The 57671-nt window shown below is 39.1% G+C and carries 59 protein-coding genes and 2 riboswitches; of the genes, 7 read left to right on the forward strand and 52 right to left on the reverse strand.

What is annotated here, in order from left to right; genetic code table 11:
• Nucleotides 1–68: 68 nt before the first annotated feature.
• The 21 genes from lysA to AC0VYO_RS13500 form a co-directional block, all read right to left on the reverse strand.
• Entirely contained in the window at nucleotides 69–1394 is a 1326-nt protein-coding gene (gene lysA / locus AC0VYO_RS13400; protein WP_475367688.1) for a diaminopimelate decarboxylase, read from the reverse strand.
• A 94-nt stretch (nucleotides 1395–1488) separates the two neighbouring features.
• A riboswitch (Lysine riboswitch) is annotated at nucleotides 1489–1676 on the reverse strand.
• Between the two features lie 46 nt (nucleotides 1677–1722).
• Nucleotides 1723–3216, reverse strand: coding sequence for a spore germination protein (locus AC0VYO_RS13405; protein ID WP_475367689.1), 1494 nt, complete (start codon nucleotides 3214–3216; stop codon nucleotides 1723–1725).
• Nucleotides 3197–3775, reverse strand: a complete 579-nt coding sequence (gene spoVAEA / locus AC0VYO_RS13410; RefSeq protein ID WP_430246129.1) for a stage V sporulation protein SpoVABEA — start codon at nucleotides 3773–3775, stop codon at nucleotides 3197–3199. Before spoVAEA ends, AC0VYO_RS13405 begins: the two co-directional genes overlap by 20 nt.
• A 5-nt stretch (nucleotides 3776–3780) precedes the next feature.
• The gene (gene spoVAE, locus AC0VYO_RS13415; protein WP_226613903.1) at nucleotides 3781–4131 is read right to left on the reverse strand and encodes a stage V sporulation protein AE; all 351 of its coding nucleotides are present in this window, start codon (nucleotides 4129–4131) and stop codon (nucleotides 3781–3783) included.
• Nucleotides 4131–5144, reverse strand: coding sequence for a stage V sporulation protein AD (gene spoVAD / locus AC0VYO_RS13420; protein WP_430246127.1), 1014 nt, complete (start codon nucleotides 5142–5144; stop codon nucleotides 4131–4133). Before spoVAD ends, spoVAE begins: the two co-directional genes overlap by 1 nt.
• Nucleotides 5145–5157: 13 nt before the next feature.
• On the reverse strand, nucleotides 5158–5616 hold the full coding sequence (gene spoVAC / locus AC0VYO_RS13425; RefSeq protein WP_430246125.1) for a stage V sporulation protein AC: 459 nt from the start codon (nucleotides 5614–5616) through the stop codon (nucleotides 5158–5160).
• Nucleotides 5616–6047, reverse strand: a complete 432-nt coding sequence (locus AC0VYO_RS13430) for a stage V sporulation protein AB (RefSeq protein WP_430246123.1) — start codon at nucleotides 6045–6047, stop codon at nucleotides 5616–5618. Before AC0VYO_RS13430 ends, spoVAC begins: the two co-directional genes overlap by 1 nt.
• Complete coding sequence (locus AC0VYO_RS13435; protein WP_430246121.1) at nucleotides 6044–6661, reverse strand: stage V sporulation protein AA; 618 nt, start codon at nucleotides 6659–6661, stop codon at nucleotides 6044–6046. The genes AC0VYO_RS13430 and AC0VYO_RS13435 overlap by 4 nt, the downstream gene beginning before the upstream one ends.
• Nucleotides 6662–6861: 200 nt before the next feature.
• Entirely contained in the window at nucleotides 6862–7617 is a 756-nt protein-coding gene (sigF, locus tag AC0VYO_RS13440; protein ID WP_283154038.1) for an RNA polymerase sporulation sigma factor SigF, read from the reverse strand.
• 12 nt (nucleotides 7618–7629) lie between these two features.
• A complete protein-coding gene (gene spoIIAB, locus AC0VYO_RS13445; RefSeq protein ID WP_430246119.1) occupies nucleotides 7630–8070 on the reverse strand; it encodes an anti-sigma F factor in 441 nt (146 codons plus the stop codon).
• Nucleotides 8070–8420, reverse strand: coding sequence for an anti-sigma F factor antagonist (spoIIAA, locus tag AC0VYO_RS13450; RefSeq protein ID WP_430246117.1), 351 nt, complete (start codon nucleotides 8418–8420; stop codon nucleotides 8070–8072). The genes spoIIAB and spoIIAA overlap by 1 nt, the downstream gene beginning before the upstream one ends.
• 100 nt (nucleotides 8421–8520) lie before the next feature.
• The gene (locus tag AC0VYO_RS13455) at nucleotides 8521–9699 is read right to left on the reverse strand and encodes a D-alanyl-D-alanine carboxypeptidase family protein (RefSeq protein WP_430246115.1); all 1179 of its coding nucleotides are present in this window, start codon (nucleotides 9697–9699) and stop codon (nucleotides 8521–8523) included.
• Nucleotides 9700–9975: 276 nt separating this feature from the next.
• Entirely contained in the window at nucleotides 9976–11277 is a 1302-nt protein-coding gene (locus AC0VYO_RS13460) for a pyrimidine-nucleoside phosphorylase (RefSeq protein ID WP_430246113.1), read from the reverse strand.
• Between the two features lie 22 nt (nucleotides 11278–11299).
• Nucleotides 11300–12124, reverse strand: a complete 825-nt coding sequence (locus AC0VYO_RS13465; protein WP_430246111.1) for a purine-nucleoside phosphorylase — start codon at nucleotides 12122–12124, stop codon at nucleotides 11300–11302.
• Nucleotides 12125–12145: 21 nt separating this feature from the next.
• Nucleotides 12146–13324: a phosphopentomutase gene (gene deoB / locus AC0VYO_RS13470; protein ID WP_475365403.1), complete on the reverse strand. Its 1179-nt coding sequence runs from the start codon at nucleotides 13322–13324 to the stop codon at nucleotides 12146–12148.
• Nucleotides 13325–13466: 142 nt separating this feature from the next.
• Nucleotides 13467–14357, reverse strand: a complete 891-nt coding sequence (gene xerD / locus AC0VYO_RS13475) for a site-specific tyrosine recombinase XerD (protein ID WP_475365404.1) — start codon at nucleotides 14355–14357, stop codon at nucleotides 13467–13469.
• A 12-nt stretch (nucleotides 14358–14369) separates the two neighbouring features.
• Entirely contained in the window at nucleotides 14370–14597 is a 228-nt protein-coding gene (locus AC0VYO_RS13480) for a YqzK family protein (RefSeq protein WP_371018615.1), read from the reverse strand.
• Between the two features lie 96 nt (nucleotides 14598–14693).
• Nucleotides 14694–15173 carry a ferric iron uptake transcriptional regulator gene (gene fur, locus AC0VYO_RS13485; RefSeq protein WP_194222003.1) on the reverse strand — a complete coding sequence of 160 codons (480 nt, stop codon included), beginning with the start codon at nucleotides 15171–15173 and terminating at the stop codon, nucleotides 14694–14696.
• A gap of 120 nt (nucleotides 15174–15293) precedes the next feature.
• Nucleotides 15294–15935 (reverse strand): stage II sporulation protein M, encoded by a 642-nt coding sequence (gene spoIIM, locus AC0VYO_RS13490; protein WP_194222004.1) that lies wholly within the window; start codon nucleotides 15933–15935, stop codon nucleotides 15294–15296.
• Between the two features lie 72 nt (nucleotides 15936–16007).
• Nucleotides 16008–17171 carry an endonuclease Q family protein gene (locus tag AC0VYO_RS13495; RefSeq protein WP_475367690.1) on the reverse strand — a complete coding sequence of 388 codons (1164 nt, stop codon included), beginning with the start codon at nucleotides 17169–17171 and terminating at the stop codon, nucleotides 16008–16010.
• 4 nt (nucleotides 17172–17175) lie between these two features.
• Nucleotides 17176–17715 (reverse strand): NUDIX hydrolase, encoded by a 540-nt coding sequence (locus tag AC0VYO_RS13500; protein ID WP_475367493.1) that lies wholly within the window; start codon nucleotides 17713–17715, stop codon nucleotides 17176–17178.
• 120 nt (nucleotides 17716–17835) lie between these two features.
• Between AC0VYO_RS13500 and mciZ the strand changes: the two genes are divergently transcribed.
• Nucleotides 17836–17994 carry a Z-ring formation inhibitor MciZ gene (gene mciZ / locus AC0VYO_RS13505; RefSeq protein ID WP_194222006.1) on the forward strand — a complete coding sequence of 53 codons (159 nt, stop codon included), beginning with the start codon at nucleotides 17836–17838 and terminating at the stop codon, nucleotides 17992–17994.
• 43 nt (nucleotides 17995–18037) lie between these two features.
• On the opposite strand, the gene AC0VYO_RS13510 is transcribed toward mciZ, so the two are convergent.
• Complete coding sequence (locus tag AC0VYO_RS13510) at nucleotides 18038–18577, reverse strand: cysteine hydrolase family protein (protein WP_475365406.1); 540 nt, start codon at nucleotides 18575–18577, stop codon at nucleotides 18038–18040.
• Between the two features lie 136 nt (nucleotides 18578–18713).
• Between AC0VYO_RS13510 and AC0VYO_RS13515 the strand changes: the two genes are divergently transcribed.
• A complete protein-coding gene (locus AC0VYO_RS13515) occupies nucleotides 18714–19625 on the forward strand; it encodes an aldo/keto reductase (protein WP_475365407.1) in 912 nt (303 codons plus the stop codon).
• A 53-nt stretch (nucleotides 19626–19678) separates the two neighbouring features.
• Here AC0VYO_RS13515 and AC0VYO_RS13520 read toward each other — a convergent pair whose 3' ends face one another.
• The 3 genes from AC0VYO_RS13520 to AC0VYO_RS13530 are packed head-to-tail and all read right to left on the reverse strand — an operon-like array spanning nucleotide 19679 to nucleotide 22252.
• On the reverse strand, nucleotides 19679–20347 hold the full coding sequence (locus AC0VYO_RS13520; RefSeq protein ID WP_475365408.1) for a CoA transferase subunit B: 669 nt from the start codon (nucleotides 20345–20347) through the stop codon (nucleotides 19679–19681).
• Between the two features lie 10 nt (nucleotides 20348–20357).
• Nucleotides 20358–21044: a CoA transferase subunit A gene (locus tag AC0VYO_RS13525; protein ID WP_194222010.1), complete on the reverse strand. Its 687-nt coding sequence runs from the start codon at nucleotides 21042–21044 to the stop codon at nucleotides 20358–20360.
• 23 nt (nucleotides 21045–21067) lie between these two features.
• On the reverse strand, nucleotides 21068–22252 hold the full coding sequence (locus tag AC0VYO_RS13530) for an acetyl-CoA C-acetyltransferase (protein ID WP_475365409.1): 1185 nt from the start codon (nucleotides 22250–22252) through the stop codon (nucleotides 21068–21070).
• 161 nt (nucleotides 22253–22413) lie between these two features.
• Between AC0VYO_RS13530 and AC0VYO_RS13535 the strand changes: the two genes are divergently transcribed.
• On the forward strand, nucleotides 22414–23331 hold the full coding sequence (locus AC0VYO_RS13535; protein WP_475369065.1) for a hydroxymethylglutaryl-CoA lyase: 918 nt from the start codon (nucleotides 22414–22416) through the stop codon (nucleotides 23329–23331).
• Between the two features lie 55 nt (nucleotides 23332–23386).
• Here the strand turns inward: AC0VYO_RS13535 and AC0VYO_RS13540 are convergent, their stop codons facing one another.
• From AC0VYO_RS13540 to AC0VYO_RS13620, 17 genes are all read right to left on the reverse strand, one after another.
• Entirely contained in the window at nucleotides 23387–23548 is a 162-nt protein-coding gene (locus AC0VYO_RS13540; protein WP_430246093.1) for a hypothetical protein, read from the reverse strand.
• A 21-nt stretch (nucleotides 23549–23569) separates the two neighbouring features.
• Nucleotides 23570–23884, reverse strand: coding sequence for an iron-sulfur cluster biosynthesis family protein (locus AC0VYO_RS13545; protein ID WP_160918920.1), 315 nt, complete (start codon nucleotides 23882–23884; stop codon nucleotides 23570–23572).
• A gap of 1 nt (nucleotide 23885) precedes the next feature.
• The gene (locus tag AC0VYO_RS13550) at nucleotides 23886–24446 is read right to left on the reverse strand and encodes a PadR family transcriptional regulator (RefSeq protein ID WP_430246090.1); all 561 of its coding nucleotides are present in this window, start codon (nucleotides 24444–24446) and stop codon (nucleotides 23886–23888) included.
• 246 nt (nucleotides 24447–24692) lie between these two features.
• Nucleotides 24693–28979: a S8 family serine peptidase gene (locus tag AC0VYO_RS13555; RefSeq protein ID WP_475367691.1), complete on the reverse strand. Its 4287-nt coding sequence runs from the start codon at nucleotides 28977–28979 to the stop codon at nucleotides 24693–24695.
• 725 nt (nucleotides 28980–29704) lie between these two features.
• Entirely contained in the window at nucleotides 29705–30793 is a 1089-nt protein-coding gene (locus tag AC0VYO_RS13560; RefSeq protein ID WP_475367692.1) for an FAD-dependent oxidoreductase, read from the reverse strand.
• Nucleotides 30794–30813: 20 nt separating this feature from the next.
• A complete protein-coding gene (locus AC0VYO_RS13565) occupies nucleotides 30814–32241 on the reverse strand; it encodes a dihydrolipoyl dehydrogenase family protein (protein WP_475367693.1) in 1428 nt (475 codons plus the stop codon).
• A 14-nt stretch (nucleotides 32242–32255) separates the two neighbouring features.
• Nucleotides 32256–32837 carry a CDP-alcohol phosphatidyltransferase family protein gene (locus AC0VYO_RS13570; RefSeq protein WP_430246085.1) on the reverse strand — a complete coding sequence of 194 codons (582 nt, stop codon included), beginning with the start codon at nucleotides 32835–32837 and terminating at the stop codon, nucleotides 32256–32258.
• A gap of 13 nt (nucleotides 32838–32850) precedes the next feature.
• Complete coding sequence (locus AC0VYO_RS13575) at nucleotides 32851–33507, reverse strand: TVP38/TMEM64 family protein (RefSeq protein ID WP_194222017.1); 657 nt, start codon at nucleotides 33505–33507, stop codon at nucleotides 32851–32853.
• A complete protein-coding gene (locus AC0VYO_RS13580) occupies nucleotides 33504–34490 on the reverse strand; it encodes an ABC transporter ATP-binding protein (RefSeq protein ID WP_430246083.1) in 987 nt (328 codons plus the stop codon). Before AC0VYO_RS13580 ends, AC0VYO_RS13575 begins: the two co-directional genes overlap by 4 nt.
• A gap of 13 nt (nucleotides 34491–34503) precedes the next feature.
• Nucleotides 34504–35322: an ABC transporter permease gene (locus AC0VYO_RS13585; protein WP_303530844.1), complete on the reverse strand. Its 819-nt coding sequence runs from the start codon at nucleotides 35320–35322 to the stop codon at nucleotides 34504–34506.
• Entirely contained in the window at nucleotides 35319–36203 is an 885-nt protein-coding gene (locus AC0VYO_RS13590; RefSeq protein WP_430246081.1) for an ABC transporter permease, read from the reverse strand. The genes AC0VYO_RS13585 and AC0VYO_RS13590 overlap by 4 nt, the downstream gene beginning before the upstream one ends.
• A complete protein-coding gene (locus tag AC0VYO_RS13595; protein WP_475367694.1) occupies nucleotides 36172–37410 on the reverse strand; it encodes an ABC transporter substrate-binding protein in 1239 nt (412 codons plus the stop codon). The genes AC0VYO_RS13590 and AC0VYO_RS13595 overlap by 32 nt, the downstream gene beginning before the upstream one ends.
• A 277-nt stretch (nucleotides 37411–37687) precedes the next feature.
• Nucleotides 37688–39037: a copper amine oxidase gene (locus AC0VYO_RS13600; RefSeq protein WP_475369066.1), complete on the reverse strand. Its 1350-nt coding sequence runs from the start codon at nucleotides 39035–39037 to the stop codon at nucleotides 37688–37690.
• 296 nt (nucleotides 39038–39333) lie between these two features.
• A complete protein-coding gene (locus tag AC0VYO_RS13605; RefSeq protein ID WP_430246213.1) occupies nucleotides 39334–39996 on the reverse strand; it encodes a sulfite oxidase-like oxidoreductase in 663 nt (220 codons plus the stop codon).
• A gap of 84 nt (nucleotides 39997–40080) precedes the next feature.
• A riboswitch (SAM riboswitch) is annotated at nucleotides 40081–40179 on the reverse strand.
• A gap of 60 nt (nucleotides 40180–40239) precedes the next feature.
• Complete coding sequence (locus AC0VYO_RS13610; protein WP_475367695.1) at nucleotides 40240–40704, reverse strand: GNAT family N-acetyltransferase; 465 nt, start codon at nucleotides 40702–40704, stop codon at nucleotides 40240–40242.
• 196 nt (nucleotides 40705–40900) lie between these two features.
• Complete coding sequence (locus tag AC0VYO_RS13615) at nucleotides 40901–41332, reverse strand: GNAT family N-acetyltransferase (RefSeq protein ID WP_194222332.1); 432 nt, start codon at nucleotides 41330–41332, stop codon at nucleotides 40901–40903.
• Nucleotides 41333–41429: 97 nt separating this feature from the next.
• Nucleotides 41430–41993, reverse strand: a complete 564-nt coding sequence (locus AC0VYO_RS13620; RefSeq protein WP_475367696.1) for a GNAT family N-acetyltransferase — start codon at nucleotides 41991–41993, stop codon at nucleotides 41430–41432.
• A 122-nt stretch (nucleotides 41994–42115) separates the two neighbouring features.
• Here AC0VYO_RS13620 and AC0VYO_RS13625 point away from each other — a divergent pair, with 122 nt between their 5' ends.
• Nucleotides 42116–42634: a LysE family translocator gene (locus AC0VYO_RS13625; RefSeq protein ID WP_475367697.1), complete on the forward strand. Its 519-nt coding sequence runs from the start codon at nucleotides 42116–42118 to the stop codon at nucleotides 42632–42634.
• Between the two features lie 59 nt (nucleotides 42635–42693).
• Here the strand turns inward: AC0VYO_RS13625 and AC0VYO_RS13630 are convergent, their stop codons facing one another.
• The 6 genes from AC0VYO_RS13630 to AC0VYO_RS13655 all read right to left on the reverse strand — a co-directional run bounded on the left by AC0VYO_RS13630 (nucleotide 42694) and on the right by AC0VYO_RS13655 (nucleotide 50692).
• Nucleotides 42694–43470 (reverse strand): 3-hydroxybutyrate dehydrogenase, encoded by a 777-nt coding sequence (locus tag AC0VYO_RS13630; RefSeq protein WP_430246066.1) that lies wholly within the window; start codon nucleotides 43468–43470, stop codon nucleotides 42694–42696.
• Between the two features lie 240 nt (nucleotides 43471–43710).
• Nucleotides 43711–45948, reverse strand: a complete 2238-nt coding sequence (locus tag AC0VYO_RS13635) for an FUSC family protein (protein WP_475367698.1) — start codon at nucleotides 45946–45948, stop codon at nucleotides 43711–43713.
• 168 nt (nucleotides 45949–46116) lie between these two features.
• Nucleotides 46117–47646, reverse strand: a complete 1530-nt coding sequence (locus AC0VYO_RS13640; RefSeq protein WP_475365421.1) for a glycine betaine uptake BCCT transporter — start codon at nucleotides 47644–47646, stop codon at nucleotides 46117–46119.
• Nucleotides 47647–47914: 268 nt separating this feature from the next.
• Nucleotides 47915–49251 (reverse strand): IS3 family transposase gene (locus AC0VYO_RS13645; RefSeq protein WP_430241928.1). Its coding sequence is split into 2 segments (ribosomal slippage): nucleotides 47915–48867 and nucleotides 48867–49251, totalling 1338 coding nucleotides; the frame shifts between segments, so codons are not numbered across the junction.
• A gap of 123 nt (nucleotides 49252–49374) precedes the next feature.
• Nucleotides 49375–50136: an anti-sigma factor gene (locus tag AC0VYO_RS13650; protein WP_475365422.1), complete on the reverse strand. Its 762-nt coding sequence runs from the start codon at nucleotides 50134–50136 to the stop codon at nucleotides 49375–49377.
• Entirely contained in the window at nucleotides 50120–50692 is a 573-nt protein-coding gene (locus AC0VYO_RS13655; protein ID WP_194222029.1) for an RNA polymerase sigma factor, read from the reverse strand. The genes AC0VYO_RS13650 and AC0VYO_RS13655 overlap by 17 nt, the downstream gene beginning before the upstream one ends.
• Before the next feature lie 532 nt (nucleotides 50693–51224).
• Here AC0VYO_RS13655 and fabL point away from each other — a divergent pair.
• On the forward strand, nucleotides 51225–51983 hold the full coding sequence (gene fabL, locus AC0VYO_RS13660; protein ID WP_430246058.1) for an enoyl-[acyl-carrier-protein] reductase FabL: 759 nt from the start codon (nucleotides 51225–51227) through the stop codon (nucleotides 51981–51983).
• A 109-nt stretch (nucleotides 51984–52092) separates the two neighbouring features.
• On the opposite strand, the gene AC0VYO_RS13665 is transcribed toward fabL, so the two are convergent.
• Nucleotides 52093–52977, reverse strand: a complete 885-nt coding sequence (locus AC0VYO_RS13665; protein WP_475367495.1) for a phosphatidate cytidylyltransferase — start codon at nucleotides 52975–52977, stop codon at nucleotides 52093–52095.
• Between the two features lie 99 nt (nucleotides 52978–53076).
• On the opposite strand from AC0VYO_RS13665, the gene AC0VYO_RS13670 reads away from it, so the two are divergent.
• A complete protein-coding gene (locus AC0VYO_RS13670) occupies nucleotides 53077–53631 on the forward strand; it encodes a hypothetical protein (RefSeq protein WP_430246056.1) in 555 nt (184 codons plus the stop codon).
• A 95-nt stretch (nucleotides 53632–53726) separates the two neighbouring features.
• Here AC0VYO_RS13670 and AC0VYO_RS13675 read toward each other — a convergent pair whose 3' ends face one another.
• From AC0VYO_RS13675 to AC0VYO_RS13685, 3 genes are all read right to left on the reverse strand, one after another.
• Complete coding sequence (locus tag AC0VYO_RS13675; protein WP_430246054.1) at nucleotides 53727–54656, reverse strand: manganese-dependent inorganic pyrophosphatase; 930 nt, start codon at nucleotides 54654–54656, stop codon at nucleotides 53727–53729.
• A 148-nt stretch (nucleotides 54657–54804) separates the two neighbouring features.
• Entirely contained in the window at nucleotides 54805–55449 is a 645-nt protein-coding gene (locus AC0VYO_RS13680; RefSeq protein ID WP_475365423.1) for an SDR family oxidoreductase, read from the reverse strand.
• Between the two features lie 61 nt (nucleotides 55450–55510).
• Entirely contained in the window at nucleotides 55511–56686 is a 1176-nt protein-coding gene (locus AC0VYO_RS13685) for an MFS transporter (protein ID WP_430246050.1), read from the reverse strand.
• Between the two features lie 149 nt (nucleotides 56687–56835).
• Between AC0VYO_RS13685 and AC0VYO_RS13690 the strand changes: the two genes are divergently transcribed.
• Nucleotides 56836–57594, forward strand: coding sequence for a TrmB family transcriptional regulator (locus tag AC0VYO_RS13690; RefSeq protein WP_475367699.1), 759 nt, complete (start codon nucleotides 56836–56838; stop codon nucleotides 57592–57594).
• Nucleotides 57595–57671 lie beyond the last annotated feature (77 nt).

The following is a 57671-nucleotide window of genomic DNA, read 5'->3' on the forward strand; positions in this document are numbered from 1 at the left end:
TTTTCTTAAAAGCTCTTTCATTATAGCACAGACTGAAGCTGTTCCATATCATTTATGCTTTTCAACTATTATTTTGATATAATCGCTTGTTTTAATGGCAAATCATGTCGAACTAAATCCTCGTATGACTCTCTCTCAACAACAAGGTTGGCCTCACCATTTTCAACAAAGACAACAGCTGGTCTTGGTAATCTATTGTAGTTATTTGCCATGGAATAACCATATGCCCCCGTTGAAAAAACAGCCATCGTATCACCAGCAATCGCTCGCTGTAACTGGCAATCCCAAATTAACATATCACCTGATTCACAACACTTTCCTGCTACAGAGTATAGGTGGTCTTTTGCTTCATTCATTCGATTTGCTATTGTGGCTTCATATTTTGCCTGATAGAGAGCAGGGCGTAAATTATCCGTCATCCCTCCATCTACAGCGAGGTAATGTCGCAACTCTGGAACATTTTTGTGTGAACCAACCGTATATAACGTCATTCCAGCTTCTCCTACTAGTGAACGACCAGGTTCAATCCAGATCTCAGGCATGTTCATTTGCCCTGTTACCTGATTTCTGATTGTTTCAATCATAGCTTCGATGTAGTTCCCTACTGGTAATGGGTGATCTTCACTCGTATATCGGATTCCAAATCCTCCACCAAGGTTAAGGACTTCAGGCTCAAAACCATAGGCATCATACCATGTTGTAAGATAGCTATAAATCTTTTCAATAGCCATTACAAAACCATTTGTTTCAAAAATTTGTGAGCCTATATGACAATGAAGTCCAAGAAGATGAACAGCACTCATTTTTGTTACATCCAATATCGCGCGTTCTACCTGACCACTCTGTAAATCAAAACCAAATTTAGAATCTTCTTGGCCTGTTAAAATATAATCATGCGTATGTGCTTCAATACCTGGTGTTATACGCAACAGCACATTAGCTTTCACATTTTTTTCTTCTGCAATTTGCTCAAGGAGAGATAATTCGTAAAAATTATCAACAACGAAGCAACCTATTTCTGCATCAAGCGCCATTCTAATTTCAGATTCACTTTTGTTATTTCCATGAAAATGAATACGCTCCACGGGGAAACCTGCCTTCAAAGCAGTATAAAGCTCTCCACCGGATACAACATCCAAACTTAATCCTTCTTCTTCTGCAAGTTGGATCATTGCCATACATGAAAAGGCCTTACTAGCATAAGCTACTTGATAGTTTACATTCTCACGTTCAAAGGCACTTCGAAACGCCCTTGCTTTGTCTCGAATCATAGCCACATCATAAACATATAACGCAGTGCCAAATTTTTTTCCTAATTGGACCGTATCGATCCCTCCAACTGTTAAATGCCCCTCTTCTGAAACTGCAGATGTACCGTATAAATTCACAATCATTTCTCCCCTCTCGCTTATATAAATGCGAGCTCCCTCCACACAATAAGAAAAACAGCCAACTTTATAGATAGGCTGTTTTCTCCGTATCCTCACGAGTTGGATTAGCTCACCACTGAAAGAAATTCATCCTCCAGTGACAGTCTGCAACTTATTCAGCAGCAGCCCAGCAAGAAAAGGATGGGTCCTTTCTCACTTCGGCAAATTGACCTTTCTGATATCGTCTTCGCATTCCATTCTATGCTCAGATATCTTACTCATTCGTTTTGCGCCTCTATCCCCATTACGTTCAATGAGGTCTATTCAATTAAGAAATAAATTATCATACTTTTTAAGATTCGGCAAGTGGTTTGTCCGGCTGCTTCGTTTCATTCTGGGGCTCTGTAATACTTGGACGCAATTTTGTCAAAGGAACAGAAACGCGAATTAGCACTTGAATAAACGCTTTTGCATTAAAAGGAATGAATGGCCATAAATAAGGTGTATTTAATGGCTTTAAGGCGACTAGGAAGAGAATAATAGCTGTCACGCCTATTATATATCCTGGAACTCTGAAGAAAAAGACAAGGAAAAGTAGTAATAATCTAACTAGTTTGTTCGCTATTGATAACTCATAACTTGGCGTTGCGTAAGAACCTATAGCCGCAATAGAAACATACAGAATAACTTCTGGAACAAATAATCCTACATCGATGGCAATTTGACCAATTAATACAGCCGCAATTAAACCCATCGCTGTAGAAAGCGGGGTAGGCGTATGAATGGCGGCCATTCTCAGTGTTTCGATCCCAATTTCTGCAAGAATGATTTGAATAAATATCGGCACATTCGTTTCATCATTTGGCCCAATAAAATCAATCGATTTAGGCAACAACCCAGGTTCATATACCGCCAATAACCACAGGGGAAGTAACAATAGCGCTGCTAGCATTCCTCCAAAGCGGACCCATCTCAAGAATGCACCTGGTAATGGAGCTTCCCTGTATTCTTCTGCATGTTGAACATGGTGGAAAAAGGTTGTTGGCGTAATAATAACACTCGGAGAAGTATCGACGATAATCAAGACATGCCCTTCTAACAAATGGGATGCGGCTACATCTGGCCTTTCCGTATATCGTACAAGTGGAAAAGGATTTCCCGCCTGATGCACTAAAAACTCTTCAACAGTTTTATCAGCCATAGGAATACCATCAATATTAATTTCTTTTAGTTTTTTCTTAATGATTTCAACTAAGTTTGGGTTAGCTACATCCTGAATATAAGTGATACACACATCCGTTTTGGAACGCTCTCCGACTTGAAATATTTCATTACGCAAACGACCATCTCTAATACGCCTTCTAGTAAGTGCAGTATTCTCAATAATATTTTCTGTGAAACCGTCTCTAGAACCTCTGATCACTTTCTCAGTGTCTGGCTCTTGAGGCGTTCTACCTGGATACTTTCGAACATCAATAATGTAAGCAATCTCTTCGCCTTCCATAAATACAGCGATCAGTCCAGAAAGAACTTGATCGACGACCTCATCGAACGTCTCTACTTTTGTTACTTGCTGATGGGGTAAATGATTATGGATAACTTGCTCGAATTTAACGGTCAAGCGATGATGATCATCTAATTCCATCAATTCACGCATGATTTCAACAATGATTGATGTATCACATAAACCAGTACAATAATAGAATTGTATTTCTTTATTCAAAATCTTGAGTTTACGTACACCTACGTCAAAACTTTCCCCAATGCCAATTGATTTTTTCAAGAAGTCTTCATTTTCTTTTAATTTTTTAAATATTTTTTGTTTGTTATTCATTTTTGTTGTCATAGAAACCGCTCCTTTCAAGCAGAATTTGAACGGCTTTCAATGTTATAGGCGACCCAACCTCCGGATCATCAAGCCCAGACATTTTACCTATATCACCGACACCTATAATAATTGGGACATTCAGTTTATCTAAAATAGATACAGTATCCCCATCTATTCTCCCAGCTTCCATATCAGCAAATCCATTCTTATCAACACCGAAATGCGTTAATTCACCATCCCTGTCGATGGAAACATCTACTCTCGTCCATTCAGAGAAGTGTGTTCTCGAGGCAACTGCAATCGCACCAAGTAGTTCAACATCTTCATCCTCAGCCACAGCCTGCATCGCTAGTTCTCCATAACCTTCACCCGGAAAACCACTGTCATCAAACATTACAAAGATTGGATCATGTGGAGCTTCTTTAATTAGGGAAACAATTTCATAACCAGCAAGCGGGGTTGGATTTCCTGCTGATTGGCTAATGCATCTCCCGCCAATATCCGAAGCCACTTTTTCAATTGCTTTTTGCGCGTAAAGATCTCCATCAGTAACGAAAATAACCCGCCGCTTGTTCAATTCATTCACCCCTTTGGCTTGAATATAATGGCTATGATAAATCCGAAAACAATAGCTGATGAAATTCCAGCTGAAGTTAACTGAAATATCCCCATTGCAATGCCTATAAATCCATGTTCCTCTCCTTGCTGCATCGCCCCATGTAGCAAGGAATGCCCAAAGCTCGTAATTGGGACTGTCGCACCTGCTCCTGCGAATTCAATCAGTCGATCGTATATACCAAAACCGTCAAGAATCGCTCCAGTCACCACAAAAGATGACATTACATGAGCAGGCGTTAATCTAAAAATATCGAGCAATAACTGACCAACAACACAAATGGCTCCTCCTACTGCAAAAGCAATGAAGTATTCCACTATTCCTCACCTCCAACTCGCTCAAAAACCACTGCATGAGCGATAGCAGGCATACTTTCTTTCTGTTGCACCATAACGGGGCTATGCAAGCATCCTGTAGCAGTAACTAGAATTTTTGAATACTTCCCTTGTTTTAGAAGCTCAATGAGATGACCATACGTAACAACCGCCGAACAGGCACACCCGCTTCCACCTGCGAATACTTCCTTCTGATCAGGTCGATAGATCATTAACCCACAGTCATTATGATTATTAGTAATGTCAAACCCTTTCTCAAGCAATAAATCACGAACAATCGGAGAACCAACTGCAGATAGATCTCCAGTAACAATTAAGTCATAATCTGAAGGTTTTACATTTAGGTCCTCAAAATGTGTGGCCAATGTATCTGCTGCCGCTGGCGCCATCGCACTCCCCATATCAAACGGATCCTTGATTCCCCAGTCAACTACTCTTCCAATCGTTGCCGCAGAGATTTGAATGTCCGATAACTCCTGACTAACTAACGCAGCTCCAGCACCAGTTACAGTTGATGTCGCAGTACCAGGTTTCTGACCTCCATATTCTGTTGGATAACGGAACTGTCTTTCAGCAGTTGCATTATGGCTACTCACTCCAGCAATAGCCCTCTCAGCAAAACCACCATCAACTAGAGAAGATGCAATCGCTAGGGATTCCATGGATGTCGAGCATGCTCCAAAAACACCTAGAAAAGGAATATGATTAGACCTTGCTGTATAAGTTGCGCTTACGATTTGATTTAATAGATCACCCGCTACAAAAACATCAACTTGATCAGGAGCTAATTCTTTTTTCTTCAAACAACTCATTACTGCATCTTCTAACAATTTTCTTTCAGCAAGCTCCCAATTTGCCTGATTACAATGAAGGTTAGCATAGGTCACATCAAACGAATTTCCAAATGGACCTTCTGCTTCCTTTGGGCCTGTTGCTGTACCTACTGATTGTAAATAAACATTTGAAAAACTCCATGTTTGCTTTCCTGATTTCATACAGGTTCTCTCCTTATATCAGGGCTTTAAAAACCATTCTGACCATCCCTACAATGTAAGCCGCAACGACGCCAAACACGATGACTGAGCCAGCAAGTTTAAACATATTGGTTGCTATACCAAGTACAATCCCTTCGCTTTTATGCTCGAGAGCAGCACTAGTAATCGAATTAGCGAAGCCTGTAACTGGTACAGCTGAACCTGCTCCCGCAAATTGACCAAGCCTGTCATACCAACCGAAAGCCGTTAATAAAGCTGCGATCAATATGAGAGTGGCTACAGTCGGGTTTCCAGCATTTTCTTTAGAAAAATCAAAGACATTGATATAGAAATTCTGAACACCTTGCCCGAACATACAAATAAACCCGCCTACAACAAACGCTTTTATGCAGTTGAAAAAATACGGCGGCTTTGGCTGATACTCTTTAATGTTCTGACTATACTTTTCCTGATCGTTTAATGATTTTTTCATTACTTGATCCCTCCATCCACAAAAATTGTCCAATGAAACAATGATCCGAATACTTTACCAAGTACTATAGCCATTAGTAAAACCAAAATTTTATCTATAAACCCAATCCGTTTCGTTAATATTGGCAAGACATTAAGTACTTCTGTTAATGCTGCTGCTAACATCCCAATAAATATACCTGCACCGAGTCCAATTGGGATCACTACAAATTTGGGCAGGCCAAGAGTTGGATTTCTTAACGATAACCAACTTGCCACTACAGCACCTACAATGATCCCCCATTCATAAAAACGAATGAGGTGTAACGTTTTGGACAATTGAGTGAGCCTGGGGATAATGCCAAGAACTGAAAGAAATGCAACAAATCCAGCCCCAACCGCAATCCCTTCAGCAAATCCGATTAACATCACTAAGAGAAATTGAGCATTCATGGTTTCGAATTTCCGTTTTCTTCGTTCTCATGAACGATTACATATTGATCAAGGTCCTGTTGATAATTAAACATTTCCACTTCAAGTGGGCTAGGTTCTTCGTTAAACCGCTTTTTGAAAAGATGGTTAAAGAACAGGACCATCCCAATTCCAAGTCCAAATGAGTATGGTACTTGTAGAAGCAGTGGTTTTGGATTGTCGATTCCAGTCACAATTTTATATATTTGCTGATGAACCTCTCTCATACTGACGTCTTCATGAAAATTCATAATAGCGAGGGCCGCACCAATAAATAATAAAAACCAGATAAGAACAAAATAAACGGGTGCTAATTTCTTCTTTGGATACTGAACTTCTACAATCGTTTGTGTAGGACCGACTACTTGAATCTCAACGTTTTCCATTTCGCTATGGATGGACATAATGACTTTCATAACATCGATTACGACTAAGTTCTTATCCTCTTTCGTCACATGGTAAATCTGGATATTCTCCACCTTACTACAACAAGAATCTTCTCCTATGAGCTGAGCAATATCACCAATCAATAACTTCTTATTAGGTGGTACTTTCTTTTTTTGCCTAAGTCGAAGATATATTATCTGACTATCCATGATCCTCCACCTCCTTATTCAAGGGGCATATTGGTTATAGTATGTTTCTACCAAATGACTCTCATTCTTTAGCAACCTAAGTACCATTAATTCCCTAGAAGTTTGGGTCCTTTTTATATCATCCATTCATTAATCTTAGTGATAGCTCTATTATTATTCTGGTAAAAAAATCCTTTCCAAACAAAAAAGAACAGAATGAGCTATTTGCTCATCTGTTCTTTAATTTGTTTTAATATTTTCTTTTCAAGTCTCGATACTTGAACTTGAGAAATCCCCAGTCTTTCTGCCACTTCAGACTGAGTTTGATCTTTATAATACCTTAAATAAACAATTAGTCTCTCACGATTATCAAGATACTGCAATGCTTCCTTAAGGGCTAATTTATCAAACCAAGCACTATCTGTATGATCGGCAATTTGGTCGAGTAAAGTGATAGGATCTCCATCGTTTTCATAAACCGTTTCATGAATAGAAGTTGGTGCCCTTACAGCTTCTTGTGCCATGACAACTTCTTCCGGCGTGACTTCTATTCGTTCTGCAATTTCATTAATTGTCGGCGTTCTGCCGAGCGTTTTCGATAACTCATCCTTCGCTTTCCTAACTTTATTGCCGGTTTCTTTAAGGGATCGACTCACTTTCACTGTTCCATCATCTCTAATGAAGCGCTGAATTTCCCCGATAATCATTGGTACCGCATAGGTGGAGAATTTCACATCGTAACTTAGATCGAACTTATCCACGGATTTTAACAAACCAATACAACCGATCTGAAACAGGTCATCCGCTTCATACCCTCTATTTAGAAATCGCTGCACAACGGACCAGACGAGACGCATATTCTTTTGAACAATGAGGTCTCTGGCTCCCTGGTCCCCATTCTGGCTTTGTTTAATCAATTCCTTCACTTCATCAGGCTTCAGTTGCGACTGCTTCCCTTTTCTAACCTCCACGTCCATATGCAGGTCCCCTTAATTACATAGCGCTTTATTTTTTGATAGATACTTCATTAAGTGAATGGTCGTACCCTGGCCACTTGCAGACTCCACTTTGACCTCATCCATAAAATTCTCCATAATTGTAAAGCCCATCCCTGATCGTTCTAGTTCAGGCTTTGTTGTAAACAAAGGTTGTCTTGCTTCCTCAAGGTCAAGAATTCCCATTCCATGGTCACGAATGGTTAAATTGACCGTGTCGTCATTTAACTCGACCGAAATGTAAACCTTCTCTTCAGAATTTTGCTCATATCCATGAATAATGGCATTTGTAACAGCTTCCGATACAACTGTCTTGATTTCAGTAAGTTCATCAACAGTTGGATCGAGCTGCGCAATAAAAGCTGCTACAGTTACACGAGCAAATGATTCATTTTGACTGAGCGCAGAGAACTCGATATCCATACGATTCCTCATTATGCCACCCCCAAAGTAGCGAGGGCATGCTGCTCATCAGCCTCAAGCCTCACAATTTTAAAGAGACCTGACATTTCAAATAATCTCTTAACAGGTGGAGAGATTGAACATACGACCATTTCTCCTCCAAAACTCTTCACTTTATTGTACCGCCCTAGAATAACACCGAGACCTGAACTATCCATGAATGAAAGACCTTCTAGACTTAGCACAATATGTTCAATTTTACGCTCTTCAATAATCGAATCTACCCTGTCTCTTAGTTCTTCTGATGTATGATGATCCAACTCTCCATCAAGACGAATCAAAAGAACGGGATGGCGCACTTCAAGATTGATCGAAAGACTCACGTCACATTCCTCCTCATGTTTGCTTGTGAGTTTTTTCTCTCTTTACAGGGTTAATTCCTTCTTCGTGACAAAACTAGTGAGATTTCGATGAAAGAGGTGATCACTTGACAGTTTGAGTAGGCGCTTTGGCGAACTGTGCAGCTGTTCGTTTCATCAGCTGCCACCAGGAAGCTTTTTGAATGTCTTTGGCTGCAATAACCGGAGATGTAGCTGTCACATGACCATCTATTTTCACAGACAACTCACCTACCTCTTCCCCTTTCTTAACAGGTGTTTCTATATTCTTATTGACTTTGATGCTTGTTGTAATTTTACCGTTTTCTTGCCCTTTCTTAAGAAGAACGGAAACTCGCTCAGATGTTACAACAGACATGGTAGGTTGATCTCCTTTATTTACCTTTACTTCTTTCACGATGTTGTTTCGATCGAATAACTTATGTGTTTTATATTGAGAAAATGCATAATCAAACAGTTTTGTAATATCTGCATTACGTACTTTTGGAGATGGAGCACCCATTACAACGGCCACCACTCGCATGTCATCTCTTTTCGCCGTTGCCGTAAGACAATACTTTGCTTCACTTGTAAATCCTGTCTTCAACCCATCTACACCAGGATAAAATTTAACAAGCTTATTAGTGTTAACGAGCCAGAATTTCTTATCTGTATCCTGCCTCAGGTAGTCTTCATATAATCCAGTATATTTTGTAATCAATTCATATTTAAGAAGCTCTTTAGCCATAAGGGCCATATCATTTGCAGTGGAATAATGACCTTCCGCTGGTAATCCAGTAGGATTTACAAAATGAGTGTTTTTGAGTCCCATTGATTTTGCCTTTGCATTCATCGAATTAACAAATTCTTCTTCCGAACCAGCGATCGCTTCAGCCATTGCTACCGAAGCATCATTACCGGAAGCAATTGCAATACCTTTTAACATATCGTTAACTGTCATTTCTTCCCCTGCCTCAAGAAAAATCTGTGAACCACCCATTGAAGCAGCATATTCACTTGCTCTAACTTTCTGATCGAGGCTTATTTTTCCACTTTCAATCGCTTCCATAATTAAGATCATGGTCATGATTTTAGTCATACTTGCAGGAGGAAGCTTTTTATCACTATCTTTTTCAAACAATACTTCACCTGTATCTCGCTCAATCAAAATAGCGGAAGAAGAATTCTCTGCGATTTTTAGCTTTGCTTCTTCTGCATGCGCAAAAGAAGGAACAATAAGAGTTACTCCCAGCAAGAAGGCGAGCGCTGTTGCAACAACTTTCATTGGTGATCCCTCCATTCTTAGTATTACAAGGATTTCCAACATCTTGGAAAAATATACGAATTCTATATCCTCTATTGATAATCGCATTCACTCTCCTTAAATCTTTTCACGGATGTATACACATGGACATGTTAATGAAGTAGTTGATTATTGCCTTAATTACGCTCTGAGATGAAGATGTCACGTGAATGAGCCAAAAAGATAAGCTCACATAGCTAAACACATAAAAAAAAGAAGCCTCCCAAAAGAGACTTCTCAAGATACTATCTTTTTTTATTAGTTAATAACTTTATAAATTAGCTGTGGCTTTTCAGCAGCTTGCTTAGAAAGAGTATAAGCTTCATTAATTTTATCGATTGAGTTCTGAACGTCTTCTTCATCACTGTGAAGAACAACTAGTGCTTCGCCTTTCTCCACTTTATCGCCGACTTTTTTCTTCAGGGTGATCCCAACACCGTGATTAATTTGATCGTCTTTTGTCGCTCTTCCTGCACCAAGATACATAGCAGCAACACCAACAGATTCAGCATCAATTTCTGTTACATACCCATCTTGATGTGCCGAAACTTCAATATCATGCTTTGCCTGTGGAAGTTTAGAAAGATCATCAATGACGGATACATCCCCACCTTGAGCTTGAACGAGCGTTCTAAATGATTCAAACGCTTTTCCATTTTGAAGATTCTCTTCAAGTGTTTTATACGCCGTCTCAAAGTCATCGAAAGCACCAGCTATCACTGTCATATGTGAAGCAAGTTCTAGAGAAAGCAGGCGAAGATCCTCGATATTTTCTCCTTGAAGAACCTGACAAGCTTCTCGAACTTCATTTGCATTTCCTACTTCAAAACCAAGCGGCTGACTCATATCACTAATAACTGCCACAGTGTTTCGTCCAAGGTTGTTTCCGATGTTAACCATTTCTTTAGCAAGAGCTTCTGAGTCTTCAAGCTTCTTCATGAAAGCACCGGATCCAGTTTTGACATCAAGAACAATACCATCTGCTCCAGAAGCAAGCTTTTTACTCATGATAGATCCTGCGATCAATGGAATGGAATCCACAGTAGCTGTTACATCACGAAGCGCGTATAATTTTTTATCTGCTGGAGCGAGGTTCCCTGTCTGACCAGCTACAGAAAGTTTATGTGTATTCACATTATTCACAAATTCTTCTTTGGTCATCTCAATGTGGAATCCTTTAATAGACTCCAGCTTATCTAAAGTTCCACCGGTATGACCTAAACCTCGGCCAGACATTTTTGCAACTGGTACACCTACAGAAGCAACCAATGGACCAACGATAAAGGTTGTCTTATCCCCTACTCCTCCAGTTGAATGCTTGTCCACTTTATGACCCTCTATAGCAGATAGATCGATTGTTTCTCCAGACTCTACCATTGCTTGGGTAAGCATAGCTGTTTCATTAGACTTCATCCCATTAAAATAAATCGCCATCATTAAAGCTGACGCCTGGTAATCAGGGATGTCCCCCTTTGTATATCCTTCAATAAAGAAATTAATTTCTTCTTTTGTCAATTCATTTCCATTACGTTTTTTTTGAATAACATCAACCATTCTCATTCGAATAGCTCTCCCTTCTACTTTAACCCATTTTACTTACAATTGTTTTAACTAAAAGAAGGAAGTTTGCCTTTACCTTCTCTGTTGTTTCAATTACTTCGTCGTGGTGAAGTGGTTGATCCAGAATTCCGGCAGCCATATTTGAAATACAAGAGATACCAAGTACATCCATGCCCGCATGTCTGGCAATGATAACTTCTGGTACAGTTGACATTCCAACGGCGTCTCCACCTAGCGTTCTTAGCATTCTAACTTCTGCTGGGGTTTCATAAGTTGGTCCAGTATTTCCGACATATACTCCAGATTGTAGTTTCATTCCAAGTTCTGTTGCCGTATCTTGTGCTAAACGTTGAAGATCCATTGAATAAGCGGTAGACATATCCGGGAAACGTGGTCCAAACTCATTGCTATTTGGTCCAATTAATGGATTTGTTCCAAAGTTATTAATATGATCAGCAATAACCATTAAATCTCCAGGTTGGAACTCTTCATTTATACCACCTGCAGCATTCGTTACGATTACTTTAAGAATCCCAAGTTCTTTCATCACTCGAACGGGGAATGTTACTTTATCCATTGAATATCCTTCATAAAAGTGAAAACGCCCCTGCATGGCTGCTACTGCTTTTCCATTTAACGTTCCGAATACAAATTGTCCAGCGTGCCCTTCTACTGTTGAGACGGGAAAATTCGGAATGTCACTATAGGGGATTTGAACTGGGTTTTCTATTTCTTCAGCCAGTACACCAAGACCAGAACCTAAGATCAGCCCGATTTCTGGACGAAACTCTCCAACTTGACTTTGTATATAGGATGATGCATCTTGAATTTCTTGTTTAATTGTCATTTTCGTTCCTCCTCTTGATTCTTAAAGCTTTTTAAGAAAGCTTGTCCCGTGTTTTGGTAACGTTACATCAAAATTATCCGCAATAGTTGCTCCAATATCAGCAAATGTGTCACGAATACCGAGATCTACCGCTTCTTTTATCCCTTTATGGTAGGCAAGTAATGGAACATATTCACGTGTATGATCTGTTCCATGATGAATTGGATCATTCCCATGATCAGCTGTGATCAATAACAAATCATCTTCTTCCATTCGATCGAGAACTTCCTTTAATCTCTCGTCATACTCTTCTAGCGCTTCACCATAGCCTTGTGGGTCTCTTCTATGCCCATATAATGCATCAAAGTCCACGAGGTTCAGGAAGCTGATTCCTTCAAATTGCATTTGTTGAGTTTCAAGCAACTTATCCATACCGTCCATATTTGATTTCGTACGAAGAGACTTTGTTACACCTTCTTCGTCATAAATATCTGAAATCTTTCCGATTGCAATAACGTCTTTCTCATTGTCTTTTAATTCATTCATAACCGTATGTCCAAACGGCTTAAGCGCATAATCATGGCGATTGGAAGTGCGTTTAAAGTCGCCTGGCTCTCCTAGAAATGGTCTTGCGATTACTCGTCCAACCATATATTCTTCTGCTTTTGTCATTTCTCTTGCAATCTCACAAATATGATAAAGCTCATCCAATGGAACAACATCTTCATGGGCCGCAATTTGAAGAACTGAATCTGCAGAAGTATAAACAATAAGTGCACCGGTCTTTACGTGCTCTTCACCAAGTTCTACAAGAATTTCTGTCCCTGAAGCAGGTTTATTTCCAATGATTTTTCTTCCAGTTCTGCTTTCAAGCTCGGAGATGAGATCGTCAGGAAATCCATTAGGGAAGGTTCTAAAAGGCTGTTCTATGTGAAGGCCCATAATTTCCCAATGACCAGTCATCGTGTCTTTCCCATTCGAAGCTTCCATCATTTTAGTATAATGTGCCATTGGCTTATCTGCTTTACTAACCCCATTAAGTTCCCGAATGTTGCCAAGACCCAATTTCTCCATATTTGGCATCTTCAAACCATTCATATGATCTGCGATATGACCTAGAGTATCTGCACCTAGGTCGTCAAATTGATCAGCATCAGGAGCCTCACCAATACCCACCGAATCCATTACAACCAAAAATACTCTCTTAAATCGTTTTGTCATTATGATCCTCCTCATTCAATGTCTATCTATTGTTACTATTCCCTTCAAAAACAAAAAAACTCACGCATGAATGCGTTTACGAAAGCAGAAAAAAGAAAAAATCTGGCCAATGACCAGATCTCTTTCTGGAGAAAGCCTCCTATTAGGCCCTTGGATGGTAAGTTGAATAAATATCCTTCAACCTCGCTTTAGTTACATGTGTATAGATCTGTGTTGTTGAAATATCTGCATGTCCGAGAAGCTCCTGTACTGCTCTAAGGTCCGCTCCATTTTCAAGTAAGTGTGTTGCAAATGAATGTCTAAGTGTATGGGGGGTAAGAGGTTTTAAAATGTTAGCTTTCAATGCAAGCTTTTTAAGAATTTTCCAGAAACCTTGTCTCGATAGGCTTTCACCACGATGATTCAAGAAAAGCATTTCGTTTTTATTCTTCTTCATTAATTGCCCTCTACCTTCATCCAAATAAATGGTTAAGGCATCTCTTGCCATCTTACCTAAAGGCACAATTCGTTCTTTATTCCCCTTACCAATCGTTCGAATAAAACCCATTGTTAAATGAACATCTTCCATTTTCAAATCAATGAGTTCACTCACACGCAAACCTGTTGCATACAATACTTCAAGCATAGCGCGATCGCGTTTACCAAAAGGAGTCGAATAATCGGGTGCCTCTAGCAGCTGCTCTACTTCAGTTGTTGACAAAATCTTAGGTAGTTTCCGCTCTGTTTTTGGTGTTTCAATATGTACAGAGGGATCTTGATCCACTGCCTTTTCTCTAAGTAAAAATTGATGAAAGGCACGAATAGAAGCAATGTTTCGAGCAATTGTAGTAGATGCTTTTCCACTGTCTCTTAGCGTATAGAGATAATTAACAATATGCACACGTCGCACTTCATCCAAAGTGGAAATGTTCTCATTTTCTTTTATGTGTTTTAGATATTGAGCGAGATCTCGCCTGTATGCATCGAGAGTATTTTTGGACAGGCTCCGCTCAACTATCAAATAGTGCAAAAAATCCTGTACCTGATCTTCCATTGTAAACGCTCCTTATTCACCTGTCTGGTAAAACAAATTGAGCCTTTCAAGGAAAGTGTGTTGAATACCCGATTCCATTTGAACGACTTTCACTGCTTTTCCTTGTGGCACATCATACCGATGATAATTCTGGTACTCTTGATTTACCCAGAGAATGCCAAAGTAAAACAGTAATGTACAACCTGTGAACAGTAAGAAAACTTTCATTGTATCTAAAACAAGCAATAAACCCCTTCTCAAACTAACGCACCTCCATCTCTAGTAAAAGATATGCCAGGGATAGAGAATTTTATACATCGTTAGGAGATACAGGTTCTTAAATGTCTTCTATTACAATTATGAATGATTAACGGCTTGCTCCGGCTGTTCTTTATCTTCCTGTCCTTGACAACGGTGACAGATCCCATGAAATGTAAGGCGATGATCTTTAATTTTAAAGTTCCAATCATTCTCAACTACCTTTTCTACATCACCAAGTAAATCATCTTGTATTTCATCTACTGCACCACACTCAATACAAACCAAGTGATGGTGAAAATGGGCAGCGCCTTCTTGCCTGAGGTCAAACCTTGAAACACCGTCACCAAAATTAATTTTATCAACGATTTTCAATTCAGCTAATAACTCAAGCGTTCGATATACAGTTGCTAATCCAATTTCAGGAGATTTTTCTTTTACTAAAAGATACACATCTTCAGCGCTTAAATGGTCTTCTTCGTTCTCAAGAAGTACCCGCACGGTTGCTTCTCGCTGGGGCGTTAACTTATAGCTTTGAGAATGAAGATGTTTCTTAATTCGATCGATTCTGCTTTCCATGTCCCATTTCCCTCCCTCGATCGATGCCATTTTCATTATAAGCAGTAGGGAAATCGGTGTCAAATTAAAATCATTATCAACCTAATGTTGTAATGATTTTAATTTGATAATGAATATAATTTACTTCATTTCCACTACGGCCTTTATCAATCCTGGTGATAAATAAGCTTCAAACCATGCTGCTAGACAAAGAAAACTTAGCGCACATATAACTAGTCCTGAAAACCTTAAGAATGGAGGAAGAATCGGTTCTATTCTGCGTTTCATAAATAATTGCCTCATCAGTCGAAGCGAAAAAGTTAGAGAAGCCGTTGCAACGATCACCATCGCGGGTACCGCTATAATATTCTGTGGAAAGACTGAAACAAATGCCAATAAGAAGCCTTTCCAGCTCATTTGATTCACAAGAAAACCTACTGTAAAACCAACAACTATCCCTTTTAGAAAGAGCATAATTAGTACAATTGGAAGACCAATAATCGTAAGTCCTAGAAGCCACATCAAACCAATATATTTGGCATAATGAGTTAAGCTTTGATGAAACATTTCAGATGATGTTGCGAACTGTCCATCTGATACCTGTCCAAAAAAACGCCCCAAGTATACAGCAAGATCTTCTTTTTGAGTGAAGCTTAGACTATTGACTATAACGGCTCCGAATACAATGCCCATGAGGAACAATACGGCAATAAATGTGTAAAGAGATAAATGATCTGATAGATGAGTTGATATCATTTGCTTCAGATGTCGGCTACGATTCATACGATTTCCTCCTTCATACGACCTTTGGTAAAGTCTATGAAATGGATTTTGAACGTATGACTGATCGATAGATTATCTCTTTTGGTTTACAACTTTACCGTATGTTCCACCCCCACCTTGTTCTAAAGTAAGCTGCCCATTCCTTGAAAGGACGATCATATGAGCGAGTGACTCTCCCACAACGCCGGTCAGATCACTCTCAGTCACCCGGTGAAGAATATTCATCTCCGTACTAAAAGAATCTAATAGACGCTCGAAAGTTTTTGGTCCAACCCCTGGTAGAAAGTCTAGAGGAACGTGATGTACATATGGAGGACGAACAGGGCACGTCGACGCTGAACTCAATTCTTGAATTCGATTCGCCACCCCTTTTATAATCTTCTTACTTCCGCATGAATCGCAAACCAACTGATTAACTGGAGAATTACATTTAGAGCATATGGTCTCATAATATTTACCTAATTTTGGGTCCAATCCAAAATTCGCTGCAATTTTCCGGTCATATTTGCCTTGTAATGCCTTTTTCCACTCAAGAAATGTGGGTTGTTTTAAATATAAGCATTGATATTCTCGAGCTATTTTTTGTGTGGAATGTGCGTCTGAATTCGTCAAAAATGGGTAACGATGAAGTTCTTCAATTTGGTCTGCCATCTGTGTGTTAGAAGAAAGACCTAATTCAATTCCATCAATATTGTTTAGGTCAAAAACTTCGCTTATTGACTGATGGACTCCCTTCCCAAATAGGCTCTTAAATGGTGTGAATATATGGGCAGGTATAAATAAACCATCAAGCTCTTTTGCCTTTTCTTGAATGACCTCCGCTCTTTCATATATGCGTTGAGAACTTAGAGTAATGTTCGTCATTCTAGCTCTTAGCCAATCTGAAAAATGTTTCATTTTAGTTAAATCAGGCAAATAAACTAGTACATGAATAGGACCCTGACATTTCTCATCATAGATTTCGATTTCGGTACCTAAAATGAGAGTGAGAGATTCAAACCGAATTCCACCCTCACTCAATTCATAACATTCACCCTTCTCCAAATAATCTTCTATCTCTTTCATAACTTCAGGAACGTGACAATCGATCACGCCCACCATATCAAGCCCTTTTCTTGCACTAGCTTCATTAAGGATATGAGATAGTGTTAACGTTTTTGAACCAGTTATCTTAACAGGTTTGTTCGTTCTAGTTCTCCCGATATGAATATGAAAATCTGCATAACATGATTTCATGTGATCACTTCAATTTCATTTGTAAATACATGAGAGCATAAGCGGTTTTAGCATCATGAATTTCTTGGCTTTCTACCATCTTTTCCATTTCTTCTATTGTTAAATGAAGAACATCAAGAAACTCATCTTCATCAGCCGATTGTTCTCCTTTTTTCTCTAATCCCTTTGCTACGTATAAATGAACAAGTTCATTTGCAAAACCAGGTGATGTGTAAAATGAAATCACTTTTTCAAGTGAGTCACACGTATATCCTGTCTCTTCTTCTAATTCACGAACTGCTGTAACTTCAGGTTTCTCCCCTGGTTCAAGTTTCCCAGCTGGGATTTCCACGATAGCTTTATCAAGGGCTTTACGATATTGTTTAACGGCTAAAATTTTATGATCGGGCGTCTCTGCAATAACCGCAACCGCACCAGGATGATCAATTAATTCACGCTTACTTTGTTTCCCATTTGGTAACTCAACATCTTCCACTCGTAAGTCTATAATTCGACCTTCGTAAATCGTTTCTGAATGCAAGGTCTTTTCATATAAATGGTCCATTTGTTCATCATCTCCTGGTTCTAAAAATTCAAATCGATACATAAAGTCTATCACATGAGACAGATAATAGGGAAAAGACTAAAACCATTAATGTATCGAACTATTTAGGAGGTTCTGTTTATGAAAGTCTATATTCAGCCAAACGGTGTCACAATGGTAGGAAAACCAAAGCAGATTCAGTTAATGATTAGACATTATATGAATCATTATGAAACGATTGAAGAATGGATTCAGGCTCCTGCTGTTCGAACTAAAGCACACCTAAGGTTAATACAATAAGAAAACAACAAGAAACGCTGCCATTAATGGCAGCGTTTCTTGTTTAACGAATCTCCGTTTTGAAAATATTTTTCATTTGCTCAAGGAATACGTTATGATGCTCGGTAAACGTTGCCATACACGATGAATGGGCAACTGTTCTAAATCCTCTTGCGTAAGCACCATAAGCAGTTAGAAAATCGCAAATATCTGTACATACTCCTGCTAGATGAACAGTTTCTACGCGACGTGATTTGAGTATTTCTTCCAGATTCGTTCCATAAAATGCATCATATTCTGGCTTAGGAACAAACGTGACATTCGAAAGCTCCTTATTGGATTCATACCACTGCTGTAATTCACCATATAACTTCTGTCCCCACGTTCCTCTTACATTATGTACGGGCCAGATATTAAAGTGATCATCCTCTTCTTCATGCTCATCCATACAAATCACAACTTCCTTGCCTTCCTCAATAAACGTTGTGGCAAGTGAAATAATGCTAGGAACAATCTCCTGTCCCTTCTTGCCTGAAGTAAGTCCTCCCTCATCATGAACAAAATCATTGCTCATATCAATAATTAAAAGCGCTTCTGTTGCCATTCTACCGCCTCCCATTATGTTTACTATAGCAGGTGTGTTATCAGGTAACAAGACATCGGAATCAGCATATGATTGGCATGAATCCTCCTATCACGATACACTTAATACAGGTTAAAAATGGGAGGTATGGAATGCAATGAAAACCAATCAACTCGGAAGCTCAAAACTGAACGTTAGCGAAATTGGATTAGGTACTATGTCACTTGGCACTGATCGAGAGAAAGGTATTTCGCTTATTCATGAGGCAATTGATAACGGCGTTACATTTATCGATACAGCTGATTTGTATGACTTCGGTCTAAATGAAGAAATAGTAGGAGAAGCCCTACGTGATCGACGGGATTCAGTCGTACTTGCTACGAAAGCAGGGAACCACTGGGAAGAAGGAAAAGAAGGCTGGTACTGGGATCCATCAAAAAAACATATTAAATCAGCACTAAAAGCTAGCTTAAAACGATTGAAAACAGATCACATTGATCTCTTTCAGCTACACGGTGGTACAATCGAGGACCCATTCGATGAAACCATTGAAGCTTTTGAAGAATTAAAACAAGAAGGATTAATTATCGAATATGGTATTTCAAGTATACGGCCAAATGTCATCCGAGAGTTTGTAAAAAAATCTTCTATCGCATCAGTTATGATGCAATACAGCATTCTTGATCGTAGACCCGAAGAAGAAATTCTAGATTATTTGCATGAAAACAACATCAGTGTCATTGCTAGGGGACCGCTTGCTAAAGGCATGTTAACTGATCGATATGAGGAAAAAGTAAAAGAAGACGGATTTCTCGACCATTCTAAATTCGACGTTCTTGAAACTGTTAAGCAAATTTCTGAAATAAAAGGGGATAAGCGCAATTTAACTCAAACATCACTAAAATATGCTCTTGCTCATCCCGCTGTAGCTACAGTAATTCCTGGAGCTAGTCGCAGTGAACAACTTCTCGCAAATATTACAGCACAAAATGCTCCAGACTTAACACCTGATGAAGTTCAGAAAATACGTGACGTTTCAAAAGTGAATGTGTACGATAAGCATCGGTAATTAAATAAAGAGCGCAGTCAAATGACTGCGCTCTTTCCTTCTCTTTTCATAAATTAAAAGGCATCTAATATTGGATCGCTAATAATAATATCCGGTTCTGTTGAAGCTTGAATTTGCTCAATGCTATAGCCAATGGCAACTTCTTTTAACACAAGCCCTTCATCCGTTATGTCAAAAACAGCCCGATCCGTAATGATTCGATTAACAACGCCTTGACCTGTTAGGGGGAGGGTACAAGAATTCAAAATTTTCGGGTCTCCGTTTTTGTTCACATGATCCATAATGACAACAATCCTTTTCGCCCCATGCACAAGATCCATGGCCCCACCCATACCTTTAATCATCTTTCCAGGTATCATCCAATTAGCGAGATCACCATCTTTTGAGACTTCCATTCCGCCTAGTATCGCAACATCAATATGTCCTCCACGAATCATCGCAAAAGACTCTGCACTATCAAAATAGGATGCTCCTTGCATCGCTGTAACTGTTTCTTTCCCGGCGTTAATAAGATCAGGATCAACTTCACCTTCAGTTGGATAAGGTCCGATTCCAAGAAGGCCATTTTCCGATTGAAGCACTATTTTTTTGCCTTCTGGTATATAGTTAGCTACCATCGTAGGCATTCCAATTCCTAGATTCACATAAAAACCATCCAGAATTTCTATTTCAGCACGTCTTGCAATCTTTTCACGAACTGCTGCTTTATCTACTTTCACCATTATGATCCTCCTATCGCGTTGTTAATCGCTCAATCTTCTTTTCCTGCTCACCCACAATAACCTTTTGAATATAAATACTTGGAGTATGAATTTGATCAGGGGATAACTCTCCTACACCTACTAATTCCTCTACCTCAGCTATGGTCACTTTACCTGCTGCAGCAATCATAGGATTAAAATTGCGTGCCGTTTTGTTATAGACCAAGTTCCCCATTATGTCCCCTTTCCACGCACGAACAAATGAGAAATCTGCCTGAATGGCTTCTTCAAGCAAGTACTCTTTACCATTGAATACTCTGACTTCTTTTCCTTCTGCTATCGGTGTTCCCACGCCAGCTGGAGTATAGAACGCTGGAATGCCAGCACCGCCTGCCCTTATTCTCTCTGCTAGCGTTCCTTGAGGAATGAGCTCAACTTCTAATTCACCGGATAACACCTGTCTTTCAAATTCTTTATTTTCTCCAACATAGGAACCTACCATTTTTTTTATTTGTCTGTTTTTAAGGAGCAATCCCAGGCCCCAGTCATCAACTCCACAGTTGTTCGATATGACTGTTAAGTCCTTTGTTCCTTTCTCTTTTAATGCAAGAATTAAATTTTCTGGTATACCTACAAGGCCAAACCCACCAACTAGAATCGTTGCTCCATCTTGAATGTCTTGTACGGCTTCTTCAAACGTATCAAGTACTGGCTTCATTTATTTAAACCTCCATATCTTTTTTAAGTTCGTTCAACGATTGTTGCTACGCCCTGTCCTCCACCAATGCAAAGCGTAGCCAGACCAAACCGCTCATTTCTACGTTTCATTTCATGTAGTAGGGTTACTAAGATTCGAGTACCACTTGCGCCAATCGGATGACCAAGAGCGATCGCCCCACCGTTCACGTTCAAGATTTCTTCATTAAAATCAAGGTCTCTTCCAACGGCAAGAGATTGAGCAGCAAAAGCCTCATTTGCTTCCACTAGATTCATTTGATTCATTGAAAGTCCAGCACGTTCAAGTGCTTTCTTCGTAGCAGGAACAGGACCTAACCCCATTACGCTTGGATCTACACCTCCACTTGCATTCGAGCGAATAACAGCAAGGTATTCTATTCCAAGCTCATCAGCCTTTTCTTTACTCATTAAAACAACAGCGGCTGCGCCATCGTTAATACCAGAAGCGTTTCCTGCCGTAACCCCACCGTTTTTCTTAAAAGCTGGGCGTAACTTTGCAAGTTTATCAGCCGTTGTTCCTGGTTTAACGTATTCATCGGTATCAAATAAAAGAGGGTCACCTTTTCGCTGCGGAATAGAAACCGGGAGAATCTCTTCTTTAAAACGCCCCTCTTCAATTGCAGCCTGTGCTTTTTGTTGACTCCATGCAGCAAATTCATCCATTTCTTCTCTTGTTAGCTGATAATGATCGCACAGGTTCTCAGCAGTAACACCCATATGATAATCGTTAAATGCGCACCATAATCCATCTTGAATCATGCTATCCACCATCTTTTGGTCACCCATTCGTAAGCCTTCTCGTGCTCCGTTTAATAAATAAGGTGCCTGACTCATGTTCTCCATCCCACCAGCGACAACAATATCTTGATCGCCAAGCATAATAGATTGAGCTCCTAGATGAACGGTTTTCAATCCTGAACCACATACTTTATTGATTGTCATCGCAGGAGTTGAAACTGGGATTCCCGCTTTAATCGCAGCCTGACGTGCAGGATTTTGTCCGAGACCCGCTTGTAGAACGTTTCCCATAATGACTTCTTCCACCTGATCTATTGATAAGTCAGCTTTTTCGATCGCTCCCTTAATGACAGCGGCCCCAAGTTCTGTAGCTGATATAGATTTTAGTGAACCATTAAATGAACCTACCGGCGTTCTGACAGCGCTTACAATTACAACATCTCGACTCATTTCGATTTCCTCCTTATGTATCTATGACTCTCTTCTACATAATTCTTACTTAATTCAAAAAACTCCTTCCTCCAAGCGAGAATTTCCATTATTCAAACGATTATCTTGCAAGACTTCCGATCATTTGTTTTAATTAAAGATAGCGCTTACAAAGAAAGGTGATGAATGTTTTGCTACCACAACATGCAACAATCATTGAAGTTGGTCCAAGAGATGGACTTCAAAATGAACTAAATCAGATCAAAACAAATGATAAAATCCGTTTCATCAAAGCCTTAAAAACAGCCGGAATGAAAGAAATGGAGATTACCTCATTCGTATCACCTAAATGGGTTCCCCAAATGAAAGATGCCAGTGAAATAGTAAGTACTTGCCTTGACGGTACAAGAAACTTCGTTTTAGCCCCTAACCGTAAAGGGGTCGAGAGGATTAAAGAAACGAACGTGAAATCGATAGCACTTTTTGCTGGTGTTAGTAACTCCTTTAATCAAAAGAATAGCAATAAAGAGACAAAGGATCTACTCAATGAGCTAATTCCTTTAGTCAAAGAATTAAAAGCAGAAGGTTATTTCGTTCGTGCATGCATCTCTACTGCTTTCTATTGTCCATATGAAGGAAAAATAAAAGTAAATGATGCGGTTGACGTTTGCCGTCAATTTGTTGATGCAGGCGTAGATGAATTAAGCGTAGCAGATACTAACGGAATGGCCACTCCTGATGAATCACACAACCTTTTTAGCCAACTTGTAAAAGAATTACCGTCAACATTGTTAACAGCTCATTTCCACGATACAAGGGGTATGGCACTTGCTAACATCTATGCATGTCTCCAAGCTGGAATTTCAAGATTTGATACGTCAGTAGGCGGACTTGGCGGCTGCCCTTTCGCCAAAGGAGCGACAGGCAACGTTGCAACAGAAAGTGTTGTCTATATGTTGGAGAGAATGGGTATCAAAACAGGTATTGATCTAGAAAAACTAATGAGAGCTATTGATGGGATTGAGCCTCACCTATCAAGACCCATCCTAACACCTTATCGAACGTTATATAATAAAGAAAAGGAAGCTTCCCTAAAGTAGTCATAAAAAAATTATGGTAAACTAAATAAAATAAGCACACAGACGTGTGCTTATTTTATCCTTTTACTATAGTTAAAATAATACTATAGATTAGAGCTAGAATTAGTCCACCGATAACCGTAATTCGATCCATCTTTTGACCTTTAAATAAATTCAAAACTCCCTTTACGATCATAAATACTACGAAAAAAATAACAAAATACATCAAAAACGTCACTCTAGTAAATCCCCCTAATCGTTATCCTTTGTTTATATATCGCATTCTCGGGTTAATGATTTCACTATCACTTTTAAGCATAAAACACTGGTGTTTCGGAAGAAAATCAATTTTCATTTCTTTATCAAAAAACACTTTATATTGTTTCTGAATCAATACAGGTCTGAAATTTGACTCAAGCGTCATATTAAAATCACCCTGAGCGGAATCATTTACTAATTGCGTAACACCGTTCACTACACACCCGCAATCTTCGATGTCATAATGTAACTTCATATAACCCTCAGAATCATGTTCTAATTTCTCGATCGCTTGATCTGTGAAAGTCACTCTCATGTTATCTCTCCTCTCCACTATCTTCTATAATAACGTCTATAAACTCAATAGCCCAGTCACACCACTCAATCCAGGTTTTCATCTGACGCCTACCGTATTCAAGCGTAAGGTATTCCCCCAGACGATCTTTCTCTATTCTATGATCAACTGCATTTACTTCTTTCCAGCTGTTCATATGATCAAGCACCATTTGGTGATGCTCTTTACTCTCTTTTAGGAATTGGATCGCTTCTTCTTTTGGAATAAGATGAAATAAAGAAACACGCATCAATTGTTCGTTTTTCATTTTTGGTGGGTCTACAGTATGATGAGCAAGCCATTCAATGAGAAGACGGTATCCTTTATCTTCAATAGAATAGATCTTTTTATCTGGAAGATCTAACTGCGGAACAATTTCAAAGCTTACTAGCTTCTCTTTCTCCATCTTTCCAAGTTCACGATAAATTTGTGTATGATGCGCAGACCAAAAATGGATCATCGTTTCTCTAAATTGTTGTGTTAGTTCATATCCGGTTGATGGTTTCTTTGTGAGTAATCCAAGAAGAGCATATCGTAAAGCCATATCATCATTTCCTTTTCAGCAATTTGCTTCTTCTCCATTATAAACGTCTTTACAATATCTTTGCACATTTGAAGTTGCAAATCCACATTTGACAATTAATTTGAATTTTATTTTATCAGAAATGACAAGAAAAACCACCGCCGATCATATGCTTATACATTGCTTAAGATGAAATCTGATAAAATACCGGACAAATCAAAAAAGCAGGCTGTCTATTTAGACTGCCTGCTTTTTCAGTGGTTTAAACTATTCTTTCGTATTGATATTTAGTAATCCTTCCGCTGTTTTTCGTGTCTCGTTGCCAAAAGAATCTTTCACTTTCACTTCGATCTCAGCACCTTCAGCCACCACATTCGAAGTAGCTGTCCAGTAACCGACATAATGCCCTTCTGATACTTCCATCATTGGAAATTCAGTCATACTTGAAGGCATCATCGTTGGATTCACTAGCGGCATACGAATTGAGAAAGTAGCCTTTATTCCTGGAGAGCTATCGAATTCAATTTTCACTGATTCTCCCGCTTGAAGATCTTTATTTTGATCTGGTTTTAATTGATTAATGACCAATTCTTCTTGCTGGGAATAAACTTTGATCGACTTTTTCGTTTTATTTCCTGCTTTGTCTTTCGCCACTACTTTTATAATGTTCTCACCTTGCTCGAGAAGCATCCGATGTGAAAATGCACCATTTTCTACTTTCGCTTTCGTTCCGTTAACTTTTACCCAAGCAAGATTATCATCATGAACGTCACCTTTAACTGTTACGGATCCTTTATTTGTTTTCCAGTCATCTTTAGGAGATGTGATCGTTAATTCCGGTTTTGTTTGATCTAAAGTAACCATAACAGTATCAGATTCTTCCGTCATCCCACGATCAGTCGATGCACGAGCTGTTAACTGATTTTCACCATTGCTCAATTGGATTTCTGTTGTAAAATCACCTTCTTCATTAGAAGTTGTAACAGCTTCTTCTTCGCCATTTTTCATAACATGAACGTCTGTCATTGGTGCCGTTTCACCGTCAACTTCAATGCTATTCTTGTTTGTATACGAACCGTCTTTTGGAGATGTAATCATTGGTGCTGTTAGTTCATAATCCACGACTGCACGGATCATATAGTTCCCTTCTTCTTCAGGAGCCTTCGACCATGCGCCGCTAACATATTGAAAGCTTCGGTCGACATATTCTCCGTCTTCATCTGTTGCAAGACCCGGAGCATTTGGATTGGCATCCGCTTGAATATAAGTGAGATAAAAATCACCTTCTACGATCACTCCTTGATCAGACAGATCAACCATCGTCCATTCGCCATTTCGAAGAGCAGTCGCGTCAATTGGACCAGCGAGTTTCTTACCTGGTGCTCCATCCGGACCTGATGCATCATGAATTTCGACTTTAAAATTTGTGCCGCCTGGATTTGGCCATTCCGTATTCCAGAATCTAAATAACCCTCCAGTCACAAGCGCACGTTCTTGACCTTCTGCTAGCGACATTTTCACAGCCCAACCGTTCCCAGCATCATAGAACGCTCTTGCGTTTTCAGCAGTACCATCGTCATACCCGATTTCCCCTGCATATCCGATGAATGGGGAAAGATCAGCATTCTGTACAACGGTCTCGTTCGCTTCCACAGTGACGTTAAATGTATCGCTATAGTAACCGGCCGCAAGAACTTTTAACGTATACTCCCCTTCATAACCTGTTAATGAATAATGTCCTTCTTCATCCGTTTGCACGGGTGCTATAGCAGCATCTTCTACTAATAAAACAGTTGCATCTTGGATTGGCTCTCCTGTTTCACTATTCGTGACTGTTCCTTCGATTTCTCCCTCTGGTATCGCTTCTAATGTGAAGTCAGCTTCTGTCACTTCATCATCTACGATCGTCACTTCCTGAGTCTCTGACTGGTAGCCATATGCTTCTGCAACAGCTGTATAGTCCCCTGCTGCATGAGTCATGGAATAGCTTCCATCTTCCAAGTTCGTTGTTGCAGAGCGCCCTGTCTCAAGAATAGACACTTCTGCTTGAAGCGGCAGAGCTTGAGGTGTAGGTGATGGTTTCTCTTTAACTGGATTTGCAACAAGCGGTGAAGGTTTTAACTTGTCAGGATTAACTTTTTCTTTCGCTTTGGCACTAGCAGATTTTTCTTCAGGCTGAACAGAAACTTTCGCGCTCTTTTTCTTAGCGGCGACTTCCATCGGCTCTGCTGATAAACTTACATCGTCAATATACCAGCCCTGCTTCATCACGCTACCATCCGTCTCGACGTGGAAAGCTAAATAAATCCGCTGATTTTCATAGGCTGATAGATCAACCTCTTCACTCACCCATTCATCAGAAAGATTATTATACTCCGCAAGAGCTTCCCAATTTTCCTGATCGGTTGAAACGAAGAGATGACCATAATCATAGTTTCTTTCTAGTTCATACCATTGATTGAATTGAAGATAAGCTTCACCTTCTGGTAAATCGATAGGAGGCATCATCAGCGTCATGTTAGCACTGTTGTCATAAGCTCCATCAAGGTTGGTTCCATAAACCTTTTCTCCAGAGTAAGCTTCAGGACCAACCGTTGGCGTCCCCCGCTCCCATGAATTATTTTCTCCCCAGCTCATCCATCCAGCTGGCTCTGATTCAAAGTCCGTTTCGTATCCTGTTGAGATACCAGGGATAATTTCTACCTGATATTCGTCCGTTGTGACAACATGTCCACCATAGTCTTCGATTTTAAACCTGTAACTAACGGAAGGTTCACTGACGGCGTCACCTGGGATAATAGCTTGATAGGATCCAGAAAGATAGTTCCCATCAATTCTTGTTGCTTCAGTTGACGTCCACTCTCCGTTATGATCATATTCAAGCTCTACACTCGTTACGCTCACATTATCTGTCGCTGTGACGGTAAGAGGAAATTCCATCTGAGCATAAGCTTCTGCAGGAGCATCGTGTTGATACGTGGGCTCTTCTTCATCGCTTCCTTCTTTCATCACATCACCCTCTAATGTACCGAGCCCACTCATAACAGAAGAAACAGCGTCAAATGCATTCACTAATCCATAACCGTAACCATTATTCGGAGAATCTGGGAATTCATCGTCTGTAAGTGGTGTGACGGTGTTTAAAAAGATGTCTTCTATATCATCAACCGTCAACGATGGATCTGCTTGACGAAGGAGAGCAGCGATCGCTGATACGTGTGGCCCAGCCATCGACGTACCATTCCACCCTCCTTCATAGCTACTCCCTGGTACCGCAGAACGGATATTAACTCCAGGAGCTGAAACGTCAGGTTTTATTTCATCATATGGGGATGGTCCCTGTAGAGAGAAACTTCCAAGAGCATCATTGATATCTGTAGCTCCCGTAGCAAATGACTCAGGATAATTTGCTGGTGTTGCGATTGACTCCGGACCTCCGGGATTAAATAGTGTTGTATTACCCGCAGAAAATTCTGGGAATATATCTGCATTTCGCCAATTTTGAACCATTGGGCGATACCATTCGTCAAGCCCAGGTCCGCCTCCCCAAGAATTGTTCACGACATCAGGAGCCTTCTCAGGGTGTGGATTGCCTTCTGCATCCTTAGGAGCAATAATCCATTCTCCTGCTTCAAGAAGATCGATATCTGTTCCACCGTCTTCGCTAAAAGCTTTTACCGCTATCCATTTTGCCCCAGGAGCGACGCCAATCTCATTCGAACCATCCGGTTCAGCGCCAACCATAGTTCCCATTGTATGAGTCCCATGTGCGAGATCATCATATGGGGCGGCTTCTCCGCTTACAGCGTCAAACCAGTTAAATTCATGATCTACTCCTTCAGAACTATATCCTCGATACTGTTCCATAAGAGCGGGATGATCCCACTGAACACCGGTATCAATGTTAGCGATCACCGTCCCTGCCCCATCAATTCCCATATCCCATACTTCAGGAGCACCTACTCGATCAATATTCCACTCAATTGAGTTCGTATCTGCAGTCGTTTTAGCCTTAGTTTTCGTTTTATCTGGAATTGGCTGAATCTGCCTGATCTCGTTAGGAAGTATTTTATCCACTTCAGGAAATGATGCTAGTTGGTTCATCACTTTTTTTGTTGCTGTTACTGCCATACCGTTTACGATGTAAAATGATTTTATGTCTTCTGCATTGCCTTTTTTCTCTTGTTGTTCTAAGTATGTGGACACAGAGTGTTGTGTTTCAATAGACGTAGCTCTTAACGCATTAACAACAGCTGATCGCTTAGTGATTTCAGCTTGAAAGGAAGTTAAGTTGTTTTTCTTAGCCTTTTCTTCAGCTTCTTTCGCAACCTTTGTCGTATCAGCTTGTTCTGCAAATTTAATCAAGAACGTTACTTTTTCGTTCTTCTCAAATGCTTTCGCTACCTTCTGATCAACGCGTTTCACTTCATCATTCATGGATACAGAAGAATCACTTTTCGCGTTCACTTGCATCGCTGGTTGTATGAAGCTCGTGATGAGGAGAATAAAACAAGCAAAAAGAGCTACGATTTTACGTTTGCTTCGTTTTCTCAAATTTCTTCCTCCCTAATTATTAGTTTTGTGTTTACACTCTGCCCTCCTTTTGTATTGCCGGGTTCACTTAATATGCTATACCAGGATTTGTCACAACCCAAACAAAAATGACGAAATTTTCAGAAAATGATTCAATTCTCTCAAAGTACTTTTAATATAAAAAAATGACGATTGTCCTGCTTCTGAATCATTTTGATGAGTAATATCGTTTTTTAATAGTCTTTAGGGGTTAAGGACTATAGAAGCATCGATTCTTACTCAAGTAATTTACTTATGACAAAGTCCCTAAAATTCGCTTTTATATCTTTCGGATGTCAGCATAAAGGAGGAGTTTGTTCAAATAGCCTTTTATCGAAATGCCAAAAAAATTGAAAAGCCACTCCAATTTGTCATTTTTCGCTAGCAATCGTTTCGTCAACCCCTCTTTTTTCAGCACAAATATCCGACAGAATTTGCTCACCTCCACTCATAAAGTCGCGGTCTTTATGTATGAATTAATGAAGATTACACCTATATGGTTTATCCACAAACTACATTAACTTATAGTTTTGATGCTCGATTTTGGCTCATTCGAGTGCAATTTTAATCACAGAGCGTACATGAGCCAGAAATCCGCAACGTTTATTACCGTCCTCTTCATGAAAAAAACTCTCTTTCTTTAAGAAAGAGAGTTTTTTTCATGAAGAGGACCCATTAAAGTCCTATTATAATACACCGGGCGTTACTCAAACATTCGTCTTGTATGTGGTCATAAACTTTTGATCTATTCTATTTTTTAATTTCCATGAGAGAGGATGGTGAAGAACTATTCTCCCATATAACAGTAATCCCTGTTTTTGACCAGTAGAAAGAATCGATAAGTATGCATTCTTAGGTTGGAAACGCCGTCCATTCGCATCATTCAGAAACCCCTTAATGTTTGCCCAAAGGATATCTGATTGTCGCACGGCTACTACACCGGCTTTAGGAAGGTCCGGATACTGGCGGATAGAAGCACAATCTCCTGCCGCAAAAATGGCCGGATACTCCTTCACTTGTAGTGTATCTTCTACAAGTAAATAACCCGCTTCATCAACTGGTAATTGAGAAGTTCGAAATATACCTGGAGCTTTTGGTCCAGTTAACCATAGCACTTCATCATAAGCAATTTGATTACCAGTTGTTGTGATAATCTGACTTGACGTTACATTTGCCACTTTTTCTTGCAAATAAAGTGGCAAGCTTTTACCTTGCATAATTTGCTTGATTTTTTCCTGCGCTTTAGCAGAAGTATTTTCTAACAATGGTGAATGAGAAATTAATGCCACCGGTTTTTTATCCTCAAGTTTTCTTTTTGCAGTGAGAGCTAAAGCCATTTCAACACCTGCAGCGCCACCACCTACAACGACAGGGGTTTCTGCCGCCTGCATTGCCTTCGCGACTTCCTCGATACGATAGTTAGGTTTGATGCGGAGAGCATGCTTTCTAGCGCCAGGTACTTCAATTCCGGCTGTTAATGAGCCGATATCTACGGAAAGAACATCATATGAGAGAATATCGCCCTTTTCCGTTAACACAACTTTTGCTTTAGCATCTATAGATAACGCTGCACCCTCCGTAAAATGAATGCCTGCCGCTTTTGCTAATGTTGGAATATGTATTCGCATATCTTCTTTGTTATATAGCCCTTCAAGATAGCCTGAGAACATTCCAGAATAATATTGATACTCCGATGGAGAAATGAGTGTCACCTCATGCTCTCCATTTTCTTCCTGAAGTTTCTTCATTATGTGAAGGTGAGCATGTCCCGCTCCAATTAACAACAGTTTCTTCAACCTTCTCCTCCTTTAATTCTTTATCGAACCCATTTAATGTATTTTTCTGACACCTTCGGAAGCCAACCATCAAATAATTTTTCTCTCCAGAATAAATCAGCGGCTTGATTTAGGATAGCACCTTTCGTTGGGTATGGGTGAATAACTGTAGAAATGTCTCCGATTTTATGACCATGTTCTTTCGCAAAAACAATTTCTTGCATCCAGCTTCCAGCATCTTCACCAACAGCATGAGCACCTAGAATATGCCCTTTCATGTCTGTAATGACCTTTAAAAGTCCATTTTTTTTGCGCTCAGCTATAAATCGATCGACATCTTCCGTACCAACCTTGAAAACGCGAATTTGATCGCCATGTTTCTCTTTCGCTTCTTTCTCAGTCATTCCAAGGTGAAAGACCTCAGGATCTATATAGGTAACCCATGGAACGTTCTCATAGTTTACTTTTCTCTTTAATCCAAACACTGCGTTTTGTACAATAAGTTTCCCTTCCATACCAGCTCCATGTGTAAAAGGAAAGGCACCATTCACATCACCAATTGCATAGATGTGGGATTGGCTAGATTGTAATGATGCATTAACTTTAATAAATCCATTGTCCTCATCTACTGAGGCCGCTTCTAAATTCAATTTATCTGTATTAGGCTTTCTACCAGTTGAAAACATAATCATTTCTGATTGGATAGTTTTCTCTTCGCCATTCTCTATATACGCCACAACTTTATAACCGTTTTCCTCTTTAATCTCTTTTACTTCTGCTTTAAAAATAAATGAAAGTTCTTTCTCCAATTCCTTCGTAGCAATTGGAATAATATCATGATCTTCTTTTTTCAAAATGGTCTCAGAGGTTTCTAATATAGTTACATTTGAGCCGAATCTTGAGAGAGATTGAGCAAGCTCAAGTCCAACAGGACCGCCACCTATAAAAACGATGCTTTCAGGCAAATGGTCTAAATTGAAAATTGATTCATTCGTAATATAAGAAACATGTTCCACTCCGTCAATTGGGGGAACTTTCGGGCTTGATCCTGTGGAAATCACAATACGTTTCCCTTTGATGGGGTTCTTGCCATCAATGAGGACTGTATGACTATCTTTAAATGAACCTTTGCCTCGATAAATATCTACCCCTAATTTCTCAAAGCGCTCATCACTATCAATTTCTTGAATTTCACTAATCGCTTCTTTCACGCGATCTATAGCACGACTAAAGAGCACTTCACCGCTCACCGTAAGGCCAAATTCTTTTGCCCCCTTGTATACAGCATGAACTTCTTTAGCAGCTGTAATAAAAGCCTTTGATGGGACACACCCATAATGAAGACAGTCACCACCTAAACCTGGCTGATCATCGATTAAGGCCACATTGGCTCCCATATTGGCTGCACCAGATGCAGCAGTCAGTCCACCAGAACCCCCGCCTATTACAATTAGATCATATTCTATCATTCGTCCCATCTCCTCTATCCTAATATCCTTTTGGCTTCTGCTAGTCTTTGAAAAGCAGTGAATAGTTCAATTGCTACAAACGCTAGTGTCAAGATAACTAAAAAATTGTGAAACAAAATCATTGCTGTAAAGAGAAGAAAACCTTCTGTTCTCTCCGCAGCTCCCGCTTGATAATAGAATGATTTGATGCCTTTTTTCTCTGACACAGCACCTACTGTAAGGAAGATCGTCATGGCAAAAATGATGGAAGTACTTAATAATAACAAGGCCCACATCGCTTCAGGAAACCGAAAAGCAAGCCCTAATATGACACTAATTTCAACAACGCGATCAAAACTCACATCCAATACGGTGCCAAAAGGAGATGGCTTTGTTTTACGTGCCATTGTTCCATCAACAGCATCAAGAAAACCAGAAGCCCATAATACGATAACCGCCCAAACGTAATAATCAAAATAAATAAATATCCCCGATGAAATGCCAATAATGAATGAAATAACCGTTACTTGATTAGCTGTAAGACCTAATCGAAGCAGCGATTCTGAGGTCCGATCCATTAGAGGCTGAACATATTTCCTTGCATGAGTGTCAAGCACGACAGCACCGTCCTTATTTCAGTTCTTCTTCAACAGAAGGTCCGAATGCTTTTCTGCGAATATATAGACTTACGATAAGTAATAGTAGTAATACGGCAGCAGCAATAATGACCGATGATAAATTATTTGATAAAAAACTTGCCCCCAGAAAATTCAATGCAATGGCACCTGGTAACATCCCCAGCAGCGTTGCTAAATAGTATTTCCTCCGATTCACATTAGAAACCCCACAAACATAGCTAACTAAATCAAAATGAAGAAAAGGAACGAGACGTAACAAGAGTACATAAAGAAAACCCTTTTCTGATAATCGTTTCTCAAGGTTTTCTCCCTTCCGCTTCCATGATTTCGGTAGAATGTTCATTCCTAATTTTCTTGCTAATGAAAAGAAAAGAAGAGCTCCTGTTGAACCACCTACCACCGCTAGAACTGTACCAAGTAGAGGCCCGAATACTAAGCCACCACTGATCGAAATGATCGATGTAGGAAAGAGCACAAAGGGTCTACCAATACAAATAAGCAAGAAAATGAGCGGAGCATAAAAGCCGAATGATGAAATCCAACCACGAATGTGAGAGGGTCTAAAATCAAATACATATTGATTAAGTAAGTAAATAACAATGATAAGTGCCGTCAACGATAATCCTTTTAGAAGTGTTTTAACAGTCATTGGGCAAGACCCCATTGATCTTTGGGATATTCTTTCATGTCTTCCCTCTTAGCACTTAATAGAACTTCTTGACCCGCAACTAAACGACTGTCTGACATGACAAGAATACTTCCCTGTTCCCAGGATATACGATAGCATTCTATGTTGTTTTTTACTGTAACCGCGCTTACCTTTCCTGAAACAAAGGTACAATCCTGGTTACTTTCTTTATCTTGCACAGAAATGGCTTTTAATTTACTAAGCGGAATAAACCCTTCTTCTAGAGCTAATCCTTCTCCAATAATTTTAGCGCTCTCCATAGATGAAGGATTCGTGACAACATCATAAGGATGACCGATTTGGATGAATCTCCCCTCATACATAACAGCAAGCCTATCACCCATTTCGATAGCTTCGTCACGGTCGTGAGTAATAAACAGTGAAGTAATCCCTTCTTCTTTTAATAAATCCTTCACCTCACTACGAAGTGATTCTCGTAGTGCAGCATCAAGTGAGCTAAACGGCTCATCTAATAAAAGAAGATCTGGTTTCAGCACAAGCGCTCTTGCAAGTGATACTCTCTGCTTTTGACCACCTGATAATTCATGAGGAAAGGTATCTTTCCATTTAGACAGCTTTACTTTATTTAACATTTGTTCAGCTTGCCTAACGCGTTCGTTTTTTGATACTTTTTTTCTTTTCAAACCATAAGTTACGTTTTCTAGTACTGTTAAATGAGGAAATAATAATGAATCCTGAAACATCAAAACGACCGAACGATCTTCTGGTTTCAGCCTTACAATTGATTTTTCTCTTAAGTAAATGTCTCCTTCATTTAGTGCTTCCAAACCAGCAATACACCTGAGGAGTGTACTCTTACCGCATCCTGATGGTCCTACTACTGTAAAATGCTCACCTTCTTCTAAATGAAACGAAAGGTTCTGCAAGATGGATGTATTTGAAAATTTCTTATGAAGGTTTCTGCATTGCAATAGCTGGTTCAAAACAATCTTCCTTTCAAACGCGATTAACAGCTCGAATAACCAGCCTCAACATAACTTCCACCAGGCCAATAAATAGAAGGGGTAGCAAAGCAAAAAGTATTGAAAATCCTGCAATAACTGCTTCATTCGAACTTGAAAAATAGGGATAATATAATAATGGGAGGGTGATCACTGTACCTCCCCCAATAATTGCTGTAAGCGCATATTGTCCTAAAGATATAACAAAAGTTAATAACATTAAGCTTCGAATACTTGGAAGTAATAAAGGTAGGGCTACTGTCAAAAAGCGCGTCAACGGACCGGCTCCTAGTACAGCAGCCTGCTCATTTAGACTACTTCCCATTCTCTCATAGCCTGCCCTCATGACACGAATGGCATAAGGTAGCGTAGGAATCAAATGAACAATGACAACGCCTATCATCTTATCTGCTAAGCCAAATTGTATCATCGTAAATTGAAGCCCCATTGCGAGTAAAATGCCAGGTATTAAAATAGGGGATAGCAATAGTCCCTCAATAATGGATTTTCCTTTAAACGTATAGTGAGAAAGAGCCCTGGCCGCTGGTATCGCGAGCAAAATATTTAATATTACAACTAGAAGAGCAATCTTGAACGTTGTAACAATTGATTCGATTAATGAAGGATCTTTCATAATGCTACGCCACGCATCCAAACTTAGTTCGTTTGGAAATAACGCAGGCCACCTCCACCCTTCGGAGACGCTTTTCATTCCTATTGTTACAAAAGGTAGGATGAATAAAATAATAAACAAAACAAACACGAAACTAGTTGCTAACTCTCTTTTCCCTAAACGCTTCAAAAATAACCTCATCTGTTTCTCCCCTTTATCATTCTAAGCCTATGTTTTTGCACAGCTCCGATTGAAAAGGTCGCAAGAAGAAGGGCGAGCACTCCTGGAAGAAGCATAGCAGAAAATGCAAGTGGTCGCTTGCTCCAATCCCCATCATAAAACCATTCGTACGCTCTAACTGGTAACATTTCTGGTCGTGTGACACCTAATAAATATGGGATTTCAAACGCAGAAGCAACAAATGCTAATAAGATTACTGCTGTTTCGATGAGAATCGGGAGTATCCAGGGTAGTTCAACGGTTTTAAAAACATCCCACTTACTTCCACCTAGCGTTCGAACGACTTCAGAATAGCGATGATCGATCTCATAATAAACAGGCAACAGCATGAGAATTACAAAAGGAACTTCCTTCCAGACATATGTTAAAATGATCCCCAACCCAAATTTCTCTTGAACAAGAACTAGAAAATTCCCTCGACTCTCTAATACTCCAATTTGATAAAGTAGAGAAGAGAACAGTCCACTTTGCGAGAAAAACAAAAATACTAAATAACCTGCAACAAAATGAGGAATTAACATCGGTATCCATACAAGTATCTTCAACGTTGAATCTTTAAATAACTCATATAACATTCTAGTCATTACTAATCCTATCACTAACGATAGTAAGGTGGACAGGACGGCAACTCGAAACGTTAATTTAAGGGAATGAAAAAAAGCATGATTACTAAAAAGTTCCGCGTATGTTGCAATAGTCCATTCCCCATCTATTGTTTGAAAACTTTGAGCTACCGCTGACCACATTCCATGCCCTACAAGTAGCAATGTAACCGCAATCGCAGGTAATAAATATAAACGTAATTTCCACTTATTGCTCAATAACCCGATTCGCCCATTCATTATTAATCCACTCCGTGTAACCTGTATCTAAGTCTGGTAGCTTATATTCATTTAAAACCTCTGTGGAAAGTACGCTTTCTCCCCGGTCAAGGTTACCAATAACCTTCTGATCCTCTTCACTCAATTTATCGAAATTTAATACCGTACCTTCCCCCCACATTGTAGGATCCATTTTAGCTATTTGAGCTTCTGGCGATTCAAGAAAATCAATAACTGTCATAGCTCCCTCTGGATTCGGACTATTAAATGGAATACTGAGATAGTGTGTATTTGAAACCGATCCAGGATCTTTTAGAACAAATGACTTCGTGCTTTCAGGAAACGTCCCATTTTCAATTAAACTTTCTGCTCTTGCTTCGTTAAAGCCCATAGTCATTAGGATTTCCCCCTGACTATAAAGCGTATCAAGTTTAGTCAATGATTCAGGATAAGTTTCACCATTACGCCAAAGATCAGACTTTATATCATCAAGATAGTTCCACACGTATTCTTCGGAATCTTTAATAATTTCTTTGTTAAATTCCTTTGCCAGAAGACCCGACTCTTCGCCTGAACCTTTTATGAGTAGGTGCTTCACGAACGTATTACCAGTAAAATCCGAAACGTTAGGATACGTAAACTTCCCAGGATTATCGTGAATCCACTGCTTTAACTCCTCAAGTGTACTTGGAGGTGTATCGATCTTGCTCGAATCGTAATGAAAAACATATTGAACATTTCCCCACGGAGCTTCTAATCCATCAATTTCCGTCCCTTGATCATATTCAGCATTCTGATCCTTTGATCCAATGTATTCTTGAAAATGAGGCAGCTTCTTTGAGAAAGAACCTAGTAATAAATCAGCATTCTTAGCATTTTTGAAGTTTGCGCCATTGATCCATATGACATCAATTGTACCTTTGTTTTTATTTGCTTTTTTCTCTGTTAAAAGTTTTTGCATAAATTCTTCGGTATTCATCGGCTGACGATTAAGCGTAATATCATACTCCTCTTTTAATCTTGGTGCTGCCCATTCATCAATGTACTGATTAATGCCTTCATCTCCTCCCCACATAAAGAGATTTACCTCTGTTCCATTAGAAGAGGATACGATTTCATCCCACTCCTTTGATAACACCTCTGTTTTACCAGTTTCATTGGTTTCACTATTCCCACATGCAACAATAAAAAGTAGCGTTGCGAAAATAAATGTAAACTTTCGCTTCATCTAATTTCCCCCTCATATAAACTATCCTAGCAACTGAAAGACATATTTGACGAACTTGATTGTGTTTCATAGTCAGGCATCATCTATTTTCCCATTATCAGTATACCTTTTTTATAAACATGATGCTGTAACGCTCCTTACATCTCAAACTTTATTAAAACCATTTCCTATAGCGTAAGTACGACAAGTTCATTGTCCTTTTCACGAAGAAAAGCAATAGCCACTTTGGCTATTGCTTTTCTAGCGGGTATGTTAGGCTACCCTATCATCTATTCCCTTAGCTTTTCTGCATTTTTCTACGAACAATTACGCCACTTGCAGCCATAGTTGCAAGAATGGCTGCAACAATCCATTCGATTGGCATTTGCTGTTCAGCTGTACCACCCATACCTGTTTTAGGCATACCAGTTGGCATAGCTTCCATAGCGAATTTGTCCGGGAATTGGTTTACGAAAGCACCAGAAAGTCCCTTTGCCGGCTTATACATATGAGCATAAGCTTCACGAACCGAATCATAAGCTGCATCGTAGTCTTCCGTAGTGTAGCTATCAAACGCAGATATTAATTGATTCACATGCATTTGTAAACCTTCAGATAATGGTCCCGCTTCTAATCTACCTTCAGTTGCTGTTTCAAGAAAACTTGAGAAGTCTGCACGATAGTCTTCCAGCGCTTTTAGTGCTTTTTCTTGAGCAGCTTCATCTTCAGCTCCTGTCGCTTGAACATATTCTACAAAGTTACCGATATGTCCAGACCACATTTCTTTAAATTGATTTCCTGCTTCTTCACCATATACAGAAGTTATCGCAGCAGCTAGATCATCCGTATTCTCGCTTAGTGCAGCTGCAGATGCATCAAAGTCTTCTGATCCGTCGATTCCGTTCTGCATTGTCATCATTGCAAGACCAGCATGTTCAGATAATAAATGACCTAATGTTGCACGAAGATCAGATGCTGGTGTTACGGCTTTTGTGTTCTCGAACTTGTCTGGGAACTGATCAGTAATGGCACCAGAGAATCCTTTAGCCACCATTTGCATGTGAGCAATCGCTTCACGTTCTTTCTCGTAAGCCATCTCATAATCACCTGCTACATAGCTATCAAATGAACCAATCAACTGATTAATGTGAGCTTGAAGTCCTTCAGACAATGTTTCAGCTTGAAGTCGTTCTCCTGTTGCATTTTCCAAGAAATTAGAGAAATCTTCTTTATAACCATCTAAGCTATCTAAAGCTTTTTGTTTTGCATCTTCATCTTCATTACCTGTTGCTTTCACATAGTCAACGAAGAAACCGATATGATTGCTCCAAATTTCATTAAATTCAGCTCCTGCTTCTTCACCATAAACGGATGTAATCGCAGCTGTAAGGTCTTCCGTGTTTTCACTTAAGGCACCAGCAGAAGCTTCAAAATCTGCAGAACCTTCAGCTCCTTTTCTCATTGTTTCTACTGCAAGATAAGCATGCTCACTTAGTAAATGGCCAAGATCAGCACGAAGATCAGCACCTGGTGTTTCTACTGTAGGCTTGTCCATTTGCTGGTCGTGGTCAGAGGCAAATGCTCCAGCAGTTGGTATTAAAAGTGAAAAGCTAAGCGGAACAATTAATAGTCCCTTTTTCCAATCGATCACTTTCTTTTTCATATTCTTGTTCGTATTCATTTTCAAATCCACTCCCCTTAATTTCGATTTACACTTAGCTAACGGAGGGAAGATCCATTTAGATCATTCTTTTTTAAAATTCTTCTCTTTTTTAATTACCAGAGAATAAAAAGTCAGCAAAACCCACACATACTAAGGTTCTGCTGACTTTCAAGTTTAAACTATTTTTTTATAGATATGATGATATTTAGAATGTGATAATAAACTACCTTTTCCTCAATCAATTCTATATGTGTTAATCACGCCCGCTTTTTCAAGAAAAATTAATCAAACTCTTTTTTCTCCCATTCATCTTCCGGTAGTCCCAAATCCTCTCCAGAAAACCTTTCTTCTTTAAATGGATCGGCATGGTTATGAAATCCGTTTTGTTCCCAAAAACCAGGTTTGTCTTCATTGATAAATTCTATACCTCTGATCCATTTAATACTTTTCCAGAAGTAAAGATGCGGTACAACTAACCTGAGAGGCCATCCGTGTTTTGCCGTTAATTTCTCTCCATCGACTGAGTGGGCAAGAATAACATTATCTCTCATTAAGTCAGTGAGGTGAATATTCGTTGTATAGTTATAGTCACCATGTAGCATAACATGGTTCGTTTTCGGTACTATCCCATATGCGTTCATAAAATCCTTAATCAAAACCCCTTCAAAAGTATTATCAAACCTAGACCACCTTGTGACACAGTGAATATCACACTTTACTTTCTTCTGTGGTAAGGCAAGTATGTCGCTATAGGAAATGATCACTTCCTTATCAATTTCTCCAAATACACTTAGGTTCCATGTCGACATCTCATACACAGGTACATCACCTTCATGTAGAATAGGGAACCTTTCTGTAAGTACTTGCCCCGGTGGCAGACGATCACCATACTTTTCACTTGCATCTGGAACTTTCATTTTGCGAATACGGTCAGCTTTTTTCAAATTCTTCACAACCCGTCTCTCATTTATTGAATCGTCTAAAAAAACTCTTCCTAACTAATAAGGAAGAGTTCGCTTCAGAGCTCTTCCTTATCTCTCAGAGCATAGACTCTGCTGGATTTGGCACCTTGTCTATCAGGTTGCCGGGCATCAAAGGGCCAGTCCCTCCGCCTCTCTCAATAAGGAAATTAAAAATCTAATTTTGATTCATTCTATCGGTCTATTTAGTATTTTGCAATTATTGTTTTAAACGAGGTTTTTCTTCATTTCAACAAATTGAAATTCTCCCCCATTGGTTTGTTGCATAAACAGATGAGTGATTTGAAATCCAGCCCTTTGATACACTTTTATGGCTCGTTTATTAAATTCAGCTACTGCCATTCCAAAGGAAGTTGGACGATACAATTCAACTGCTTTTTGAAGGCCAGCCTCTAAAAAAGAAAAGCCTTCTCCTTTTCCAACATTATCGGGACACATTCCTAGGCCAATTTCTATATGGTTGTCTTCATGCACATGAAAACTAAAAAAACCAATAAGATGATCCCTATGGTAGACGCTCCAATAATTTTCATTGCTGGCTGCATCTTCCCGGAACTCTTTTAGATCTTCAAGATCCTCGTCCATATTATAAAATGAGTATAGCCCATCATAGTTCCACGAGATAATTCGCTCGACTTCTTCTTGACTTATTAACTTAAATTGATATACCAATACTCTCCCTCATTTCTGTGTGATTGAAAAGGAAAAGCCCCATGCTGGGAAATGCATGGGGCTCACACTTTATATTTTAAGGGGGGCAGGAACCGGGGAAGTCCCTGCAAAAATAGTGTAGCAAGTTCCAAGGGCATGATGATTGATTATGAGTTGTTTTTCACATTCTTTTAATAAATGAAAAGAAGCTGGACAACTATTTATAAACCATGATCGTTTGAAGTTCTCGAAATCCAATGTCTTTATAAATGTATTTCGCGAAGTTAGAGGAATACACATTCAAACGAATTTCCTCATATCCCTGTTCTTTGAAGTTTTCAATACTCGCTTGAACGAGCTGCTTAGAATACCCTTTCCCACGAAACTTTGGAAAAACAAATACATCATAAATGAACCCATGCTTGCTTTCTGTAAAATAATCCGTGTTTTCTCCAAGTAATACCCAGCCAGCAATTTCCCCTTCGTCGCGATAAATGAGGTGGTAACCACCTCGATCAAGAATGGATGATACAATTTCAAGTGCTTTCTCTTCTTTTACGATACCAGGATTTGTCGTTCCTTCATTAACAGATTGAATGGAATTCGACAAAATAAAATCTCTTTCTTCTATCGTCGCTCGTTCGATCACATAGTTTCCCTCCATCATCAAAATCATTCATTACTCGTTTATTCTTGATGCAAGAACCTTATTCCTCCCATAAGTAAGATGCATATTCTTACCAAATTTATTTTTTTGTTAAAGCATAGACGCATGTATCAGTTAGTTTACTGCCATCAATTGAGACATGGTCGTTTCGTAAAATAGCCTCAAGTTGAAACGATTGTTTCTCGGCAATTCGCCGACTTCGCCAATTTGTCGCATTACAACGAATTTCTAGCCTTCTAGCGTTTAGCTCTGAAAAGGCGTAATCTACAATGCCTTGGACCGCTTCAGACATATAGCCTTGACCAGCGTATCTAGAATCAATCCAATAACCGATTTCAAATTTACGAACGTTCCAATCTATTCGATGTAACCCTGAGGAACCGATAAAATCACCCGTCTGTTTATGGAAGAGTAATAGTCGAAGATCCTCCCGCTTTAAAAACGCTACGTGAGATTCGCGGATATTCGCTTCAACATCTTCTTCCGTTTGATCTATATGTGCGAAAGGCATCCAGGGTTTAAGCTCTTCTAACGAGGCATCAATTGATTGATGAACCGAAGCACCACCCCCAGGTAGTGGAGAACGTATATGTAAACGGTCAGTGCTAAATTTATTTGGTATATCAAGTAAAATGGGTTCCATGGAACTATTCCTCCAACAACACTAAAAGATGTCAGAATTATATCATTAATGAGAAACCTGTCAAGTTATTGGTCTTTTCCGGCCAATGTCCCGCTACCATCTAATTGAAATCGAGAGACGAATTGACGGATCACTTCACGAGGATATGGTTTTCTTGGCCTCTCTTCAGGACTACTTGTACATATTGCTGCTACCTTAGGAATTTCTGCCGTCCTTTATCAATCCTCTCTCGCCTTTTCGATTGTTACCGCGGGGCAGCTTACTTACTTTTCATGGCATATGAAGCTTTTAAAGATAGCGGATCCGCAGCTAAACCCCTAAGTCAACCTAGCAGACCTTATTTTTCTTTATATCGAAAAGGGATTGTTATGAATATTTTAAATCCAAAAGTCTCCATATTCTTTCTCGCCCTTCTTCCACAGTTTGTAAACCAGCAGGCGAATTCACCCGCTCTTCAAATGTTAATTTTAGAAGGGGTTTTCATTCTACAAGCCTTTCTTATCTTTAGTGCAATAAGCTTTTTTGCAGGAAAAATCGCATTCTATGTCGTAGAAAATCATGCCCTAGCTAGAAAATTCAATCTTGCAAAAGCTTTATTGCTTGCTTTAATTGGTCTTCAAATAGCCTTTAGCGATCAATAAAAAAGCAGCGCTTCTCATTAGAAAGCGCTGCTTTAATATTTTTTTAGTAAAATCTAAATTTACTGAGCTGTATAGCCACCATCAATTAGTAGGGCTTGACCTGTAATGCTCTTCGCTGCATCACTTGCGATAAACATTGAGTAATCAGCTATCTCTTTCACTTCAAGAAGTCTTCTTTGTGGTACAAGTGGATAGATTACTTCTTCTAGTACCTTTTCTAGCTCTACTCCGCGTTCTTTCGCTAGATCTTCCATCTGTCCTCTTACGAGTGGTGTATCAACATATCCTGGTGCCATGGCATTTACTGTAATACCGTGTTCCGCACCTTCAAGTGCAGAAACTTTTGTAAGGCCGATGACCCCATGCTTGGCACTATTGTAAGCCGCTTTCCCTGCGAAACCGATGACACCATTGATAGATGCCATGTTAATAATTCGCCCAAATCCTTGTTTCTTCATGATTGGAAATACATGCTTTGTTGCTATGAAAGGAGCTGTAAGCATAATATCCTGCATCATACGAAACTTCTCAGTTGGGAAGTTTTCTAATGCAGATACGTGCTGAAGTCCCGCATTATTTATTAACACGTCTAAGCGACCGTATTCTTCTACAGTACGGTCAATTGCTTGTTTAATTTCATCTTCATTAGTCACGTCTGCTTTAATACCAATAGCGTTATAACCTTTATCTCTTAGTTTCTGAGCAGCTTCTTCTGTTCCTTCTTCATTTATGTCAGATAGAACAACTTTTGCTCCATTCTCTGCGAACGTTTCACCAATTTCAAAACCAATACCTCTAGCTGCGCCTGTAATAAATACAGTCTTGTTGTTAACCATGAATATTTCCTCCTATTGTCAATCCTAAATTAAAATTATACTGTCACACCTCTCTATTCCCGCTCTACCTTTTAATAAACTAATCATTTTTGATTTATTTTCATAGCTCCCACTTCAAGTCACTTCATTAAGGATTAGTTAGCCTATATTTAGATGTATTGATTTCTGGTTTATTCGAATGAAAGCTTAGTTTCAATCGCCCCATCAACATTTTGCTCAACAAAAAAATAACCCGGTGCGTTACTGCTCCAGGTTACGATTTGTATTAAAATGATCAGATGCTTCTTTATTCTTTATTGAGCCAAGTTCCTTCCCTAATATCAATAGTGACTGGTTAATTCTCCATATATAATAGAGGTCATTTACAAACTTTTTCAAATTTACATCTGCATATTCAACTTTTTCTGAAAGACCTTCAATATGCTCTCTTTCTTTATTTAAACTATACATCGTTAACCCTGTTTCACCTTTTAATAGTTTAAGTAATGTATGGACATTATGTTTAATCACTTCATTAACCTCGAAAAGTGTGTTCTCTGATCCTTCTATGATAGTTGAACGGTTATTTCGATTTGTCGAAGCCAATAGATGTTTAGCAAAATAATTAATCGCTGTTAGTACAGTTAACCAGCGTTCAATCCCTGATCGGGCAAGAATAGCAGGTCGATTACGAAGCGGCCTCGCATCTTCAACGATTTTTCGCATTTGTTCATCAATACCAAACGCCTGATTTGTAAAATTAAAATTCTTTTCAGTATGTGAAAAGGATTCAAGATAATCCGACACATACTCATTTAATTTATTAAGAAAATCTTCCGCAGTATCTGCAACCTTTTCACGTGTAGTTTTAGGATAGATCACTGCTGCCGCTAGAAAGCCAATGAATGCTCCTGCTAACGTATCAAACACGCGAGCTATTAGAATCTGTTCTGTAATCCCACCTAGGATAAAATCGTACATAATTGCGATTAGCATTGTCATCCAAAACATCATCATCGCATACGAAATGGATAGCAAATAAAACGCCATAAAGATACAGCAAAATAATGCAATTAACTCTAAGACAAGCCTTCCTTCAAGAAGATGCGCCAGGCCAAAACCTGCAACCGCGCCGAAAATAGTTCCCAGTGACCGTTGAAAAGCTTTTTGTAACGTCATTCCAACGGTATCCGTTCCTAAAAGTACTACAAATGCAGAGAGGAGAACCCAGTACTGGTGAGTAGGTGAAAGAAAATAACCTAAGAAAATAGCCACTGCGCCTGCTACGATAGCTTGGAGCGCCTTCTTTGTAGCTGCTCTTGGTTGATTTGATTTTTCACTTTCTTGAACATTTTCTTTCTTTACTTCTTCTGGATCGTCTAATCGAACTTGTTCTTCAATATTTGCCATCCGTCTAGCTCCGAGTTCGTTTGAACTTTCAATAAGATGATTGGCAATCGACTCTATTCTCCTAATTAACCATAACCAATCTTTATTTTGATGATTAGATATTCGTAATTCGATCAGCTGATTTTTTAATTCTTCGATAACGGTCTGTGTTTGCTTTAAGTTTCCAACGATATCGTGGCTTCGTAACACCTCAGCGTCTCTAATGGATTCAACGACTTTATATAGCAATTTTCTCACTTCATTATGTTCAAGTGCATGAAGTTCTTTCATTCTTTTAACTGCTGGGTAAAGTGTTTCAATTAACATTTCTGCATCAAAGACGTACATTCTAAGTTGCTCAGCGTCTATACCACTCCAGACTTCTCCTGGATCAGTCGTTGTTAATTGGCTTGAAATAACCTGTGCATACTCATTAAGTTTTCTTACATCTCGCTTTAATAACAAGGCTCTATAGCGATTCGGAGTCGGATCTGCAATGGCATCAAGTACGAGATCTAGCGTTAGATTTGTTTGAATATGAAACGACTTCATACTTCGACTGAGCTGTCTTTTAGGACGATTTCTGAACAGAATAAAGTGATAAAGATACGAGTATGCTCCCCCGACAACAATTCCGAGGATAAAACCGAGCAAATCGGATGGTTGAAGTTTCAATAAGGTTGAAAAATAGATTGATAAAAAAGCAATCATAAATAGTCCAAAATATCGAAAACCATAATGTTGTAAGTAGTAAGCAAAAAAGATCACAAGTAAAAACAAACCATCCGTAACAAATGGAATAGAACTAAGCAATGTTCGAAGTGTTAGCCAAATAATACTTGAAATTACTAACAAAAGGGCAGTGATTTTTTTCTTTTTATCTGTGTCATCATTCACAAGCAATAATGATAAAAGACTTACCACCCCAGCAAGAATAGCTGGGGTAAATGATATCCCAAGTATTGTGGTCAACCACAGCATTGTCATGACGGAAGAAAAAACGCTAATCGTTATTCTTGCTGCTTGATGTAACCTAGTCCTGCCGGGGTCTGTAGCAGCCAAACGAGACCACCAGCTTTGTATGATTGTTTTCTCGTTTTTAATCCACATACATTAATAATAGCGAAATTTGATTCATTCTGCCAACATTGCGTATTCCATCCCTGCTTTTATTTGATCGGAAGTTAATGTTAGACCGCTCATATTGCTTATCTTCTTTTCCTCGGTATCTAGCTCTATTTAAAAAACCTTTGGAGAATGTTCTCCAAAGGTTTTATTTTAAACCGTTTTTAGATCTTTTTTGGACTTGGCTTTCTTATCCATACTACGTTGCTTTCTTGGTACTTCTTCATTAAATGATTTAATCATTCCCCAGCACGTAAATAACAGAATAATTGTAAGCGGGAAAGCACTAACAATTATAGCCGTCTGCATACTTTCAAGTCCACCCGTAATCATTAGAACGATCGCTGATGCTGATAACAAAAATCCCCAGGTAAATTTCACATAGTTCGGGGGATTCAAACTTCCATTTGTTGTTTGCATTCCAAGCACAAATGTAGCTGAATCAGCAGATGTAATAAAGAATGTAGAGATTAACAATAGTGTAACGATAGTTAAAATACCACCGAGTGGAAGTTGTTCATATAAGAAAAATAACCCCGTCTCAAGACTTTGACCTGCTATATCTGTTCCTTGAGTAAAATCAAAGAAAATACCAGATCCTCCAAATACGCCAAACCAAAAGGCACAAACGACTGTTGGCACAACTGTTACGGCTATCATAAACTCTCTAATCGTTCTTCCTTTCGAGACCCTTGCAATAAATGTCCCAACAAAAGGAGACCAGGCAATCCACCATGCCCAATAAAAGATTGTCCAATCTTGAATCCACGTTTCACTTTCTGCATTCATTGGAGCAAGTCTCATGCCCATAGCAAATATATTTTGAACGTATTCTCCGAAAGTAGTGACAAATAAATCTAACACAAATTTTGTTGGTCCGAGAATGACAAACATGATAAGCAATAATACAGCAAGCGCCATATTAGCATTACTTAAATACCTTATCCCCCTCTTTATTCCTGTTCCTGCTGAAACAGTAAAAAGAACAGTGATAATCGCAATAATAATCAATTGAATTGTGAAATTATTAGGTATGTTTGTTAAATAACTTAAACCACCGTTAATTTGTTGAGCCCCAAGGCCTAGAGAAGCGGCAACACCAAATATTGTCGCAAATACTGCAATAATATCTACTGTAATCCCGATAGGGCCTTTCACTTTATCTCCTAATAGTGGATAAAGCGTTGCGCTCATTAATCCCGGCGCCCCTTTTCTAAATTTATAATAAGCTAGCGCTAAAGCGATGGTTGCGTAAATAGCCCATGCATGGAATCCCCAATGTAAATATGTATATCGAAGGGAAAGGTGCGCGGCTTCAACCGTTCCTCCTTCACCATATGGCGGGGTAGAAAAGTGGGACATTGGTTCTGATACACCAAAGAACAATAGCCCTATTCCCATCCCGGCGCTAAAGAGCATAGCAAACCAGGTGAGCCTGCTATATTCAGGCTTATCTGTATCCTTTCCTAGCTTGATATGCCCAAACCGACTAAAAATCAAATAAATTGCAAATATTAAAAAGAAAGTTGCGGCAAGCTGATAAAACCAACCAAATTGATCTAAGAAGAAATTTTGGGATACCGTCATAACCTGATTAAGGTTATCTGGCATGAGCACCCCCCAACCAACGAAGACAATCGCAATAGCGATTCCTATCCAAAAAACGTTAGTAACTTTGTTCATTCTCTCCACTCCTACTTTTAATATGTGGATCTCAAAAATATTTTAAAATAATAACCACATCGTTACTAATCATAAGCAAAACTGAACTTATTTTCAAATTTTTATAAGAATTTAGTATAATATACCCCATACTCCTTTACTAAAAACCCTTTCATATATTGTATTTGTTTTACGTTATATTCTATAATTCAGCCATTCTCTATTTATTATATAAAAAAAAGAGACGTATTTTAATATGTACCCTGTGTAAAGGACAGTTTAAAAAAGACTAGGCAACATTAAGAAGATGATTCCTGTATTGAACAGGGGTCATCTTTTTTAAGTTCCACTGACATCTATCCAGGTTGTAATACATCATATAACTCTTAACTTCACGTTTTAATTCGATTAGTGTTTGACAAGGTTTTATTGAGGCTTCGTCTTTAAAGTGACCAAAGAAAGATTCCTGTGGGGCATTATCCCAACAGTTTCCTCTTCTAGACATAGACTGATCTAAACCGTATTTCTTTAGCTGTTTTTGGTAGGTAGGGTGAGTATAGTGAAAGCCTTGATCAGAATGAATAAAGGCATTCGCATCTAGTTTTGCTTTACGGTTGTTTTTAAGTTTTACTAACGTATCTGTCGCTAGATCGAGCGTAATTCGGTCAGACACATGATAAGCTAGGATCTCATTCGTAGAGCCGTCCTTTATGGTAGATAGATACGCTTTCTTCTTATTTCCATAAAACAAATAGGTAATGTCAGTTAGAAGTACTTTCCCTGGGATGCCTTGTTTGAAGTTTCGCTCAAGTTTGTTTGGTACAACGCTGTGCTCTTTCGTTGCTTTCGCCATACGACGATAGGGATTCGCTCTTCTGATCGGACATACGATTCCGTATTTTTTCATGATTCTGCGTATGCGTTTTAAGTTATAGGTTATTTGATACTGGTTAGCTAGCGTCATCTTGATTTGACGTGCCCCTTTTTTTCGCTTTTTAAAGGCATAGGCTTTTAGGATCCAGTCTTTTAAAACTTGGTCTCGCGCCTCGTTTTCTGTTCGACGCTTTCGAGCACCTTCAGTGAAATAACGATAATAACCAGATCGTGAGACACCCACTACGGAACATAAGTATCGGACCATATTTTTAAGTTGATACTCATGGATGATATGGCGGATTAATTCAAACTTGAGAGAAGCAGCTAATTTTATCTCTTTTTTCCCATCCCCTTTTCCATCATTTCGAGCTTTTTTAGGAGATCATTCTCTGCTTTTAATAGGTTATTTTGAGCTTCTAAACGTTTGTATTTTTCCTCTAAAGACAGTTCCTTATCTTTGGATCTTCCGGAGCTTTCTTTACGAGTGTCAGTAAGTCCATTAATCCCTTTGTTTTTATAACCCTGTCTCCACCTTCTCGCGGCAGAATGTACTCTTTCGTGTCCGAGAGTATCGACATCAAATCCATTTTCTTTAAAAATCTGACTCGGTAGTTTTCCTTTTTCATACTCCGTAATGAATATTCGCTTAAATTCATCACTGTATGTGATTCCTTTTTCACTAACTGATTTCACAAATTTATTAGAGGCAAGTGTTTTGACATCTTCCTCTGAGAATACTTTCTTACTCATTAATAATCATTTCCCATCGTAGAATTTGTCCTCATTATACATAAAAGTACCCTATAGGGCAGACTTTTTTTAAGTGTCTACTCTATAGGGTACATATTATTTTACGTCTCTGCTTTTTGTGTTCTATAAACCTGAACTTAATATAATTTTCCCTTTAGGCGTTTCACTTGTATTGTCCGGTTCAAGAGTAATCGCGACAGCATCCCAGTCGTGCTCACCTTCATAATCCACCTGATAAGCTACCTCACCTTTTCCTTCCTGATTCGGAACAAAAGAGCCTGCACGGTATGGTTTTTCACCTTCAAGTAACCAAACTTGATACACTTGATCACCTTCAACTCCTGATACATCGTTCACTTGTACCACTAAATTCATTTTACCATCTTCGTTCATAAGCGCTGCAGATCCTGCTGAAGCTTCTGCTTCAGTTGGCTGTAGTTGTACAGCTTTGATGAGAGATGAAATTTGTTCTGAATTATCTATCTCGCCATCAGATTCGTTTATATACGTATACAAATTTCCACCAAGGGAGAGAAAAAGTGCTGCTGCTAATGCGGGCGCTACCCACTTCCTCTGTCTTGATTTTCTTTCTGTTTGCAGATCTATTACTGTATTACTTTGTTTCTCTTCCGGATTTTCGACTTCATTGTTACCTACTTCTTCAGCATCGCTCTCAAACACACTTGTCAAAACACGATCTTTCATGCCAGCGGGTGGTTCTTCTGGTATAGAGAGATAAGGAAGGTCACCTGTCAATTCTTCCAGCTCCTTTAACTCCTCTCTGCACTCTTCACAAGATAAAAGGTGAGTTTCGAACTGTTCTTTCTCTTCTTCTGATAAGGTTTCATTAAAATAGTCAAGTAGTTGCTCACAATTTGCTTTCATCTGAGACCCCTCCTTTCTCTCTGAGACTGGTATTTAAATGTTTGAGCGCTAGCCGAATTCGGCCTTTCACAGTACCCAGAGGGAGGTCGAACTCTTCAGAGATCTTTTTGTGCGTCATTCCTTTAAAATAGAACATTTCAATTATTTTCTGTTGCTCATCTTTAAGTTTTGATACAGCTGTACGAAGTATCTGTCCTCGCTCTTTCCATTCAACCTGATCCTCCACTGAAGATTCATCGCTATGAAGAGAGTCTCGTTCATCCAGTTCAAAATCTGGCTCTTTTGATTGCTTGCGGAGCAAATCAATTGCCGTATGCCGCGTCATTGTAAGGAGCCAAGAAGAGAATTTCCCTTTGTCAGCACTATACTCGGCCTTCCCTTTCCATAGCTTTATGAACACTTCTTGCATAACTTCTTCTGCAAGTCCTCCATCTTTTACAATTCGATATGAGAAAGAATATAACAACTTTTCATATCGATCGTAAAGAGATGAGAGAGCTTCTTTATCCTTTGCCTGCACCTTAACATACAGCTCGGCATCGTTAAGTTCTCTCATATCATTCTCCTTTTCATCGCAACTGACGCTAGCCTGAAGAGGCAGGAAGCTTATGTATAGCTAACGTTACTCAGTCTACTTTGGATGTGTTTTTCATAAAAAATCATCTTACCAATCCACGAAAGCGCTTTTAGTTTATAATGCCTCCCCTAAAACAAAAGCTGCAATTATACATAATTTCTGTCTCCAACACTTCTCTCAAGTATTGGATCCCTAAACCAAGGAGACTCATTACATCCAGTATTTCCCTAAAAAAGTTTTCTTCAAATCAGCTCCCTAAATAAACAGTTTACTGGCAGTTTTGACCAAAACTGATTTTAATACTTTCACTTTCATCTCCATGCTCTACTCAACTATTTAGCATAATTTGTTTCTAGATGAAAGTATATCATAATTGTATTCTTTCCCAATGAATACACCCTCTACCTTAAAAGCTTTTCCTACCAATTCTCCTCAGTTTGATTTCACGAAACTTTTCACATGCTTCTTGTTCCTGTATGATAGGTTGGAGTAAATATTGAAGAGGTGACTTATGATGAGTAATAAAGTAGCGCTAATCACAGGCGGAACAAGAGGTATCGGTAAAGCAATAGCACGAAAATTTGCTTCCGAAGGCTACAACCTTGTTCTCAACTTTATGAGAAAGAAGAAAGATGCGGAACAAACAAAACAAGAATTAGAAAGCGAATATGGCATTACAGTACATATCGTTAAAGCAAATGTTGGTGAAGTGAAGCAAATCACTTCTTTATTTCATGAAACAGAAGAAATATTTGGTCGACTTGATGTATTTGTTAACAATGCCGCTTCAGGTGTTATGAGACCTCTAATGGAAATAGAAGAAAGTCATTGGGATTGGACACAGAACATCAATGCTAAAGCATATCTATTTGCTGCACAAGAAGCCGCTAAAATCATGGAGAAAAATGGTGGAGGAGCGATTGTAGCCCTATCGAGTCTTGGTTCAATCAGGGCGCTTCCAAATTATGTTGCTGTTGGCGTATCTAAAGCATCCGTAGAAGCGATTACTCGCTATCTCGCTGTTGAATTATCACCAAAAGGAATTGTCGTGAACGCTGTTTCTGGTGGCGCTGTGGATACGGACGCTCTTAAACATTTTCCAAACAGAGAGGAATTATTAGAATCTGCTAAGGAAAGAAATCCAGCAGGACGCCTTGTAGAGCCTACAGATATGGCAGATGCCGCTTATTTCTTAACAACTCCAGCAGCACGTATGATTCGTGGGCAAACGATTATTGTCGATGGTGGCTTATCTTTGCTAGGGGAATAAATGTAAAGCACGACCGCGGTATTTTCTGCTGTCGTGCTTTATTTTGTCGCCTTCTCAATAACGACAAGCTAAAATATTATTCCTCGCTGTATGAAACATGCTCTTTTACTTACATAAAATCAAAAAAGTACCGAATTACATGAAAGTAAACAGGTGATGTGTATGCAAGACTATCCACTCTATTTAAGTAATTTCCCTCCAAAGCTTTCATTCTTCGATCGTCACCAAGTAAGAGGTCCCTTTTCAGCACGGAAATTGTTAGACTACCAAGAAAGCCAGCGACGCTGATTAGCACTCCTGATAAAACTCCAAACAACGTACCAAAAGGCGTTAAATAAGGAAATAACGTATAGGCTAGTGCTGTTGTGACGATAATTGCGCATAAAAATCCTTCTAAGGTAAGATAAGGATTGGAGGATGGAACGACTTTACGCCTGCCTACATAAAGAGAAATAATGTAATGAACTGCATCATTTACCTGAGTTAGCAATACAAGAAATAACACTAATTTGGCTCCATAAATTGGGCTAGCTATTTGGAAATAGGCAAGGTGGCTTAGACCAAAAACCATTAGCATTAACCCCCATTGAGTCGAACTAACTGATCTTAGAAAACCTAGCGTCCCTTTTCCTATAATACGTGGAAGCGGTAGCAATAAGAAAACATAAACTGGTATAAACACAATGAACATTCCATACCAATCGATTAGGACCCAATAGAATTGGAGTGGGATAGCGACATAGGACCATAGAAAAATCCTTCTATCAGCTTTCCGAGTTTTCATCATTGAGAAATATTCTTTTAATGCGAAAAAGCTTAATATCATTAAAGAAAACAAGGAAACAATTGGGTTAAATAGTGTGGCAAGACAAAAAACAACAAACATGCCCCACCACGTTTTTACTTTTAACGATAGTCCCGTAAAGTCCTTGTTTGGCTGCTTATTCTTCGCAACAAGAAAAACAGCCTGTGCAAATAAAAGACCTATTAAAATAGTTGCCAATATCCATATTGTGCTTTCCAGAAGAGGTACCTCCTTATCAATCTATTTATGTATAATGAGAGTAAACGTCAAATGTATAAGGATGCCATGATGAGTCAAAAAATATATATTTTACTTTCTGATACCGGTACGCTCTTTACAAAATCGATTAAAAAATATACTAAAGCTCCTTACAATCATGCATCACTTGCCTTCGATGAAGAATTAAATGATATGTATAGCTTTGGAAGAAAAAAACCTGGCAATCCTCTAAATGGTGGATTTGTGAAAGAGGATGTTCTAACGGGAACATACCGTCGATACCCCAAGACGACATGTGTGATCTATGAACTCAACGTAACAGAACGTGATGTGCACAAAATGAAGCGCTTGCTAAAGATATTCATTCGAAACAAACAGCGATTTTTGTACAATATTCTCGGCGTTCTGGGGGTTTCAATAAATGAACCTATTGAGTTTAGTAATTCTTATTTTTGTTCTCAATTTGTTGCTGAAGTTCTTCATCGTTCCGGCATTCAACTTTGGGACAAGCTTCCAGCACTTGTCACTCCAGATGATTTTCGCAAATGCGAAAGGCTGTTACTAATTTACGAAGGAAAACTTTTTGATTATGAACCTATTAGAAAGCAGCTTCATAAATTCTGATGTGTATATTTAGTATGACTTTTATGATGTTTTTCACAATAAATGAATAAAACGTGGACAGATCCCTTAGGATCTGTCCACGTTTGGAACGATCATTAAGCTGTAAACGCTTCTGTTAGAACAGGAACGATTTGTTTCTTACGAGAAACAACGCCTTCAAGTATAGCAAGGTTTTCAATTAATGTGACATCAAAAGCCTTCTCGACTTTATTTGCTTGTTTACCTAGTGCTAAAGCCGTTGAGTTATTTGTAAGAATGTCCGTTACAACAAGTAAGAAAAGATCAAGACCCTTAGCTTCGATCGTTTTCCTCATTTCCTCTTCAACCACATCCTGACGAGCAAGAACATCGAGAGTATCAACAACGTTAACTTGAGCTACTTCCACTTTAGAATCTCCCATACCAAATTCTTTCGCATCAAGAGAGATCAGTTCAGCAGGCGTTTTACTGCTCATATCCGCCCCAGCCTTAAGCATTTCAAGACCATATGTTTCGGCATTTACCCCTGCTATTTCAGCAAGTTCGCTAGCCGCAGCTATATCTTCCTCCGTACATGTTGGTGATTTGAAAAGAAGAGAGTCAGAAATGATCGCAGAAAGCATAAGACCAGCTATGTTTTTATCAACCTGAACATTCTTCTCTTTGTATAACTTATTTAGAATCGTTGCTGTACAACCAACCGGCTCTGCTCTGTAATAAACAGGATCAGCTGTTTCGAAGTTCGCAATGCGATGATGATCAATCACTTCTAGAATCCGAACATTTTCAATATCCTCAGCACTCTGTTGACGTTCGTTGTGGTCCACAAGAATAACCTCATTTGTTTCATTCGAAACGGTTTGAACCATTCGTGGAGCTTCCACATTAAATTGATCTAATGCGTATTGTGTTTCTCCATTGACTGCACCAAGGCGGACTGCCTCTACATTCATGCCAAGCTTCCTTTTTAAATCGGCATAAACGAGAGCAGAAGTGATCGTATCCGTATCAGGATTTTTATGTCCGAAAATCAATACTTTTTCCATAGTTAGACTCCTTTTAGATGAAAAGATTTATGTACTCAATACATATTGTAAAGATCTCTTACCGTAAACTCAACAGCATTTTGTATTCTTTAAATAAGAAAAAGTAAGGAAACCGATTCTTTCGCATAAAGAATCGGTTACCTTATTATTATAGAGATCCTATTGACTGAGTAATCAAGCTATCCCCAGAAATCAAATCGAAAGATCGGCGAATCGTATTTTGCTTCATTAGTGTAGACACGATAACCTCAGCTACATCATCACGTGGAATCGATCCACGTCCTAGATTCTCAGCGATTGACACCTTGCCAGTTCCTTCTTCGTTTAAAAGACCACCTGGGCGCACAATAGTATAGTCCAATGAACTTGCTTCTAACGCTTTATCAGCGTAATGTTTTGCAGCGTAGTATGGCAATAATGCCTCACTCCAATTTTCTCTGTTGTGTGCTTGAAGTGCACTCAACATCACATAACGCTTAATGCCAAGTTTTTCAGCTGCTTCGATCGTTTTTACTGCTCCATCTAGATCTACTAATAATGTTTTATCTGATCCAGTACTTCCACCAGAACCAGCAGCAAAAATAACGGCGTCGCTCCCTTTCATAGCCTCAGAAATGGTATCGACTGAGTCTTCAAGACTCGCTACTACTGATTCAATTCCGCGGTTTGCTAATTCATCCGCCTGTTCTTTCTTTCGGACCATCGCCTTTAAGGAATGGTCTTTGTTATTATCAAGTAGATTAACAACTTTCTGACCTACCTGGCCGTTTGCTCCAATAACCAATACATTCATGAGTAAACTCTCCTTTTGGATTGTCTATCCATATTATTTCAAAATCAATTCTTAATCTCAACTAACCTGCTTGATTGTTCAATTGCGTTGACGCTTTCCTGCTATCTCTCTTCATAGAAAATACCGCGGCAGCAAGTGAAAGTAAAATAAAGGCACTTCCAACAGTGGCATTCATTTCAACTGAACTGTTTTCAATGACAAAAGCTCCAACCGAGGAGCCCAGTGCAATTCCGAGGTGAAGAGCAGAATTATTCAGGCTTTGTTGAATATCAGATGATTCTGGCGCAAGTTCAATTAAATAGCTTTGTTGTGCAGGTGTGATCCCCCAGCTCAGCATACTCCAAATTACCATTATGATAAGAAAGACCGGAAAGGAGAAAGTTGAAAAGGGAATAATAAACATTGCAACAGCAAAAACCATAATCGATATAAGTATTGTTGGTCTTGTTCCAAATCGATCTGAAGCCATTCCACCTAGTCCGCCCCCGGCAACTGCAGCCACTCCAAAGATCAGATAAACAATACTTACCCAACTTCCTGATAATCCAAGCGTTGTTTTGAGAAACGGCGTTAGATATCCATAAAGAGTTAGGTGACCTGTTAAAAACATTAAGGATGTTAACTGTGCTGAAAATACACGGCTATCTTTCAGGGTTTGTAGCTGTTTTCGAAGTGGAATCGCGGGTTTAGGCTGAATCTTCTCCATAAACAAGGTAACTCCCACCATTGATAACAGTGTGAGAACTAGGATTAAAACAAAAGGCGCTTTCCATCCAAAAGCATTTCCAAGCATTAATCCAATTGGCACTCCCAAAACTAGAGAAGCGCTAATCCCCATAAATACAACCCCTATAGCTCTTGCGCGATATTCCTGTTTTACTATATTTGAAGCAATAGTGACACATAGCACAACAAGAAGAGAACCACTTGCCGCCGAGATGATTCTCGCAGTCATTAACAGACTAAACGTTGTACTAATGACTGCGATTAGATTCCCTATTAAAAAAATAACGAGTGAGAATAGCATCAATTTTTTCCGTTCTATCTTTGCAGTTACAGAAAGTAGAACAGGACCCATTAATGCAAATACGATAGAGAAAACACTAATTAATAAACCTGTCTTCCCTAAACTTATTTGAAGATCTTCTGCTACAAGATCAAGAATTCCTCCTATAATTAATTCCACCATTCCTACTACAAATGAAACAATCGTAAGTAAGTAAACACGTTTATTCATTACCTCTTGCACCCCTCTTATTAAGTTACCACTAAAAGAGTAACTCTTTTTAGGATGGAAGGCAATAGGTAAATGAAGGACGCTTTTGACTGGTCAGTTGATGTGCTATCATTATAGAAAAGATTAGATGAAGCAAGGAGAATCGATAAATGCTGCAAGAGTTTGGATTTACTCAATATGAAAGTCAAGTCTATGAAGCGCTGATTACAATAGATGAAGCACTGGATGCCACGGCTATTGTAAAACGTTCTGGTGTCCCTCGTTCCAAGGTTTATGACGTTATCCGTCGTATGATTGAGAAAGGGATGGTGCTAGAATCAACCACTGAGAAAAAAAGACTTTATACCGCTCTTCCAATTGATTCAGCGATCACCAAGCTTAAAAGTGATTTCAACGAAAATATTACACAATTAAAATCAATTCAAACTCGTAAGAAGCAAGCAGATGATCGCGTTTGGACACTTAAAGAAGATAAGTCGATTCATTCCCTTGTCTCAGAGTTACTTCAACAATCATCGAGCTCTATTATCTTTTCGGGCTGGGCCGATGATATCGAGCAACACCTCTTCTTGCTTGCGGAAAAAGAAGCTGAAGGCGTTATCGTTGAATTACATTCAATTGGAGAGATAGATTCTAATCTTAAAAATGTAACAACTTTAATTCCCGACAGCGCTCACCAAAAGTTAGAGCGGAGTCGTATTGTTATTGTAGATAATGAGGACGTTCTATTTGCCGGAATTGAAGATACAAGCTGGCAGGCGATTCACACCAAATCACGACCACTAGTTACCTTTTTCACAGAGTTCTTCTATCATGATATTGCATTAACTGAAATTACAAGAAAATTTGGGTCTTCAATGATGGAAGATCCTCATTTAAGAGAGCTATTATTGAAATTACGTTATTAGCCACGCTTATATTTTTATCATTTTAACTTACATTAGTAGAAAAGTTCCCGCGCTATCCTATATGATCTTTATAAAGA

It is taken from the genome of Anaerobacillus sp. 63XJN7_4_ISO-PGPR-S23-413, assembly GCF_056173725.1.

What these genes read in the sequence shown, in the direction of transcription:
- lysA (WP_475367688.1), bottom strand. Translation starts at nt 1,394, where the DNA reads ATGATTGTGAATTTATACGGTACATCTGCAGTTTCAGAAGAGGGGCAT.
- AC0VYO_RS13405 (WP_475367689.1), bottom strand. Translation starts at nt 3,216, where the DNA reads ATGACAACAAAAATGAATAACAAACAAAAAATATTTAAAAAATTAAAA.
- spoVAD (WP_430246127.1), bottom strand. Translation starts at nt 5,144, where the DNA reads ATGAAATCAGGAAAGCAAACATGGAGTTTTTCAAATGTTTATTTACAA.
- spoVAC (WP_430246125.1), bottom strand. Translation starts at nt 5,616, where the DNA reads ATGAAAAAATCATTAAACGATCAGGAAAAGTATAGTCAGAACATTAAA.
- AC0VYO_RS13430 (WP_430246123.1), bottom strand. Translation starts at nt 6,047, where the DNA reads ATGAATGCTCAATTTCTCTTAGTGATGTTAATCGGATTTGCTGAAGGG.
- AC0VYO_RS13435 (WP_430246121.1), bottom strand. Translation starts at nt 6,661, where the DNA reads ATGGATAGTCAGATAATATATCTTCGACTTAGGCAAAAAAAGAAAGTA.
- sigF (WP_283154038.1), bottom strand. Translation starts at nt 7,617, where the DNA reads ATGGACGTGGAGGTTAGAAAAGGGAAGCAGTCGCAACTGAAGCCTGAT.
- spoIIAB (WP_430246119.1), bottom strand. Translation starts at nt 8,070, where the DNA reads ATGAGGAATCGTATGGATATCGAGTTCTCTGCGCTCAGTCAAAATGAA.
- AC0VYO_RS13455 (WP_430246115.1), bottom strand. Translation starts at nt 9,699, where the DNA reads ATGAAAGTTGTTGCAACAGCGCTCGCCTTCTTGCTGGGAGTAACTCTT.
- AC0VYO_RS13460 (WP_430246113.1), bottom strand. Translation starts at nt 11,277, where the DNA reads ATGAGAATGGTTGATGTTATTCAAAAAAAACGTAATGGAAATGAATTG.
- AC0VYO_RS13465 (WP_430246111.1), bottom strand. Translation starts at nt 12,124, where the DNA reads ATGACAATTAAACAAGAAATTCAAGATGCATCATCCTATATACAAAGT.
- deoB (WP_475365403.1), bottom strand. Translation starts at nt 13,324, where the DNA reads ATGACAAAACGATTTAAGAGAGTATTTTTGGTTGTAATGGATTCGGTG.
- xerD (WP_475365404.1), bottom strand. Translation starts at nt 14,357, where the DNA reads ATGGAAGATCAGGTACAGGATTTTTTGCACTATTTGATAGTTGAGCGG.
- fur (WP_194222003.1), bottom strand. Translation starts at nt 15,173, where the DNA reads ATGGAAAGCAGAATCGATCGAATTAAGAAACATCTTCATTCTCAAAGC.
- spoIIM (WP_194222004.1), bottom strand. Translation starts at nt 15,935, where the DNA reads ATGAATCGTAGCCGACATCTGAAGCAAATGATATCAACTCATCTATCA.
- AC0VYO_RS13495 (WP_475367690.1), bottom strand. Translation starts at nt 17,171, where the DNA reads ATGAAATCATGTTATGCAGATTTTCATATTCATATCGGGAGAACTAGA.
- AC0VYO_RS13500 (WP_475367493.1), bottom strand. Translation starts at nt 17,715, where the DNA reads ATGGACCATTTATATGAAAAGACCTTGCATTCAGAAACGATTTACGAA.
- mciZ (WP_194222006.1), top strand. Translation starts at nt 17,836, where the DNA reads ATGAAAGTCTATATTCAGCCAAACGGTGTCACAATGGTAGGAAAACCA.
- AC0VYO_RS13510 (WP_475365406.1), bottom strand. Translation starts at nt 18,577, where the DNA reads ATGGCAACAGAAGCGCTTTTAATTATTGATATGAGCAATGATTTTGTT.
- AC0VYO_RS13515 (WP_475365407.1), top strand. Translation starts at nt 18,714, where the DNA reads ATGAAAACCAATCAACTCGGAAGCTCAAAACTGAACGTTAGCGAAATT.
- AC0VYO_RS13520 (WP_475365408.1), bottom strand. Translation starts at nt 20,347, where the DNA reads ATGGTGAAAGTAGATAAAGCAGCAGTTCGTGAAAAGATTGCAAGACGT.
- AC0VYO_RS13525 (WP_194222010.1), bottom strand. Translation starts at nt 21,044, where the DNA reads ATGAAGCCAGTACTTGATACGTTTGAAGAAGCCGTACAAGACATTCAA.
- AC0VYO_RS13530 (WP_475365409.1), bottom strand. Translation starts at nt 22,252, where the DNA reads ATGAGTCGAGATGTTGTAATTGTAAGCGCTGTCAGAACGCCGGTAGGT.
- AC0VYO_RS13535 (WP_475369065.1), top strand. Translation starts at nt 22,414, where the DNA reads ATGAATGTTTTGCTACCACAACATGCAACAATCATTGAAGTTGGTCCA.
- AC0VYO_RS13545 (WP_160918920.1), bottom strand. Translation starts at nt 23,884, where the DNA reads ATGAGAGTGACTTTCACAGATCAAGCGATCGAGAAATTAGAACATGAT.
- AC0VYO_RS13550 (WP_430246090.1), bottom strand. Translation starts at nt 24,446, where the DNA reads ATGGCTTTACGATATGCTCTTCTTGGATTACTCACAAAGAAACCATCA.
- AC0VYO_RS13565 (WP_475367693.1), bottom strand. Translation starts at nt 32,241, where the DNA reads ATGATAGAATATGATCTAATTGTAATAGGCGGGGGTTCTGGTGGACTG.
- AC0VYO_RS13575 (WP_194222017.1), bottom strand. Translation starts at nt 33,507, where the DNA reads ATGACTGTTAAAACACTTCTAAAAGGATTATCGTTGACGGCACTTATC.
- AC0VYO_RS13585 (WP_303530844.1), bottom strand. Translation starts at nt 35,322, where the DNA reads ATGAGGTTATTTTTGAAGCGTTTAGGGAAAAGAGAGTTAGCAACTAGT.
- AC0VYO_RS13590 (WP_430246081.1), bottom strand. Translation starts at nt 36,203, where the DNA reads ATGAATGGGCGAATCGGGTTATTGAGCAATAAGTGGAAATTACGTTTA.
- AC0VYO_RS13595 (WP_475367694.1), bottom strand. Translation starts at nt 37,410, where the DNA reads ATGAAGCGAAAGTTTACATTTATTTTCGCAACGCTACTTTTTATTGTT.
- AC0VYO_RS13620 (WP_475367696.1), bottom strand. Translation starts at nt 41,993, where the DNA reads ATGGAACCCATTTTACTTGATATACCAAATAAATTTAGCACTGACCGT.
- AC0VYO_RS13630 (WP_430246066.1), bottom strand. Translation starts at nt 43,470, where the DNA reads ATGGTTAACAACAAGACTGTATTTATTACAGGCGCAGCTAGAGGTATT.
- AC0VYO_RS13635 (WP_475367698.1), bottom strand. Translation starts at nt 45,948, where the DNA reads ATGTGGATTAAAAACGAGAAAACAATCATACAAAGCTGGTGGTCTCGT.
- AC0VYO_RS13640 (WP_475365421.1), bottom strand. Translation starts at nt 47,646, where the DNA reads ATGAACAAAGTTACTAACGTTTTTTGGATAGGAATCGCTATTGCGATT.
- AC0VYO_RS13650 (WP_475365422.1), bottom strand. Translation starts at nt 50,136, where the DNA reads ATGAAAGCAAATTGTGAGCAACTACTTGACTATTTTAATGAAACCTTA.
- AC0VYO_RS13655 (WP_194222029.1), bottom strand. Translation starts at nt 50,692, where the DNA reads ATGAGAGAACTTAACGATGCCGAGCTGTATGTTAAGGTGCAGGCAAAG.
- fabL (WP_430246058.1), top strand. Translation starts at nt 51,225, where the DNA reads ATGATGAGTAATAAAGTAGCGCTAATCACAGGCGGAACAAGAGGTATC.
- AC0VYO_RS13670 (WP_430246056.1), top strand. Translation starts at nt 53,077, where the DNA reads ATGAGTCAAAAAATATATATTTTACTTTCTGATACCGGTACGCTCTTT.
- AC0VYO_RS13675 (WP_430246054.1), bottom strand. Translation starts at nt 54,656, where the DNA reads ATGGAAAAAGTATTGATTTTCGGACATAAAAATCCTGATACGGATACG.
- AC0VYO_RS13680 (WP_475365423.1), bottom strand. Translation starts at nt 55,449, where the DNA reads ATGAATGTATTGGTTATTGGAGCAAACGGCCAGGTAGGTCAGAAAGTT.
- AC0VYO_RS13685 (WP_430246050.1), bottom strand. Translation starts at nt 56,686, where the DNA reads ATGAATAAACGTGTTTACTTACTTACGATTGTTTCATTTGTAGTAGGA.
- AC0VYO_RS13690 (WP_475367699.1), top strand. Translation starts at nt 56,836, where the DNA reads ATGCTGCAAGAGTTTGGATTTACTCAATATGAAAGTCAAGTCTATGAA.